Here is a 57,671-nt window from a genome sequence, read left to right as displayed (position 1 = left end):
GCAGGCGCTGAACGGCACGTAGGATGTCCTCAGGAGTGCGCCCAGAATCGCATTGTGCTGGCTCAAGACCTGGAGTCCGAACGAGATGGCAACGACGATGACCAGATTCACGTTTGTGAAGAGAGAGATACGCCAGACCGGCTTGGTTTCGCTCCGGCCGCCAAATGAACGCAGGAGTTCGGCAAAGACGAGTACGGGAAAGGCGTATGAACGAGCCATTTCGACGGTTCCCGCCTTCAGCATATAGAGATAAACCGCGAACGCCACCCCCGCCGTGAGAACGCCGGTCAAGGCCATCGTGCGGAGGAACCCGCGGTCCGCGATGCGTTCCGACGGCAAGCGCGGCCGGCGCTTCATCACGTCGGGGTCGATGGGGTCGATGGCCAAGCAGAGCGCGGGCAGGCCGTCGGTGACGAGGTTGATCCAGAGCAGGTGGATAGGCAGTAAGGGCGACTGTAACCCAAGGACCACGCAAATGGTCATCAGCAGCAATTCGCCCGTGTTGCCGGCCAACAGGTACTGAAGGGTTTTGCGGATGTTGTCATAGATGCCGCGTCCCTCCTCCACCGCGGCCACAATGGACGCGAAATTGTCGTCGGTGATGATCATGTCCGACGCCTGCTTGGTGACCTCCGTTCCGGCCCGCCCCATGGCGATACCTATGTCGGCGCCTCTGATGGCCGGCGCATCGTTCACGCCGTCGCCCGTCATCGCAACCACGGCATCGTTCGCCTTCCACGCGCGGACGATGCGCAGCTTGTGCCGAGCGGTGACCCGCGCATAAACGGCGATGCCGGAGACTGCGCTGCGAAGCTCAGCATCGGACATCCGGTCCAGCCTGCCTCCTGAAACGGCCACGTCATCGGCGGAGGCGATCTCTATTTCGCGCGCGATGGCCGTCGCGGTTTCCGGATGGTCTCCCGTGATCATTACGACGCGAATTCCCGCGGAACGACACGTGGTCACGGCGTCCCTGGCTTCCTTGCGCGGCGGGTCGTACATTCCAGTCAGCCCTACGAACACGAGGTCGCGCTCGACCTCCTCCGAAGCCGGATCCACGGACACAGCCTCAGTGAGGTCCCGATACGCTGATGCGAGCACGCGCAGGGATTGCTGCGCCATCGAAGAGGTCTCAGCGAGGATGCGCTCTCGATCAGGGTCCGTGAGGGGCTGAACCCCGTCCGCCGTGTAAACGCTGGTGCACAATCGAAGCAACGGCCCGGGCGCGCCGTTGGTGAACGCGCGAAGCTGACCTTCCGGCATCCGGCGGATAACCGTGCTGCGCTTGCGGTCTGAATCGAACGGTATCTCCCGCTGCTTCGGCAATTCCCTTTCGATGCGGTCTTGGTCCGCGCCGGCTTTGGGTCCAGCGGCGAGCATGGCGCCTTCGGTAGGATCGCCGACCACCTTCCACACCCCATCTTCCTCGACGAGGTGCGCGTTGTTGTTGCCCACGATAAGGGTTGCCAGTTCGAGCAGTGGCTCGGCGTGCTGCGCCCCGGCTTTCGCGCCCTCAAAGCGGACTTCACCGACGGGATCGTAGCCCTCACCCGTAACTTCGTATCGTTGACCGGCGACGTAAAGCGCACGAACGGTCATTTCGCCCACGGTGAGGGTGCCGGTCTTGTCCGTGCAGATGACGGTAGTTGAGCCCAGGGTCTCAACCGCGGCCAGTTTGCGTATGAGCGCGCGGCGGCGGGCCATGCGGAGCACGCCGAGCGACAGGGCCACCGTGACGACCGCGGGGAGCCCCTCGGGAACGGCGGCGACGGCGAGGCTTACCGAGGTCATGAACATCTCGAACGGTTCGGTCCCTCGAAGCAGCCCCAGACCGAAGAGCAGCCCCACGATCCCGAGCGCGCCCCAAACGAGAACGCGCCCGAAGGATTCCAGCTTTCTCTCCAGGGGTGTTCGCTCCTCAGCCCCCGCCTCTTCGATCAGCCCGGCGATGCGCCCCAGTTCTGTATTCATCGCGGTGGCCACCACGACCGCCTTGCCGGTGCCCGCCGCGACGGTGGTCCCCATGAATACCATGTTTTCGCGATCGCCGAGGGGGATGTCCGCCTGCTCCAGCGTCGCCGGCTGCTTGGATACCGCCTCGGCCTCGCCGGTGAGCATGGACTCGACGCACTTCAGTGAGGCCGATTCGAGGAGCCGGGCGTCCGCCGGAACGAGATCGCCGGCTTCCAGGGCGAGGACGTCTCCGGAGACAATTCCGGAGGCGGGGATGGAGACAACCCGGCTATCACGCCGCACCTTGGCCTCGGGCGCGGTCAGTTTCTTGAGCGCCGCGATCGATTTCTCGCCCTTCAATTCCTGGTAAGAGCCGATGACGGCATTGAGCACCACAATGGCGAGGATTGCGATGGCGTCCACCCCCTCGCCGAGGATGCCGGAGAGGATTCCGGCAACGATGAGGATCCAGATAATCAGGCTCTTGAATTGGCCGAGGAGGATCTGGAGGGGGCTGATGGGTTTGCCCTCCTTCAACTCGTTCGGTCCGTCCGCCGCGAGCCGACGCGCCGCTTCCTGCGCCGACAGTCCGGCCGCTGAGGAAGAGCAGCGTTCCAGCACGTCCGCCGCGGAAAGGCTGTGCCACGCCGGCCCTATCGGTTGTCCGGGATTACCGGATGCGGGCGTCATACGCGCCTCCTCTGATGGCCCTGTCCACACTTGGCAGAATCCTGTTCCCGGCGGCTCATCCCCACTCGCCGCCCCGGGCGGGACGACGCGCGGTCCATGCTTTCACACAAGAATAGAACATCCGTGAAGCGCAGACACAGTGGCGTAGTCAGGCTAGATGTCTCCGCCGCTTACGGCAGCGTAACCACCGCGCCCTGCGCGGCGAGCGTCGTGCGAAGCAGCGGCACGTCCAGCGCGCGTGGAACGATGTGCGTGCGGCAGCAGATCGCGGCGGCTGTGCCGGCGGCCTGGCCGATCGCCATCACCGGCACCATCGCTCGATGCGATTCGTATGGCTGCTGGTCGCTGGAGATGCACCTGCCCGCGACCAGAAGGCCGTCGATGCCCTTTGGAACCAGGCAGCGGTACGGGATGTCGTAACCTTCGTGCTCAAGGTAACGGCGGTAACCGTAGTACGCGATAATCGGGCATGAGGAAACGGCGATGGAATCCGGGAATCGGCGGCCGGCGATGGCATCGTCGGCCGTAAGGCGGTACTCTCCCTCGATAAAGCGCGTCTGCCGGATCCCGAGGAGCGGCGGCGTTTCCACGACACGTGCGCCCGCCAGTTCCGGGTGCTTCGCCTGTTTTGCGGCGAAATCGTCGTAGACCCGCAGCCTCGCGTCCACTTCGGCCCGTGACAACGCGTCGGCGTTGACCCCGTTGAGGGCGGCCGACCCCGGGCCCCAAACGACGGCGCCGCCGCCGAAATCGCAGGCGAAAGGGCCGTCGGGCCGCTCCGGGCCGAACTGGATGCGGTACATCAGGCCATCGGTCAGGCGCGGCGCTTCATCCGCCCTCACCTGCCGGTACGGCACGCCGGCGCGGGCCGCAACGTCCCCGTCGCCGCTCGCATCCACCACAACCTTCGCCAGCAACGCCCGCCGTCCGGATTTGTTCTCTACAACAATTCCCCGCACGGAACCATCTTCGATAATCGTCGCGGAAAACCACGTGTGCAGAAGAAGGTCTACGCCGGCTTCGTGGCAGAGTCGCATCGCCACGTACTTGAACATTTCAGGGTCGACGGCGTACGAATAGGCGAGACGTCCGGGCAGATCGGGGTAGGCCTTCTGAGCATACGGACTTGTTCCAAGGCCGCCCATACCCTTCAGAGCCAGGACGAGTTCCTCGGCGATTCCCCGCACCGTCTGCGTGGTTTCGGGGTCGACCTGGTTCCGGAAGCCATTGATACATGCCATCAACGAGGCGGTAGCCGTGCCACCGAGGTAGCCGAACCGCTCGATCAGCGTGGTGCTGGCTCCGTTGCGGGACGCGGCGATGGCCGCGCAGAAGCCCGCCGGCCCGCCTCCCACGACAACTACGTCCACGTCGCGCGCGACGTGCAGATCCCTCGCCGGCTCGCGAATCGTCGCCATCGCCATCTGGCCTCCTCTTCCATGCGCGGGCGCCACCGCGCGAGCTTCTCGATGCCGGTCAGGGGTTGGAAACCAGCTGTCCCGCCTGTTCGGCCAGCGCGAGTACCTGATCGCGCTGGGCGCTCACGTCCGTGACAACCGTGAGGTCGAGGGCGGCGATGGATTGCTGGAGACGCGCAACTCGTGCGTCTCCGCCAGCGTCGGGAAGCGCGGACAACGCTTTTCCGGCATCCTTCAATCGGGTGTTAGCGGTCCCGAAATTGCGTCGCTCCAATTCGATGGCCGATTCGTACAGACGCACCTGGGCCTCGCGGATGGCCGCATTCCGTGAAACGGTGGCCATACGGGAGCGCGCTTCACCGATTTGGCGGTTCGCGGAGAGCGTCGATGATACCCACACGCTGAATCCCACGATGATGGCTACGAGCGCGCCAATGCATATGTGGCCAAACGTTGCACGCAGGAATCCGCGTTTCTTCCGGACCGTGTCCCCCGCTGTCGGTTCTTTGCCCATTCCATAATCCTCGCTTCAAGTCGGCGTGCACAGGCAGCCGCGCTGGAATCGTTGCCCAGGCCCGAAGATACCGGCGCCTAAGCCAATTCCGTATTCCGCGGTTGTTGAACCCAGTGTAGCGGATTGGCCGGGGCCGCGCCATCCCGGGAGGCGGCGAACTTCGATCAGTGTGACGGTGAACTCAGAAACTGAGAAGAATCTGCCAGATGTAAGAGTTGGCCATTCCGTCGATCTCGTCCCATATCTGGCGGACGAGGTCCTTGTCTCCGGCGATCGGCCGGGTTTCCCGTTCGCGCTGCTCCCAGGGGTAGCACGCGCCCGCCTGTACCGCGGCGCTTGAAGTCAGGCCGGCAATACGTTTACGATCCGCCACGGATGCGGGCACATCGCACGGCGGCATATCCGAAAGACTGGCGTTTTCGACCCCGGGATAGCTCCCGTATTCGCGGGTGACCTCCGTCATTGCGCGGACGTTGTCTATACGCGTGTCGTCCTGCATGATCGCTCCGGCGTCCATGATGTAGCCGCCGTCCGCGGCAACGCCTTCCAACACGCGCCGGCAGAACGCGCGCACCTCGTCGGGAGTCCCGTAGCTCAGGAGCGTATTCGGGATGCCACCGCTGATCGCGAATTTGTCGTGTAGCCGTTCGTGCGCGTCAAAGACATCGTCTTTGTCGCAATGGTAGACGATGCTTCGGTCCGGCAGCTCGCGGAAGGAGTCAAAATGCCGCGCCCATTTGCCCTCGGCATAGAAGAGAGTCTGGTGCCCGTGCTTCCAGAACTCCTCGATGATCGGTCTGAGGGTCGGCCAGACGTGTGAGTCGAACTGGCGCGGGTTGATGAACGGCACGCAGCCGCGATGCATCCAGAACCCGATCGGAACGCGCTTATCAGGGTCGGCGGTGCTCAACCCCACGTGGCAAAGGTGCGGCATCAGCGCGTCGCAGGCCGCTCGGACCTTGTCGGGCTGGGTGACCATATCCATAGTGAGGCCAATGTACCCGCGCAGTTTGTCCGCCAGGATGTCGAACGGCGCCTTGAAGATGCCGGCGATGGCCGGGACGACGCCGGCTTCGTCGCGCAGACGCTGGACCTGCGGGCCGAATGCGTTGAAGTACGTCAGCATCGCCATGGCGCCCTTCACAAACGACAGGTTGTTCCGGTACGTTGACGGCTCGCCGAGTTTGGCGACTTCGGTGGAGACGCGGGGCAGCCAGACGTTGTAGAGAAAGGCTGTTGGATCGGCAATCAGATCATCGTATTCGTCCGCCTTCATGAAGGCGTTGTCCTCGGACGGCTCGATATAGCAGAATCCCTTGTCCGCCGGGATGTCGATGCCGGGAACGCCGTAATAGCGCAGGCCGATTGCCTCAGTAAGGCCCGTCCAGACGTAGACCATGTTGGGCACAACCGCATCCCAGTCGAAATCGGTCGCGCACTTCACGGCAGCGTCGAACGCCTTGCGATAGTCGTGTGTTACCTCCTGGCAGGAGTAGCCCGCGTATGTGGCGGTAAACTCCGCTACGAAAGGCCGTATCGGCACGCGATCCGGCTTCTCATTGCGAAGCGCGGTCACGTAGCGGCGAAGGCGCTTCTGATACAGGTTTTCGGCGTTTTCCACTCTCACCCCCCCAAATAAGCGGACGGATGATACAGAATATGCTTCGAGTATTCGCGCGACACAAGAATAAAGGGTACGCACAGTATCTACAGGTATCAGGAACCCAGAAGCCATGAACGATCAGAACCAGAGTGAATCACGGCAGCCGTCGCGCATGCCGGTCGTGTTCATTGGACACGGGAATCCGATGAACGCTATCGAGGACAGCGACTATTCGCGCAATTGGGAGGCGCTTGGACGGGACCTCCCTCGGCCGAAGGCGATCGCGTGCATCAGCGCGCACTGGCTCACCGACGGACCTTTCGCCACCGCCATGGAAGAGCCGCGCACCATCCACGATTTCTACGGCTTTCCGCAGGAGTTGTTCGAAGTGCAGTACCCCGCACCCGGAAGCCCCGCCGTGGCGGCCCGCGTGTCGCAGGCCAATCAGTCTGTCCAGCCCGATCTGCAGTGGGGGTTGGATCACGGCACTTGGTCGGTCCTCAAGCGGATGTACCCGGCGGCGGACATCCCGGTGGTCCAGGTCAGCGTGGATGTCTCCGGCGGCCCCGAGCTGCAATACGAACTGGGGAAGACGCTCCGCCCGCTTCGCAATGACGGAATCCTCTTCGTGGCGAGCGGCAACATCGTGCACAATCTGGGCGTCGTCCGGTTCATCGCGAACGCCGAACCTTACGACTGGGCTGTAGAATTCGATGAGCAGTGCGCCGAGTTGCTTGCGAACCGCAGTGACGAGGCGTTGATCCATTACCGCGAGCTGGGCGAGGCCGCCCGAATGTCGATCCCAACGGACGATCACTATCGCCCCATACTGGCGGCGCTCGGCCTGAGCGAACAGAGCGACCCAATCCGCTTCTTCAACGAAGGAATTGACCTGGCGAGCATCGGAATGAGGTCGTTCGTACTGGGCTGAAATCGCCTGCTGCAGGGCATCGCCCGCACGGTTTCAGCGTCATCAGTCTACGGGTACTTTCAGGTTGGGGCACAAACCCACACCAGGCGCTGGAGACGCGCCCGGATTCCTTCAGGAAAGAGGATACCAATGACGACAATGAAGGCCGTGCGAATCCATGAGTATGGCGGACCGGAAGTCCTCCAGTATGAGGAGGCTCCAAAACCGGTACCGAATGACAGCGAGGTCCTGATCCGTATACACGCTGCAGCCATCAACCCGGTCGACTGGAAGGTGCGGAAAGGTTATCTGAAAGGTCACATCGACCACGCGATGCCGCTGATATTGGGTTGGGACCTTTCAGGCATCGTCGAGGAGGCGGGAGTTGCGGTGACCCGTCTCAGACCCGGCGATGAAGTTTACAGCCGTCCCGACCTGGCACGGGATGGCGCCTACGCGGAGTACATCGTCGCCGACGACTCCCTGGTCGCGCTCAAACCAACCTCGATTGACCACATTCACGCGGCCGGCATCCCGTTAGCGGGAATGACGGCCTGGCAAGCCCTTTTCGACGTAGCCGCCCTGCAGCCGGGTCAGCGCGTACTGGTCCACGCTGCCGCCGGGGGAGTAGGCTCGTTTGCCGTGCAGATGGCGAAATGGAAAGGCGCGTTCGTCATTGGGACGGCATCGGCGCGCAACGTCGATCTGGTGCGAGAGCTCGGTGCGGACGAGGTCGTTGACTACACGGCAACCCAGTTCGAGACGGCTGTCCAAGGTGTGGATGTCGTGCTCGACACCATCGGGGGCGACACGCAGGAGCGGTCGTGGGGCGTTATGAAGCCCGGCGGGATCCTGGTTTCCATCGTCAGTCCACCGTCTGAAGATGCGGCGAAGGAACACAATGTACGCTCTGCGTATCATTTCCTGGACCCGAATGCCGGTCAGCTCACGCGAATTGCGGAGCTCGTCGATACGGGGCACATCCGATCCATCGTCGAAACGGTCTTTCAGCTTGCCGACGCCCGAAATGCCCACGAAATGAGCGAGACCGGGCATGCCCGCGGCAAGATCGTCCTCCAGGTCCCCTAGCGCTGCCCACAGGCTGGGATCCATGTCGGTGCATCGGCAGGCATGCGTGCGCTCCTGTCACACCACGCTCTACAATACATCAAAGCACACGGACACTCAGGAAGGAACTCGTATGAACACCGCGCCCCCCAGCCATCTATTTTCGCCAATACAGATTCGTGACATCACGTTTCGGAACCGGATCGGCGTGTCGCCGATGTGTATGTACTCGTGCTCCGACGGCTTCGCCAACGACTGGCACATGGTCCACCTGGGCTGCCGGGCGGTGGGAGGGGCCGGGGCGGTCTTGACCGAAGCGATTTCCGTGCTGCCGGAGGGCCGTATCAGCCCGGACGACCTGGGCATCTGGAAGGACGACCACGTCGAGAACCTGGACCGCGTTTTCCGGTTCATCTCGGAACAGGGCGCGGTGCCGGGAACCCAGCTCGCGCACGCCGGACGGAAGGCCAGTACCGGCGGGCTTCGTGGCGGTGGCGGACCTGTCGATGAGGCGCAGGGCGGCTGGAGTCCCATCTTTTCCGCGAGCGCCGTTCCCTTTGCCGAGGGGGATCCGATCCCGGTCGCGCTTGATCCGGCTGGTATTCAAAGAGTTGTGCAGGCCTTCGCGGACGGAGCGCGGCGCACTTTCGATGCCGGCGGTCAGCTTGTGGAACTGCACGCCGCGCACGGCTACCTGCTGAACCAGTTCCTGTCACCATTGAGCAACTTCCGGACTGACGCGTATGGCGGATCGTTCGACAACCGGACGCGACTGCTGCGCGAAGCCGTTGAGGCAGTGCGCCGTGTTTGGCCGGAGCGCTATCCGCTCTTCGTGCGCATATCGGCCACGGACTGGGTGGACGGGGGGTGGACTCTTGACGATTCCGTCGCGCTTGCTGCTCAACTGATGCCGCTTGGGGTGGACCTGATTGACTGTTCGTCCGGCGGCGGTGCGCCCAACGTTCGGATCCCGGTTGGCCCAGGATATCAAACGCCCTTCGCGGAGCGAATTCGGCGGGAAACGGGCATCCTCACGGCGGCCGTCGGTGCCTTTACGGAGCCTGCGCAGGCGGACCAGATCATTCGCAACGGACAGGCGGACATCGTCCTTCTTGGGCGTGAATCGCTGCGCGATCCATACTGGCCGATTCACGCCGCGAAGCGCCTTGGGCACGAGGCGCCCATTCCGGCTCAATACGCGCGCGCATTCTAGGGATAAGGGGGACAATGCAGAGATGAAACAAAGGCAGCTTGGCAAGAGCGGTGTCATGGTGTCCGAGATGGGTCTGGGATGCATGGGCATGTCCGAGTTCTACGGGCAAACCGATGAAACCGAATCTATCGCGACCATCCACCGGGCCATAGAGTTGGGAGTCAACTTCATCGACACGGCGGACATGTACGGGATCGGCGCCAACGAGGAACTCGTGGGCAAGGCCATCCGCGGCCGGCGTGACAAGGTGGTTCTGGCCACCAAATTCGGCATCGTCCGCACCAGCGATCCTCTGGTGCGCGGCATCAATGGCCGCCCGGAATACGTGCGGGCGTGCTGCGAGGCCAGCCTGAAGCGCCTTGGCGTGGACGTGATCGACCTGTACTATCAGCATCGTGTGGACAAGACGGTGCCCATTGAGGACACCATCGGCGCGATGGCGGGACTGGTGGAGGCCGGCAAAGTGCGGTTCCTGGGCATGTCCGAGGCGGCGGCGAACACTCTCCGCCGCGCGAACGCGGTTCACCCCATCACTGCACTGCAGACAGAGTACTCCCTCTGGACGCGCGACGTGGAGGCCGAGATCCTGCCGACGGCCCGCGAGTTGGGCATCGCGTTCGTCGCGTACAGCCCTCTCGGCCGCGGCTTCCTGACGGGCGGGATCACGCATTACGAAGATCTCGCTGCGGACGATTACCGCCGCGCGATGCCGAGGCTGCAGGGAGCGAATTTCGACCACAACATGGCGCTTGTCCAGCGCGTGGAGGCGATTGCCCGGGAGAAGGGCTGCACGGCGGCACAACTGGCCATCGCCTGGGTCCTCTCACGGGGCGACGACGTGATCCCGATCCCCGGCACCAAGCGGCGGACCTATCTGGAGCAGAATGTCGCGGCCGCGGATATCGTCCTGGTTGCGAATGAACTCGCCCGCCTGGAAGCGGTTGTTGCCCCGGGCGCCGTCGCCGGAACACGCCACCCCGAATCCGGAATGAAAATGGTGGACCCGGGATAGGCCGGTGACCGCAGGTCATCACACCGCCCCTTTCGCATATACTGGTGGTGGTTCGACCTTTCTCGAATACAAACCTCGGATGGGATATCTTATGAATACCAGAGCGCTAATCGTATGGGGGATCATCGCCATGACAGCTTCTGCCTCGGTGGCGGCGGAGCGGACATATACAGTCAAATCGCCGCCAACTAAGGGCACGGGGCATTACATTGTCAACCGCCTCCCGCTGGCGCCGAAGCCTTTATTGAAACTGCCGATCGGCAGCATTCGCCCTGAAGGCTGGCTCCGGACGCAGTTAATAATGGAGGCGAACGGCTTCACGGGCCGTCTCACCGAAGTCAGCCCGTGGTGCAAATTCCAGGGTAACGCCTGGGTCACCCCCGGCGGCGTGGGCGCCAACGGCTGGGAAGAGGTCCCCTACTGGCTGAAGGGCTTCGGCGATCTGGGTTACGTTCTGGGAGACAAGCGGATCATCGCCGAGACAAAGAAGTGGCTGGATGGCGTGATCTCAACGCAGGAGCCGGACGGGTATTTCGGGTCCCACGATGACAAGGTCAAACCCGATCTGTGGCCCAACATGCCGATGCTGGACGCCCTTCAGTCTTACTACGAGTTCACCGGCGACGAACGCGTTATAAAGCTGATGACCCGGTACTTCCGGTACGAACTCAGCCTGCCGGGCGATATCCTGCCGGGCTACTGGGACAAAATGCGGGGTGGCGACAATACCGACAGCATTTACTGGCTCTATAACCGCACGGGTGAAGCCTGGCTGCTGGATGCGGCGAAAAAGGTGCACGAATGCACGGCCAAGTGGTCGGACAAGGTGGTGAACTGGCACGGCGTGAACATCACGCAAGGCTATCGCGAACCGGCGATCTACTTCCAGCAAACGCACGATCCCAAACAACTCGCGGCCGCCGAGCGCAACTACCAGGAAGTGATGGGCCTTTACGGCCAGGTGCCGGGCGGTATGTTCGGCGCGGATGAGAACGCCCGCCGCGGCTATGGCGACCCCCGTCAGGGCGCTGAAACGTGCTCTCACGTGGAGTTCATGCACTCGTTCCAGATGCTGTTGGGCATCACCGGGAGTCCGTTGTACTCCGACCGCTGTGAGGAAATCGCGTTCAATATGTTCCCGGCGACGATGACGCCAGACGCCAAGGGCCTGCACTACCTGACTGCGCCGAACCAGCCGCAACTCGACCGCGAGAGCAAATCCCCCGGCATCGAGAACGGCGGAGATATGTTCTCCTACAATCCCATGGATTACCGTTGCTGCCAGCACAATGTGGCGATGGGCTGGCCTTATTATGCGGAACACCTCTGGATGGGAACACTGGACGGCGGACTGGCGGCCACACTGTACAGCGCTTCGATCGTGACGGCGAAGGTGGGCCCCGGCAAGGGAACGGACGTTACCATCACCCAAACCACAAAATACCCATTTGCCGAATCCATCAATTTCGCCGTCTCTCCAGCGAAAACAGTCGATTTCCCGCTCTATCTGAGGGTACCGAACTGGTGCAGCGCGGCCAAAGTCACTGTGAACGGCAAGGCCCGACGGGTGGATGCCAGGCCTCAATCGTGGATCGTGCTGGATAGAACCTGGAAGGCGGGCGACCGGATCGTCCTTTCGCTTCCGATGAGCCTGTCCGTCAAAACCTGGACCGCCAACAAGGACGCCGTTTCGGTCAAGCGCGGGCCGCTGTGGTACTCTTTGAAAATCGGCGAAGACTGGCGCAAATACGGCGACCCAAAATGGCCCGGTTACGAAGTCTTCCCCACATCGCCGTGGAACTACGGCTTCGCCTCGACCGCCATCTCCTCATTCAAGGTGACCAGCAGACCCGGACCGTTGGCCGCGCAGCCTTTCGCGCCGGGCGCAGCGCCGATTTCCATCACGGCGAAGGCACGCCGCATCCCGAACTGGTCGATGAAGCACGGGTTGGTCGACACGCTGAAACAGAGCCCCGTGCGGTCGGATGAGCCCGTCGAGGACATCACCTTGATCCCTCTGGGATGCACACGGCTCCGCATGACTGCGCTGCCCGTGGTGACCACCGACCGAAACGCAACAGAGTGGCCCGCGCCGCCCGTGGATCGGCACACGGCGTCGTTCGTGTTCGACGACATCAACGCCGTCAGCGACGGCATCGTGCCTGCTTCTTCCAGCGACGAAACCGTCCCGCGTTTCACATGGTGGAATCACACAGGCACAGAGGAATGGATCACCTACGATCTGGGAGCGGAACGCAGCGTGTCCTCCTGCTCGGTCTACTGGTTCGACGACGTCCCCAAGGGCCGGTGCCGCGTTCCCGCATCCTGGGAGATCTTCTACAAGGACGGCGGGAGCTGGGAACCGGTCGGGGATGCAACCCCCGCGGGCGTCGAGAAGGACCGCTTCAACGAGGTAACGTTCAGTCCAGTAACAACTTCCGGGCTTAAAATTGTCGTCAAACTGCGAAACGGATACTCCGGCGGCATTCTGGAGTGGAAGGTGAAATAGCGGAGCGGTAGCGCCGCTGTCGCCGAATCCCGATGGTGTACAGCGCGCCGATAACCGGCGCGCTGTACAGTGACGCTAGACGCCGACACGCTTCCCGTTGTCGGTGTGTTATCTTTCAGGAGTGCACAAATGATCGAGATCAAAGTCCCCAAGCCGCCCACCCTAGAGGACATTCGTAAGAATCGCAAGCCCATTCGCAACGTGCGCACGGCCCACGCGGAGAGCCTCAAGCCTCTGGAGAAGTTCGCCATATGGATGACGAACCGGGTTGGCACGATGGCTTTCTTCTTCTTCTGCGTGATTCTGGTCACGGTTCCGCTCATATACAAGCCGTCCATGACGGTGATCCAGTATATTTCCAGCGGGTATCTTCAGTTGATCCTGTTGCCGCTTATCATGGTCGGGCAGAACCTGCAGAGCCGGGCCGCCGACCTTCGAGCGGAGAATGACTACGAGATAAACATCAAGGCGGAGCGCGAGGTTGAAGTGATCCTTCACCACCTGGAATACCAGAACAGCATCCTCATCGGCATGGTCCAGAAGATGGGCTACACGCTGGAGGAAGTCGAGGCGCTCGCCCGAACAGACCAGGCGCATCACGGCAAGGCTGCCTCCTGAAGGGTTGGGCACGCCCACCCCGCCCGATAAGGTTGTGATGGTATGAGGTGGATTCTGCTTGCATGGACCATGCTGCTTCCGATAGCATCACGCGCAGCGGACATTCCGAAGGACCTGCCGCCCGTAACCCGCGAATTCCGCGGTCTGTGGGTCGCTACCGTCGGCAACATAGACTGGCCCACAAAGGGCGCTTCAACGGACCAGCAGAAGCAGGAGCTCATCGCCATCCTTGACAAGGCTGCGGCGCTCAGGATGAATGCCGTCGTCTTTCAAGTCCGGCCCGCAGCGGATGCGCTCTACCCATCGGATCTTGAGCCATGGTCCGCCTACCTCACGGGCACAATGGGTAAAGCGCCCGAGCCTTTCTACGATCCGCTCGCGTTCGCCATCGAGGAATGCCATAAACGCGGTCTGGAACTACACGCCTGGTTCAACCCGTTCCGCGCCAGTTACGCCCCGGGCTCGACGCCGGCGCCTAGCCACATCAGCGTCACCCGCGCCCAACTCGTCAAACCCTACGGCCGGCAGCAATGGATGGACCCCGGCGAGCCCGACGCCCGGAAGCACTCCCTGGCCGTGTTCCTCGACGTCGTGAAGCGTTATGACATCGATGGCATCCACGTTGACGACTACTTCTACCCCTACAAGGTACGCGGGCCACAAGGAGGCAGCCTCGATTTTCCGGACAATTCTAGTTGGGCGAAGTACCGGGCGGACGGAGGCAGATTGAGCCGCGCGGATTGGCGCCGAGACAGCATCAACCAATTCATCGAAGGGATGTACAAGGGCACGAAGGAGCTGAAGCCATGGGTGAAGGTTGGCGTCAGCCCATTCGGAATATGGCGTCCGAAGAATCCGCCAGGAATCTCCGGATTCGACGCCTACGCCGAGTTGTACGCGGACTCAAGAAAGTGGCTTCAGAACGGATGGGTGGACTATTTCACCCCGCAATTATACTGGTCGTCCACTAAGCCGCGGCAATCATACCCCGCACTGCTTGCCTGGTGGGTAGAACAGAACCGGAAACATCGCAATATCTGGCCGGGAAATATCCTCAGCCACCCGGCGGATGAGATCGGCAGGCAGATTGAGATCACTCGCAAACAGAACGGGGCCACCGGCAACGTGTTTTTCAGCGCCCGGACATTGCTGACCAACCGCGGCGGCGTCGCGGATACCATCGCAAAGGCCTACGCGGAGCCTTCGCTGGTTCCTCCGTCTCCGTGGCTCGAAGCGCGCGGCCCCGAGCCACCGACACTGACGGTTGAGGCCGGCGTCGCCTCGTGGAAGTCCGAGGGGCCGGGCTGGCTTTGGGTGATTCGCTCGAAAACAAACGGTACCTGGACCACGGAGATCGTGCCTGCCGGACAAACAACCCTGCCCGTCGGGGGCGCCGAGATATACACGGTGACCGCCGTGGACCGTTGCGGTCTGGCCAGTGAACCAAGCGTGTGGGAACGTCCCCTTCAGGAGGTTGCGGTAAAAGCCACGGAGCAGCACGTTGAATGACCGCATTGCGACCGCGAGGAGGATCGCCGCGATGTGCCTCGGGCTCGGTTCGATGGCGCTTTCCGCCGCAGCAGGCCCGGGCGCGCGCGTGCTTCTGCCGGCACAGGCCTCGATCCGCCGGGCCATCCTGCCTGTCACGGATGTGGATCGTGATGGCAACCGCATCGACGACGAACTGGACGCCAGGCTCCGCAACGCCCGCGAGGCGATTCTGGGAACGGGCCAGGCCGGCGGGAACGTCGCCGCGTCCCTCGGCGACCTCGCTTCACCCGTGGACGTGGAGTTCAACTTCGTCCGGCCCGTAACGCAGCGGGAGATAGACGCGTTTACCGCTCTGGGGGGACGCGTCACCTGGGTCTATCGCGCCGTCGGCTACGGCTGGAACGGGTCTATCGCGCTCGGCAGCCTGCAGGCTGCGGTTGCCTCGATGGGCGCCGGCTTTAACGGCGCCGTGCTTTCCAGGCCGGCGCGCCTGGGCATGTATACCGCCACCCGTAACGGCCGTGTCCGGCAGCAATGGCCGCTGGGCTACGCGGGAAACGCGAACATCACAATCGGCATCATCGATACCGGCGTATCGAGTTCCGGCAACCCGGTCGGCGTCGGTTACCACCCCGATCTAGCCGGCCGGATGGCGTACTGGCATGACTACTCGCCGGACGCGTGGCCCACTCCGCGTGACAAAGGCGAACACGGCAGTCACGTCACCGGCATCGCGACCGGCAGCGGATCAGTCGGAGGGATCAATCCTTCCACCATCAAGTATTCGGACTCCGACAACCTCATCCCTCAACTTCAGTACTTCATCAGGACGAATCTGGAACTGCCCGCGTTGAGCGAAAGCACCGGCCCCGCGACCTTCGACTGGAGCGCCAACGCCAAGTGGATTCCCGGCAACTCCGCGCAACAGGTCAACCTGTTCTACGCCGCCTATCAGAGTAGCGACCTACCAACGACAACGGCGAATGACACCGGGGCCTACGGGTTGACCGCAAACTACATCAGCAAGGCGGCCACTTTCTCGACCAGTTCAGCCCTGTCCTTTTCGGGGGGGATAACGCTGCCGTTCACGGCGCATTACGGGTCCGCGGCGCCGTCCGGCGCAGATGTTAACACGAACCTGTTCTCCAACTACCTGGGTCCCTGGGCCGGAACGGGGTGGACCAGCACGATGCCCTACTCGGTCGCCACTACCCTTTCGCCCAGGAATGGCTATGTGTTCTCCGCCGGCGATTCGTTTCCACTCCTGAGCGGCGTGGCCCCTGCGTGCAAGTGGGCAGGGTTCAAAGTGTTCGCGGACGCATCGGTCGCCGGCAGCGCGCCCGGCGCCGTGGAGGCGGCGATGGATGACCTGGCCGCAAAAGCCTCAACGTACTGCATCAAGGTCGCGAACATGTCGATGGGTTCCCTCACTCCCCTCCAGACGGACCGGGACAAGGCGAACGCCATGGTCGATGCCGGCGTGTTTGTCGCGGTTGCCGCCATGAACGAAGGGCCAACGGGGACGTTCGGCGATCCGGCCCGCGCCGGGAAGGTGATGACGGTTGCCGCTTCAAACAGCGACAACCAGCTCACCCTTTATACGAGCGACGGGTTCACCGGCGGGACGGACGTGGGTGGCGACACGATCAAGCCGGACATTATGGCTCCCGGCGGTTCGCGCTTCCACACTCAGATTCTCTCCGTCGATTCGAACGATTCCGATGCCATGTCGGGAACGTTCCCAGACCTGCGCCTGAATGACTACCGCCCCATCCTCGGCACGTCGATGGCCACTCCGTTCGTGGCCGGGTGCGCGGCGCTGGTCATCGATGCCTGGCAGCAGAACGGACACGTCTGGCAGTTCGGCAAAAGCGACGATCCGCTGTTCGTGAAGATGCTGCTCTGCGCAACGGCGACCGAGTCCAACATGCAACGGGAAGTTGACCCGGAGGTGGGCGGCCCCGGCGTTTCCAATCCCACTTTGGGACGGGCAGCGAACCCGAAGGATGGAGCCGAAGGATACGGGTTGATAAACGTGGACGCGGCCATCGAGTGTCTGCGGCGCACTCCGTTCGTCACCGGACCGGTATCCGATAGCCTTCTGTCCGGGCGGTTCGAGAAGCGGGCGAGCGGCTTCAACGTCTATCTGACGGCGGGGGCGTCCAGGACGTTCACACTCGCGGTGCCGGCAGGCGCGGATTTCGACCTTTACCTTTACAGGCCCACGCCCGATGCGAACGGCAATCCGATCATCCTTGCCTCGTCCACAACGTCATCCGTAGCCGGCAACACGGAAAGAATCACCTTTACACCGACCTCCACTGCGGTATACTATCTCGTCGTCAAGCGCGTTTCCGGTGGCGGGACCTTTACCCTCACGGGTTCCGCGCCGCCCCCCGCCCCGGCAGCGACCACAAGCCCGGCGACGTCGATAAGCGCGCTTGGCGCAACGCTCAACGGCACGGTGAATCCCAGGGGATACAGTGGAACCGCGGTCTTCAACTACGGGCTGACCACCGCTTATGGGACACTCACGAACGCTGTGTCGTTCTCCGCATCGACATCGACGCTAACCGTCAGTAAGGCACTCTCGACGCTCGCATCCGGCACCACATACCACTACCGCCTCGAGGCCACCACAATCGGAGGCCCGGCGTATGGCGGGGATCAGGTCTTCACCACGAAATTCGCGATCGGGGACGTCTTAACGGCGCTGCGAGTTTGGGGCGGGCTGGCGCCGGCGGATCCCGCCACCGTAGCGCGGCTGAATGTAGAAAACACCGGCGCATCCACGACTGCGCTGGACCTTGGAGACGCCGCCCGCCTCGCGCGGAAGGTCGCGGGCCGCGACCCGAACCCCTGACGCAGAGCCGGGCGAGGCTGGAGCAGCCTCGCCCGGCGAGTGACACGAGTCGAGAGTTACTTGCCGGCCTTGTCTTTGCGGGCGGCAGCCTCCACCTTGGCGGTCTTTTCCTTCGCGCTCATTTTGTCGAGCGCAGGCTTGCAGCCCGCGCAACAGAAATGGACCTTGTATTTCCCAACCACTTCCGATCCGCCGGCGTCGCCCTTGGACTTCTCGCCGGTAATCGGACAGGTGTAAACGTCTATCGGCTTGGCGGGCACCCTCTTCGGAGCCGCAAACCCATTCGATGCGAACATGGCCACCATCGCGGCCGCTAACAAAACCTTCTTCATAGGCATTACCTTTCGATCCGTTACGGGTATCCCACACTATACGGAACACCGGGCCCGGGCGTCCAGTTCGCCGGCAATTGGCCGGGCGGGCCTTTGGCCCCGGGCCGCATGCAACCTGAACAACGTTTGGCCCATCAAACGTAGCGGTGACGAGAATGGGAGCTCTCCTTACGAATGCTCCGGGGCAGCCCTTCAGGTTGTCGCCCCTGTATGATACACGAATGCAGTGGCAGTATTTACAGACATCGATGGTTAATGGACGCCCGCTCCGCCTGTGTAAATCCGCCAGGCCGTGCAACCAAACCGTCACCGTAGACACGGCGACTTCCCGCCAGGCCTACAACGCCAGGAATTTCACCCCAGTTTGGTCATCCAGGCCGTGCCGGAAATCCGGGTAACGGCAAGACAAGGAGAAGAAAATGAGACATCGGACCCCAGTTTTCGCGGTGCTCGCCGGCGCGGTCGCCGCAAGCGCGGCCCTGGCTCAGACAGCCACCCCGCGCGTCCGCACCACTGTAGTCGTTTCTTCCGAGCCGGCGAAGGTAACGCTGTCCACGCGCGGCACGGATGCCAAGCCGTACCTTGCAGTTCAGGCCACTGCCGCAGCAGACGTTCGCACGACCCTGAAGGATATGGGCACGAAGGCAAACATCAACGTTGTGCTGGACCCTTCCGCGGTTGGGACATTCAGCGGAAGCGTGGAAGCGCAGCCTGCTGAGACGGCGGTCGCCGCAGTGGCGAAACTCGCCGGCCTGTCCGTGAAGAAGATTGTAGTTCCGGACGCCAGTGTGGCCACCTTCACACCGGACCTCGGCGGCCAATACGTCACCGCCCTGTCGACGCTCAATCCCGGCGTGCAGATCTCGGATCCCGCCACCGGCAAAACGCTGATGGTCTCCGCCGCTGAACCGGCACAGGCCAGCGGCAAGACTGTCTATTTCGTGCACGGTCGTATCTCGCCCTTTGGCGGCCGGATGCGCATGGGTGGACAGCCGGGCGGACCGGGCGGACCGGGCGGGCAGCCGGGCGGACCGGGTGGACAGCCGGGTGGACAGCCCCCGCAGCCTTCCCAGGCCAACCAGGCCTTCGTCGACAGCACCGCCAAGAGCCTTCAGGCCATGCCTCTGCAGCAGCGTTTTGATACCCTGCGCGCTTTGTCGCAGAGCATTCGGGACAGCATGACCCCTGAGGAACAGGCCCAGATGCGGGCGACGATGGGCGGCCGGGGCGGCTTCGGCGGTTTCGGCGGCGGCCGTCGGGGCGGTGGTAATGGTGGCGGCGGCAACGGCGCCGGCGGCAACGGAGGCCAGGGCGGCGCCAACGGCCAGTAGCAGACATTCCCGGGTATAAGGGGTCCCCGGATTGCCCCGCCTGCAAGCGGGGACCCCTTACACTGAATCAACGGATACCAGACACTGATGCGCAAACTTACACTCAATTCACTGATAGCGGTTGCCATGCTCGCCCAGCTGGGACGAACTTGGGCCCAATCGCCGGCGCCCGCACCCGGCGAACCGCTGACGCTGGACGTCGCGATTCAAACAGCGTTGGCCAACCACAAGCAGATCACCTCCGCGGAGAGCCAGCTTGAGGGCGCCCAGGCACAACTTACTCAGAGCAAATCAGCCTGGTACCCCCAGATTTCGCCCACGTACTCGTACCGGAATTCCACCAGCCAGCACAACCAGTCGTCTTTCGACCTGACCACGCAAGGAACGTCCGTATCACTGCAGCAAACGATTTTCGACTCGGGCAGGCGCGAAATCGGCATAGCCCAGAGTCGGAACTCCGTGCGAAGCGCCACGCTGGGTGTTCAGAATACCCGCGAGGCGGTTATCCTGAACGTCACCACCAGTTACTACCAATTGCTGCGGACCAAGGATCTGGTGCGCGTGGCGGAGTCCGGATTGGAGCGGGCCCGGACGACCCTGGAAGCGACAAAGGCGTTTGTCGAGGCGGGCTCTTCCGCGAAGAAGGATACCCTGCAGGCGCAGGCGGATTACTCGAACGCCGATGTCCAGGTGATTCAGGCCCGCAACAACGTGCGGCTTGCCCAGACCAGCCTTCGGCAGGCGATGGGTCTCACATCGAATCAGGATATCGTGACGCCGGACCAGCCGGTGCCCGCGCCATCGGAAACGCCGGACACCAAAGTGGCGTCGGACTACATCGACCAGGCGCTGGCACACCGGCCCGACTTGAAGCAGACGGAGATAGGGGTGGACTCGAGCCGCCGGAGTGTTCGCCTCGCGAAGATCAACGCCGGCCCCACCCTCGAATCCACGTTGAGCAGCACATACTCGGCGCACCCGTCGCCCGGCCTGGACAAGATCGTGGCGGTGTCCGTTACGTATCCGCTTTTCGACGCCGGCTCTTCCCGGGCGAGGGTCCGGGAGGCGTCCGCGGGATTGAGAGGCGCGCAAGCGCAGTTGGAATTGTCGCGTCAGGCAATCGCTGCCGATGTGGAATCCGCCTATCTGAGCCGTGAAGAGGCTCGCAGCCGCATCACCGCGGCCCAAAGCGCGCTGACGGCATCAAGATCAAACTACGATGCGGCCTCGCAATCGCGGACCGAGGGCGTGGGAACCATCCTGGACGTCATCACGGCGGAGAACTCGCTCATCACAGCGGAGACCAACACCGTCCAGGCGATTTATGACTATTACAGCGCCGATGCGCTCTTGCAGCGCTCGGTCGGCGCCAATGACACTTACGTTAGCGCGGGAGGAAAGTCTTGAAGAAGCGGCCAAAATCCTGGGTAGCGGCCTTGTTTGTGGTGGTCCTCGCGGGGATCCTCTACTACGCCTTCGGCAACAAGGCGCCGGATGCCTCGAAGTTGACTCAGTACAAGATCGCCAAGGCAGAGAAGGGAACCGTCAAGAAGACTGTCTCCGCGACAGGGACACTCCAGCCGTGGAAGGTTGTGGACATCAAGTCGAAGGCAGGCGGCCGCGTGCTGGAGATGAAGGTGGACGTAGGCACCCAAGTGCGCCCCGGTCAGGAGATTGCGCGGATCGACCCCTCGGATACGAACCTGGCATACAGCCAGGCCGAGGCGGATACGCAGTCGTCAATCGCCAGAACCACCCAGAGCAAGACCACGTACGAGCTCACTAAGAAACAGACAGCGATCAGCATCGCCAACGCGCAGTCCGCGCTTGATTCCGCGAGGGAAAGCCTCGCCACCGCGCAGTCTCGCCGGGACGCGGCCAAGCGGACGGCGGACAACCAGACAGCGCTGACAAAAGCGTCCATTGAACAAGCGCAGGCGAACTACAACCAGGCCGTGACATCCTTGGACCAGTTGCAGGCGACGCAGGCACAAACCCGTTCCAGCGCCCAGAGCGCCTATGACAGCGCGGTCGCAAACGCGAACAACTCCGAGAAGAACCTCAACCGGCAGCAGAGCCTGCTAGCGAAAGGCTTCGTCTCCCAGCAGGTGGTGGACGCCGCGCAGGCGAGCAATGACGTTGCGCAGGCGAGCGTGAACAGCGCGAAGACAAAACTGGACACATTGGGCGCCGAATTGAAGGCCGATGTCGATGTGGCGAAATCACGCGTGGCGCAGGCCAAGGCGGCACTGAACACCGCTAACGTGAACCGCAATGACATCCAGGCGCAGCGCGATGCCTACCGACAGGCGGAGAATGCCGTCCGACAGGCCAACGCCCAGGTTGCTCAGGCGGACCTCGCACTCACGCAGGCCAAGCTCAACGCCGCAAACAACCAACTCCGAAATCTGGACATTACGAGCGCGAAGGCCGCGGAGATGCGCAGCGAGGCCACGCTGAAAAACGCGAAGGACACGCTGGATCAGACAACGGTACGCTCCCCGTCCGAAGGCGTCGTATTAACCAAGTACGTCGACCAGGGTACCATTATCACGTCGGGTCTCTCGTTGAACTCGACAGGTTCCAGCATCGTCCAGCTTGGCGTTACCACCCGGATGTTCGTGGACGTCACGGTGGATGAAACGGATATCGCGAGCGTTGATGACGGACAGACAGTGGATGTGAGCTTCGACGCCTACCCCGGCGTCCCATTCGAGGGGAAGGTGGCCCGCATCGATCCGCAGGCTGTGGTCACTCAGAACGTAACAAATATCCACGTCCGCGTGGAAATTGACAACTCGTCGCCCACGTTCCGCCTCTTAAAGCCGGGAATGAACGCCACGTGTGATTTTGTCGTCGATAACAAGGACAATGTGATCGCAGTACCGAACAGCGCCGTGCAGACAGATGACAATGGAAGCTACGTGCAGATCGCCAGCGGCGGCACCGTGGCCCCCGTTGATCCCGCATCCGGGCTGACGGTTGATCCCAACACGCTTGTAGGTGTGAAGCTAACGCGCCGGCCCATCGAAGTGGGAGTGCTTGGCAACGATACGACGGAAGTGACCAGCGGCCTGAAGGAAGGTGAAGTCATCGTCGTCGAGACCATCGAGCCGGCCACTACGACGCCGCAGGCCAGCACACCGTTCGCGGGCGGCGGCGGGAGACCCGGCGGCGGCGGCCGCGGTCGCTGATAGCGGCGCGCAGCGTGAGACTTGTGGCGGGGCGGCGCCGAAACCGCCCTGCTGAGTGCGCGAAAGCAGTAGAAGAGACCGAGAATATGGCCAACCAGACAATCGAAGTAACGCCGGTGCGAACACCGCCGGAACCGCATACCAACGGGAACTCACCCTTCGATATGCCGGAACAGGAGCGCGCGCGCGGGTTCAATCCTGTGAGCATCATCATGGCGTTCCACGGAGTTGGCGCGAACAAGCTCCGCGCCTTCCTCACGATGCTGGGCATCATCATCGGCGTCGGGGCCGTCATTATCGCCGTGGCAATCGGCCAGGGGTCCCGCGAAGCGGTGGCCCAGAGCCTGCGCCAACTGGGGACGAACGTGCTGGCAATATTCGCCGGTCAGCAACGGCAGGGCGGCATCGGATTCGGAATGGGTTCGAGCACGCAGTTGAAGCCCTCCGATGCCCAGGCCATCCTTCGCGAGTGTCCCACCATTCGCCGGGTATCGCCCCAGGTGAACCGCAACGCCCAGGTGAAGTTCTTGGATAAGAACAGCAGCACCACCATCTACGGCCAGGGAAACGATTACCCGGATATCAGCAACCACCACGTGCGCATCGGCAGATTCCTCACCGCTGACGATGTCCGGACACAACGCCGCGTTGCCGTGGTTGGCGACACCGTTTACCAGGACCTTTTCGGGCAGCGGTCGGCCGTCGGCAAATCGATCCGCATCGCCGGCCAGCGTTTTGACGTTGTGGGCGTACTGCAGCGAAAGGGCGGCACGGGCTTCCGGAGCCCGGACGACGGTGTGTATGTCCCCTACACCACCGCCATGCGGCGCCTCTTCGGCATGGAGAACATCCAGGTCATCAACTGCCAGGCGCGGACCGACGCGGTGATGACCCGCGCCCAGGCTGAGATCACAAAGACGCTCCGGAGGCTTCACCACTTGTCCGACAACCAGGACGATGATTTCCGAATCTTCAACCAGGCGGACCTGGCCGACGCTCAGAATCAGCAGCAGGATACTTTCTCGTCGCTTATCACGTATCTCGCCATCGTGTCGCTGGTGGTTGGCGGCGTAGGCATCATGAACATCATGCTCGTTTCCGTTACCGAGCGAACGCGGGAGATCGGCGTGCGCAAGGCCATCGGCGCCAAGCGCAAGGATATCCTGAGCCAGTTTCTCCTGGAAGCCCTGTTCCTCTCGCTGATTGGCGGCCTCCTTGGGGTGGGCTTCGGCATCGCCGGGGCCAAGACCGTGCAAGCCGTCAACAACTGGACCGTCGTCATCGCGCCTTCAACGGTCATCATGGCATTCAGCTTTTCCGCGCTTGTTGGGGCCTTTTTCGGCTTCTACCCGGCGTGGAAGGCTGCCCAGATGAACCCGATTGAGGCGCTCCGATACGAGTAGACACCCAAGGGCTGGATCCCCTGCCCGATCCCTTAAGGAGAACACCTATGAACCGAATGCACAGCATCCTGATCGCCTCGGTCGGCGTGGCCATCCTGGCCACGGGCGCCTTTGCTCAAGCTCCCGGCGGCATGCAGATGACACCCGCCGTTCAGGCGAAAATGAAGGCCTGGCAGAAGTGGAACGACTCGCACAAGAACATCCGCGCGGTGAGCCAGACAGTGGGCGCGATTGTGGAGATGCAGAAGGACCCGAAGACGGCTTTCAGGAAAGCGCAGGCAAAGACCGTTCTCGGAATCCTGAAGACCTGGCGGAACAAGCCTGTGATGTCGGATGCGCAGGCTCAGAAGGTGAATAAACAGCTCGCGGGCACGTTTACGATGGCGCAGTTGAAGAAACTGGCATCGATGCCGCAACGCGGCGGTGGCCGCGGATTTGGCGGCGGCGGACAGGGCGGGCCACGGCCCGGTGGACCCGGCGGATTCGGCGGCGGCAGGCCCGGCGGAGCCAGGCCCGGAGGCGGTCGCGGATTCGACCTGAGCAAGATGCCGGCTCCCAGGGAATACAACCCGCTGAATCCCGGCAGCATCCCGATGGAGCGACAGCGCGCCCGCGCCACCGAACGGATCGACGGCCTGATTAAGACGCTGTCTGCAGCGAAGTAATTGAATACCGAGACTAGCTGAAGAGACGCAGACCGGACAAACGGGGATCACAAGACGGTTCCCACCCCGGTCATTCCGAGGGAAGCGGAGGATACCCTGCCCTGCGCTTCCCTCGGAACGAGGCGCTCACGGATAGCCGCATCACACGGAAACAGGCGATAGACAGACGTATGAGCCAGCCACTTATTCAGGTTGAAGACCTTCAGAAGACGTACATTATGGGCACACAGGAAGTCCACGCCCTGCACGGTGTGACCCTGCGCATCGACCGCGGCGAGTTTGTAGCGATCATGGGGCCCTCGGGTTCGGGTAAATCAACGTTCATGAACCTCATCGGGTGCCTGGATACCCCGACGTCCGGTTCGTATCAATTGGAAGGCGAAGAGGTTGCCGGCCTCAACGACGATCAGCTGGCCGAAATCCGCAGCCGGAAGATCGGCTTCGTTTACCAGACCTTCAACCTGATTGCACGCACATCCGCCCTGCAGAACGTCGAAATGCCACTGTTCTACTCCGGTGTGGTCAACCGCCGCGAGATCGCCGTGAAATGCCTGGAGGCGGTAGGCCTGACCGACCGGATGGACCACAAGCCCAATGAACTCTCCGGCGGCCAGCAGCAACGAGTCGCCATCGCCCGCGCGCTGGTCAACAATCCCGCTATCCTGTTTGGCGACGAACCAACCGGCAATCTGGACACCCGCACCGGCGAGGAGATCATGGCGATCTTCCAGAAATTCCACGCGGCGGGCAAAACGGTTGTCATCGTCACGCACGAGCAGGATATCGCCGAACACGCACAGCGGATCATCCATTTCAAGGACGGCGAACTGGTTGGCGACGAGCCCGTCCTGAACCGGCTGTTCGCCGGCGCCAAGAACTAACGCAACTCTGGCCGGGCCCCTCGCCGCATCGCGTGGCCCGCTAAGCGCCCCGCGATGCTATCCTTCATGTATTCCAGTTCCCGGAGAAATCATGTCGGATATCAGATTGCCCGAACACCTGCGTTATGACCTCGCCCATATGTGGGTACAGGCCGACGGCCTTCTCGCGACCATCGGTGTGTCCGATCCCGCGCAGCGATTGTGGGGCCAGGTCGATTTCGCCCAGCTTCCCAGATCCGGCTCGAAACTGGTGTCGGGCGAAGCATTCGGGCAACTCGTATGCGGCACCGCCGGCCCGTGCGACCTGATGGCCCCGGTTTCGGGCCGCGTCGCAGCGGTCAACGATTCACTCTCGGACGACCCCTCCCGCGTGAACTCGGACCCCTACGGCGAAGGCTGGTTGCTGCGGATCGAGATGTCCGATCCCGCCGAACTCCGCGACCTTCTGGACGCCGGGGCTTACCGCAGATGGTTGGAGGAATCACCGCCGGAAGACGTCAACGCAGCACTGGGATCTCTTTTCAAGCACTCTACCGATGCGATGTTGCTTATCGACCAGCACCGCCGGATCCTGGCGATGAACCTCGCCGCGGAACGGCTGACCGGCTTCCAGGCGCGGGAGATCGTGGGCGAAGCACGATGCTACCACCTGTTCCGGTGCGGGGCCGAGGGCGACGTATCCCACGGCATGGATTGCTTCGGCGTCTTTTCCTCGCAGGCCGGGCGCATCGGCGGTTGCAGCCATTTCACGATCCATCGCAAGGATGGGTCCGGGGTGAACATCTCGGCCAGCTACTCGCCCGTGCCACGAAAAGACGGTCAGGGGATGTTCATGCTCATCTCGTTCCGCAAGGAAGACAACTGACCCCGGGGAATGCAGAGGTTGCGGGGTGGTCTCCCGAATCCTGGATCCCGCCACGTGCCTCCTGCCATCGTTTTGGGGCTGGAGCGTCGCCGGCGCGGTATCGGGAACACCCCACGCGATGGCATCCTGTGCTATTCTGAAAGCAAGGATGAACCGGGGGAACATAGGCTGATTGCGGCTTCGGTTTGCAGCGTCGCCCGTGCTCGCGACACACCGCCCGGATGTGAAAGGGAGAGACCGCTTGAATCGCATCGTCTCAAAGGAATGGCTGGCGCCCACGGTGGCGCGGCTTGTCGTCGAGGCCCCACTCACCGCGCGCAAGCGCCTCGCGGGCCAGTTTGTCATCCTCCGCGTCAAAGACCATGGTGAGCGCATCCCGCTGACGATCGCCGGATCTGATCCCGACGCAGGAACGATCACCCTCGTGGTGCAGAAAGTCGGCAAAACAACTTCCGACCTGTGCGCGCTGGAAGCCGGCGACACACTGCTGGACCTGGCCGGGCCGCTGGGCGTGCCGACACACGTTGAGAATTGGGGTCGCGTCGTCTGCGTTGCGGGCGGTGTGGGGGCTGCCGTTGTTCTCCCGATTGCGGAAGCCGTGAAGGCGGCGGGCAACGAAGTGGACGTGATTCTCGGAGCGCGGTCCCAGGATCTGTTGGTCCTGGAAGACGAACTGCGCGCTGCATCTACGCATTTCCACCTCACCACGGACGATGGATCCGTCGGGGAAAAGGCCCTCGTCATAACGCCCCTTCAGCGGTTGCTGGACGAAGGCAACGTGAAAATGGTCATCGCCGCGGGCCCGGTTCCGATGATGCGCGCTGTCTGCGAGACGACACGACCATCCGCCACGCCAACGATGGTGAGCCTCAATCCGGTGATGGTCGACGGTACCGGTATGTGCGGTGGGTGCCGCGTGCATATAGGAGACCAAGTAAAGTACGCGTGCGTGGACGGGCCAGAGTTCGACGGTCACAAAGTCGATTTTGACGAGTTGCGCGCCCGCCTGGCGATCTACCGCAGCCAGGAACAGGCGCCGCGAGGCCCCGGCCACTGCGAGAAACAGATGACCCCCGTTTCATAGCATCCAGCATCCAGTATTCAGCATCCAGGCCGAGTATCGGCCTCACGATCTGAATGCTGGATGCTGGATGCCGGATGCTGACCAAATGAGCGAAACCCAAAAGAAACTGAACATACCCCGTCACCGGCCGCCGGCACGCCCGTCCGTTGAGCGGGTCGCCGATTTCGCAGAGGTGTCGTTGAACCTGTCGCCCGAAGACGCGGTGCTGGAGGCGCAGCGCTGCCTTCAATGCGGGAAGCCGCGTTGTGTGGCGGACTGCCCTGTAGGCATCGACGTTCCTCTGTTCATCAAATCGATCGCCGGCGGCGATTTCGACGACGCGCTCCACGTGATCCACGACGCCAATCTGCTTCCGGCCATCTGCGGCCGCGTATGCCCGCAGGAAACGCAATGCGAGTCCCATTGCGCCCTGGCGAAGAAGTTCGGGGCGGTGTCGGTTGGAGCGCTCGAGCGGTTCGTTGCGGATCGTGCCATGCAGAACGGCGTTCACGAGCAAGCGGACGAGCCCCTGAACGTGGTGAAGACCGGAAAGAAGGTCGCGATCATCGGGTCCGGTCCCGCCGGGCTGGCGTGCTCGGCCGATCTGATCAAGATGGGGCACGATGTCACCATTTTCGAGGCGCTTCACAAACCTGGCGGCGTGCTGGTATACGGCATACCTGAGTTCCGACTGCCAAAATCCATCGTGGCTCAGGAGATCGCCGCGCTCGAAAAGATGGGCGTAAAGGTCGAAACGAACGTCGTCATCGGACGCACCATCACCATCGATGAGCTGTTCGCGGACGGTTACGAAGCGGTTTTTGTTGGTACGGGCGCCGGGCTGCCGGTCTTCATGGACATCCCCGGCGAGAGCCTGTGCGGCGTGTGTTCCGCCAATGAGTTCCTCACGCGCGTCAACCTGATGGGCGCGTATGACGCCGAGTCGAACGACACCCCCGTCTACGTTGGCAAGCACGTTGTGGTCATCGGCGGCGGAAACGTGGCCATGGACTCGGCGCGCGTGGCGAAGCGACTCGGCCCGGAGAAGGTAACCGTTCTGTACCGGCGAACCCGCGCCGAGATGCCGGCGCGGCACGACGAGATCGAACACGCGGAGGAAGAAGGCATTATCTTCGAGTATCTCACCGCGCCGACCGCCATCATCGGCGACGAAAACCGCTGGGTGAAGGGCGTCCAGTGCCTGCGTATGGAACTCGGTGAGCCGGACGCCTCCGGACGCCGCCGGCCGGTGAAGATCGAGGGTTCCGATTTCGTGGTGGAAGCGGACACGGTTGTCGTGGCGATCGGCAACAAGCCCGCGCCACTGGTTCCGCAGACAACGCCGGGACTCGAGATCACCTCACACGGGACCATCGTGGCCGATCACGACTCCGGCGCCACGCCGCGGCCCGGCCTTTTCGCCGGCGGCGACATCGTTACCGGTGCGGCAACGGTGATCGAGGCGATGGGCGCCGGACGGCGCGCGGCGAAGGCGATTTCTGAGTACCTGGCAGGGAAGTAGAACACGCATGCCCTCATCAACCGATCGCATCTGGGAAACGGCACGGGGCTTCATGGCCAGCCGCGTGATACTATCAGGCGTCGAGATCGGCGTCTTCGAGGCGTTGGGCAATGGCCCCTGCTCCTCGCAGGACGTTGCAGCCACGCTGAAAACGGACCCGCGGGCAACCGACCGCCTTCTCAACGCCCTCGTCGTGCAGGGCCTTCTGTTGAAGCAAGGGGGCCTGTTCCGCAACAGCGAGGCTGCCGAGCAATGCCTCGTACCCGGCCGGCCGGGCTATGCCGCAGACGGCCTGATGCATACCGCGCACCTGTGGCATACGTGGACCAACCTTACGGAAGCGGTCCGGAATGGGAAAACCCCCGCGCGCGAGGAGGCGACCAGCGCAAACCGGGCTGACGCCTTCATCGCGGCGATGCACCACAACGCAATGAGCCGCGCGCCGTTGATCGTCGGCGCTCTGGACCTCACCGGCGTCAACCGCCTCCTGGATATCGGGGGCGGAAGCGCGGACTACGCGATGGCGTTCTGCCGCGCGAAGAACGGCCTGACGGCCACGGTGTTCGACCTGCCGGACATCTGCCCGATCACCCAGGGCTACATCGACAGGGCAGGATTGGCAGACCGCGTCAACACATACGGGGGCAACTACCTTCAGGACGCATTCCCGGGCGGATACGACCTCGCGCTCCTCTCAGCGGTCATCCACTCAAACAGCCCGGACGAGACGCGCCTCCTCTTCTCGAAAGCGTTCCGCGCGCTCAATCCCGGCGGACGTATCGTGGTCGCCGACTGGTTCATGGACGACGAGCGGGTGAATCCGCCCGGCGGCGCAATGTTCGCCCTCAACATGCTCGTCGGCACCGAATCCGGGGACACGTACACCGAATCCGAAACTGCCCAATGGCTGAGCGGGGCGGGATTTGACGCGATCCGCAGAACGGACCTCGCCGGCGGCGCGACCTCGCTGATGATCGGCTCAAAACCCCGCTAGCGCCGCCAGATGGCGGGCTGCAGCGAAGCCGCCCGCCGCCGAGCGCACAGCTACAGCTTCAAGGACTGCGTTGTTGTCGCGGCCGAACTTTCGTTTGGCACGGGTGAACGCGAACATACTTGTAATGTGAGTACTCCCGCGCGCTACGAATCCGATAGGCCCATCCGCGTCCTGCACGTGATCAAACACTTAGAGCGGGCGGGCGTGGAGTGCTGGCTCCTGCACGTGCTCGGCCACGTGGACCGCAGCCGGTTCCAGATGAACCTCGCAGTACGCGATCTCGAACGTACGCCACTCGTCGACGAGTTCGAGGCGCTGGGCTGCGAAGTGTACTCGCTGGCCCGTCGGCCCGGCCGGCCCACCTTCGCCGGCGCGCTGCGTGACATCGTCTTTGGAAGCGGACCGTATGACATCGTACACTGCCACAACCAGTTTAACCGCGGCTACGTGCTCAAGCTCGCAAAACGCTTCGGGATCCCCGTTCGGGTCGCGCACAGCCACAACGCGCCAGTCGGGAATACCACCACAATGCGCAGGATCCGCGTTGCCTCGCGCAACCGCTACCTGGCGCGCTTGTGGAATGCGGGAATAGCGTGTTCAATGCCGGCGGCCCAGGAGTTATTCGGCGATAGCTGGCGCGAGAACCCTCGTATCCGTCTCGTGTACTGCGGCATCGATATCGAACCGTTCCGGGCCGCGCGGCCGGACATAGCCGTTCGAGCTGAGCTTGGCATCCCGGCCGACGCATTCGTCGTCGGGCACGTCGGGCGGTTTGTCTACCAGAAAAACCACGGGTATCTGATCGATATCGCTGCCGAAGCCTGCAGGAGGCGCGACAACCTTCGCTTTCTCCTTCTCGGAGACGGCGATATGAAGCACGATATGATGGACCGGGTTAGTGACCGAGGCCTTAGCGACCGCGTCATCTTCCTCGGACAGCGCGCCGATGCCCCCAGACTCATCGCCGGAGCGATGGACGCGTTTTGCCTCCCGTCACTCTACGAGGGTCTGCCCCTGGTGGGCATGGAGGCTCAGGCAGCGGGCCTACCCATGCTCGTTTCGGACACTATTACGTCGGAGATGGATGCGGTCCCGCAGCTCGTGCGTCGATTGTCCATCCAGCTTTCGGCTGCGGATTGGGCGGGAGACCTGTTGGAGATGGCGGCGAATAAGCCTGCTATAACACGGTCACAGGCATTCGAAGCGATGCAGGCCGGGCCGTTCAACATCGATAACAGCGTTGCGTCATTGCAGGCGTTCTACGAAGAACGCCTCGCGCAGTCCGCTCGCGCATTACCGCGCTGACAGCTTCATCGCAATGCTGGCGGTGAATCGACCGTTTGGTTATACTGAGCGTGGAGGATATCCAGGCATGAGGCATCTCAGTTTTACGGTCATCTGCGCCTGCATGGCGCTTGGTCTGCCCGCTTTCGCCGCCGCGCCAATGACCACTCAGCAGGCCCAGATCGACGCCGCTCTCAAGGCGCTGCGATTCCCATCCGGTTCGGGGGTCACCAACATATCCTTCGTCGCCGGGAACGTTGCCATCGACTTCTCGCCGGAAACCGCCGCAGGCATCGACGACTGCGCCCTGGAAGCATTGACGGACGCCGCGCAAATCGCATTCCACGGCACGGAAGGCATCACCAAATGGCGCTTCACCTGCAACGGCCGTTTGCTGTCTTCCTACCTGCCACCGGTCCCGGAGGTTGTGCCGGAGTCCGGACCACGGAGCGTCCAGCGCGGGCCGCAGTACACTCCCGCTGTGGGAGCGCTCACGGGAAAGACTATCGCCATCAGCCCGGGGCACGGCTGGACCTCCAATTCGACGGGCACCGGGTGGGCGACGCAGCGCGGGTATTGGCAAGGTATCATCGAGGACTTCCTGAACCCCGAGTTCATGCAGTATCTCAACAACTTCCTCGTGAACAATGGCGCAACCGTCTATCCCTGCCGCGAACTCGACAAGACCTACGGCCAATGTACGACCGTGTGGACGTTCGCCGGGCTGACGCGGACGGCGCCGAACAAACCCTGGTGGCAGATGGCGTCGCTCTATCACAACGTGCGCCAGGGAGCTCCCAGCAGCGTCTACGATAACGGCAGGACCACGGATGCCAACCGGGACATCGCCACGCGCCCTCTGTACGCTATATGGCGCGGTGCGGATATAATGGTCAGCCTCCACAATAACGGAGACAGCGGAACCGCGTCCGGCACGCTCACGATGTACGAGACCAGCAACGGCTACATGGTCACGGACGCCGCCAACCAGTACGGCAGCCAATACCTGGGGCAAAAGGTTCACGCCCGCGTAATCTCCGAACTCCGGGCGAACTACCTGAGCAACTGGTATTCGTACGGCGCTCAGGGATTCGCCGGCAATTACGGTGAGAACAATTTCTTCAAAGGCCCAGCATGTATCGTTGAAACGGCGTTTATGGACACTCCTACGCCGGACAACGCCGCGCTCCACGATGAGAACTACAAGATGCTTGTGGCGAAGGCGATTTACGAAGGCATCTGCGATTACTTCCACGTAACGCCCACCTACAACACAGCTGTGGCGGCGCCTTCCGGAACGTGGTCGCCGGTTCCGCTCCCGCGAACCTGGTCGGTCAAATTGGGATCGCCCGTCAACTCGGCGCCGTCCTCAAGCGGCGGGTGGGTCTATGCGGCAACGGACGCGGGAGTGGTGTACGGCATCCCGGCAACCGCGCAATCGGGGTTTACGCCCGGTGTAGTGAAATGGCGTTACCCCCCTTCCGGCGGCCTCGGCGCCGCGGTAAAGGCCCGTCCGTCAGTGTACGATGACACGGTCTACGCGGTCACCATTGCCGGGAAAATGGTGGCCATGGACCGCCTGACCGGCGCTTTGAAATGGACCGTTACGGTGCCAAACAGCGGCAATCTGCAATGCCCGCCCGCGCCCACCGCGGATGGAATGCTTCTGATAGGCTCGGACAACGGCCGCCTCTACTCGTACAGCCAGAGCACGGGCGAGCTCCTCAGGACCTTCCCGACGGTGTTCGGCGCCATCACCTCGCAGGTGGCGGCGCCCGACTACGGGCATGTATGGTTGACCAGCGCGGACGGCAAAGTGCGTTGCGTAACAGGCGATCTTCTGACGGTTCTGTGGCAGAAGGACAGCGGCAGCCCAATCCCATCGGCTCCTTTTGTGTTGACCACCAATAACAGCGTCTACGTGACCACCGCGGCCGGTTCGGTCGTGGCCTTGAACGCCAGCAACGGCGGCACTGCGAACGGATGGCCCGCCGCCGGCGTCGCTATGCCGTTCAATATCGGCACGTCGCCGTGGGCGGATGGAAACTCCGGCATCGTCTCGTTCGGAATGGACAACCACTCGATTGCGGCCGTCAGCGCTTCGTCCGGCGCCGCCTTGAGCGATTTTCCCCTCAAACCGTACGGGGTGAAGGAGTTTACTTCGTCACCGATCGCGCTGAACGGGGTCATCTATATAGGGGGCACGGACGGCAGGCTTTACGCTCTGAAGCGGGGCAGCGGCGCAGCCGATCCAGGGGGCACGTGGCGCACGTTCGACGCGGGTTCCATGGCGCTGCCGGGCATGTTCACGGCCGCGCCATGCCTCACCGGGACGGGCGCGGGTGACGTCGTCGTCGCGGGCAATACCAACGGTTGGCTTTACGCGTTCCCGATATAGGGCGGATTCCCGCCAGAGGCGCTGCCCGCGGTGGAGAATCAGACCCTTTCCGCGAGGCGGGCGGTTAGACTCCCTGCCCGCCTTGCCGCATATACTGTTTTCGTCCAATGTCCGCGCTTGAATGTATGGCTCAACGCCCCGCCACATCCCTGAATCCGGCCAAGATCGATCTCTTGCGAAAAGCGCTGACCGTAGCGCCGATGACGCTGGATCTCACCGGTCTGTCCATGTTCCCCTCGATCCGTGCGGGAGACCGGTGCCGGGTTGTGAGCGTTGATCCCGATTCCATCCAGGTGGGCGACATCATCCTGACGACGCGCGAGACACGGCTGTTCGCGCACCGGGTGTTGGCGATTCGTTCCGGCCCGGCGAAACAATGGATTGTGAAAGGCGATACGCTGCTCGTTCCCGATCCGCCGGTTCAGGCCGAAGACATACTGGGACAGGTGATCGGGCTGGACCGCCGCGGGCGATTCATCGATCTTCGCACCCCTGCGCGAAGGCGCCTGGGCGCCGCGATGGCGCGGATTTCGGCGCCGTACTCGACAGCCTTCGTGAGGGCCCTGTTGTTTCGCAGACGGCTGCTTGCGGCATTGGCGGCGCTGCCGGCGTGGCGCGCTCGGCGACGGGCGCGCGTGGGCGTGATCGTCGTCCGTGAGGCGACGGTGGACGATATCGACGGCCTGGCGATGCTGTTCGGCGAACAGGCGGCGCTCCATTCGCCGATGGGGGGCATCGACATGGACCACGTGCGCAGCCAGGCGCGGCAAATGCTGGAGGGAACCCGCAAGGCGGGCGCCGTTCTCTGGGTCGCGGTTGTCGATGATTTCGTTTCAGGGCACGCCGTTGTGGGGCCGCTGGGTGACGACGGCCCAATGGCCGCCGGCTGGTGGGTGATGAGCGTTTACGTCAAGATGACCGCACGAGGCTGCGGGCTCGCGGAACGCATGGTGCGGGCCGGCCTGGAGGATGCCGCGAAGCGCGGGGTGCAGGAAATCCGATACGCCGCGTTTGAGCAGAACACCCCGTCACTGCGGTTGGCGGCCAAGCTTGGATTCGTGGAAGACACCGGTTCCGTGGCGCAGGATTTCGCGAGCCATTACACCGGCATGGGGACGCGCGGCCCCAAGCTCAAGGTGACGCGCAAGGAACTATAACCAGGAGCAGCACAGCCATATTCTATGCAAACCATTAATCTTGAAATTGCCGGAGTCGGCCTGACCATAAACTCCGAGAATCCCGAACTGATCGCACAGATCGCCGACCGCTACGAAGGTTTTGTGACGCCCGAGGTGGACGGATTCACCATGACGGTGGACACGGAACGCGGAATCACCACCGTCGGTGAGGACCAGCCGCGCGTCACGACCACCGACGCGGGCTTCCATTACGAGCGGCGCGACTTCCATATGGACGTCAGCAAGGAAGCGAGGACCATCGATGGGTCCTGCGCTCCTAACATGTACTCGTTCGACTCGTGCCTTCGCGTGTTCTTCACCACCCACCTGCTGGACCTGGAGGGCGCCATGATTCACGGCGCTTCCGTTGTGAGTAATGGAAACGCTTATTTGTTTTTCGGTGTTTCGGGTGCGGGCAAGACAACAACCGCGCGCCTGTCCGCTCCGAGACAAATACTCAGCGACGAGTTGACCATCCTGCGCAAAGACGGTGATAATTACCGCGCCTATGGGACCCCGTTCTGGGGAGAATTGCAGAAAAACGGTGATAATGTGAGCGCTCTGCTGGCGGGGCTCAACAACCTGGTGAAGGATTCCACCGTGTATCTGGAGCCCATTACGCCGAAGACCGCCCTGAAGGCGCTCATGCCCTGCGTTCTGTTTTTCGCACACGAGAGACACCTGGTCAACGCCGCCGTTGACCGAATTGCCGATATCGTGGGCCGCGTGCCCGCAAACAAGATGCATTTCCTGCCCGATAATACTTTCTGGAGGCTGTTTGAACATGCTTGACCTTGATCGCTACATCACCCGTGACCCTGATGCCGCATGGCGCATTTTCGAAGACGGAGCCGTCATCGTCACGCCGCAAGAAAGCGTAATGCACTCGCTGAACCCCGTGGGCACGCGTATCTGGGAACTGGCGGACGGCACGCTCACCGTCAGCGAGATTCTTGACCTCGTTGTTGAGGAATTCGATGTCGACCGCGAAGAAGCGGAACAGGACGTGCTTGGGTTCTGCCGCGCCCTGGCAGATAAGGGCATGCTCACGATCGAGTAAGGCCATTCGGGAGGAGAATTCGTGAAAAGACTCCGCAGCGTTCTTGCGGCCATGATCCTTGCGGCCGCGGCGGCAGGCTGCCTCGCCGCTACGCCGACAACGTTTCAGCCGGAAGTCCTGCTGATGAAGACAACGAACAGCGGCGCCGAGCGCTCCTTCGCTTACGCCAAACTGAAACCGGCTGTCATCTCCGGCAAGGAGAATCAGGCGGTGTTCCGATACAGGGCAGATCTGGACACGGTAAGCGTGACAATCACGGCCAATGCGCCGGACGCCAACGGTGTGGTCAAGGCCACCGTCTTCACGCAGCGCCAGCGGACGCTGCCCGACGGCAACGACGAGACCACCAACCTGACGTTGTCCTATACATTCACACCCGGCAAGTCACTCATCGTGGACACCCATCCGCGCATGATGGCGAACAACGTAGACGCAAACGTGGAGATGCTGCAATTGACGTTGGAGAAATAGGCGCCGGCGTTACGGCTATCGTCCCTGCGGCGGGCCGTGGTTCGCGGTTCGGGGCGCCCCGCAACAAAGTGCTTGAGCCTTTGCTGGGGCGCCCCATTCTGCGCCGCACGCTTGATGCCATCGCCGCCAGCGGTTGCGTTGAAGCCATCGTTGTGGCAGTCTCCCCGAGCGATATGGAGAGCGTCGCGCAACTCCGCTCCGGCCTGAAGATCCCCTGTCGAATCGTTGAAGGCGGCGAGACTCGCCAGGATTCGGTGAAAAACGCCTTGGCCATCGTGGAGTCACCTATCGTGGCGGTCCACGATGCGGCGCGGCCACTGATCGATGCCGGAACGATCGCCCGGTGTATTCGCAGCGTCGTCGATTGCGGGACCGGCGTCGCCGCGATACCGGTGGCCGATACGCTGAAGCGCGCTCCGGACGGGTTGGTGCATGAGACGGTGGACCGGAGCCAACTGTGGGCCACCCAGACCCCCCAATGCTGCCGTACGGCCGATCTGCGCCACGCATACGAGGCCGCCACGAGTACCGGCGCGCAGTTCACCGATGAGGCCGCTCTACTGCAGAGCGCCGGGTACCCGGTGCACCTCGTGAAGGCATCTCCCCTGAACATGAAAATCACCACACCGGACGACCTTGCGCTGGCGGAGGCCATCCTGCGTTCGCGGGGAGGGGGCTCTTTGAATTTACCTCGCATTGGATACGGCTACGACGTGCACCGGTTCGAACAGGGCCGGAGAATGGTCCTGGGCGGCGTGGATTTCGGCCTCGATTACGGCCTTCTTGGCCATTCGGATGCGGACGCCGTGCTGCACGCCGTGATGGACGCCCTGCTAGGCGCGGCGGGGCTGCCCGATATCGGCCACCTGTTTCCCAACACGGACGAGCAGTGGCGGGGGGCTTCCAGCATGGACCTTCTCGCCGAGGTGGTGACGCGCGTCGGGTCGGCCGGATACCGCACCGGCAACGTGGATATCACAGTGATCGCGGAACGCCCGAAAGTCGGTCCCCACACCGCCGCGATGAAAGCCAACATCGCGCGCGTCCTGGGAATCGCGGAGGATGCCGTCGGCATCAAGGCGACCACCGCCGAGGGGCTCGGCGATCTCGGCGCCGGCGCCGGCCTCGCCGCCCACGCTGTAGCGATGCTGATATCGAGATAACCGAAGGAGACACCCTATGACATCGTTTGCCGCAATGGCGGTTGCCGCGCTCGGACTGATGGCCGTGCTCCCCGCCGCCGCTCAGAAGACGCCCGAGGGCGAACTCATCCTGCGTTCGTTCGCAAATGCCCCCTACCCCCACAGGAGCCGGGAGAACGGGTATACGGTCAATGGAAAGGCCTTCGACGCTGCGACACACTACTCCGACAGCACCGTCGGCATCTTCATCCCCGCCGGACTCAAACCCGGCGAGGCGACCGACTTCGTGGTCCATTTCCACGGGCATATGAACCACGTGTCGCAGGTGTTTGAGGAGTACAACCTGAGGAAGGAATTCGTGCAAAGCGGCATGAACGCGATCCTCCTCGTGCCGCAGGGGCCAAAGGACGCCACGGATTCCGGCGACGGCCACCTCGAACTGGACGCAGGCGGTTTCGAGGCGCTGCTGCGCGAGGTTGCAGCCTACCTGCACGGTGCGGGAAAGCTGACGACAGAGAAGATTGGCCGCGTCACCCTCACCGCTCACAGCGGCGGGTACAACGTTACGAGCGCCATCCTGCAGCGCGGGGGCCTGGCGGACAACATCAGGGACGTTGTTCTGTTCGACGCCTCCTACGGCAATCTGGAGGGCTTCGCGGAATGGGCGAAACGCGGGCACGGGCGGCGCCTCATCAGCCTCTTCACGGAGCATCTGGCGTCCGCCAACGTGATTCTGATGTCTATGCTCCAGGGCCGCGGGGTGAAGTACAAGGTGACGTTGGACGGCGAATGGAAGGATGCCGACCTCAAGGCGCGGAGCGTGCTGTTCATCCACACGCTGGACCTGGCCCACAACGACACCGTTTCCAAGAAAGACTACTTCGCGCGGTTCCTGGCGGCGGGAAGTACGCGATAACCACGAAGGCACAAAGCGTAATTCAGAAGTCGGAGTGCAGAATTCAGAATCCGGACTCCGCCGAGGAACCCACAGCGAACGGACATCGTCCAACAAGCGGACGAGTGATCGTGACCACGTTCTCGTCCCATTCACCGGCTCAAAGGCGAACCGGCGTAACTACCTTCCTGGGCAACGACCAATCTCGTCTTCAAGTGCAAAGGGGTTTCGCACGATGCGGGGCAGACATTTGCGTGTATCGGTCCGACGCATTTCGCATACACGCATCACCCTGCGCGTTGCGTCCCACCATCGATCGACGGCATTTACTCTTATCGAGTTGCTCGTGGCGATAGCCATCATCGCCATCATCGCGGGCCTCCTGTTGCCCGTATTCACGAAGGCGAGGACCAAGGCCAGGTGGGCATATTGCGCGGGCAACCTGCGTCAGATTGGCATGGCAGTAGACTGTTACCGGAACGATTGGGAGGGCGCCTATCCCTGGGCTTGGCGCGTTGACGCAGTGGTATTCGATAACCTTCACCCATCCCTGCCTGAAGCGCTACAAGACTACGTTCGTGACGCGCATATCTGGCAGTGCCCAAGCGATATTGGCGAGACTTTTCCGAAGGGTCCATTTGGATTGCACCGGACCTCCAAGCCGTTCTATGCCATCCGAATCGCCAGTTACGACTATTACGGTCGCGGATTTTCCGACGGCCTCGTGGGCGATCTGGTTCCAAGGGTCCGGAAACCCGCATTGGCCGTGTTGTGCATGGAAGACCGCCCTTGGCACGACCATTACCTGCCGACCGATGACTGGTCGACGTGCACTGGCCGGGACAACGTGTTGTATTGTGATGGCCACGTAGCGAGGAGGACCGTGGCGCAGATCCACATCGACGTGAAGGATTCACGCACTCCATAGCCCAACGTCTGGAATCCAGATTCCAACGTCGCATGAGGCGCGCGGCGGCGCTACTTCCGGGTCATCCGTCGTTCATCATTCCTCGTTCTGAGTTCTGAGTTCGACCTTTGTGCCTTTGTGGTCATTCGCGAGCGATGGGTCACCGCTTGAACGGCAGTATGCCTTTGGCGGGCATCAGCATCATTTCGTCCACGGAAATGTTCGGGGGCTGGGTGACGATGCTCAGGATCGCGTTGGCGACGTCATCCGGTTGCAGCATGTCGGCCGTGTCGGGCGAGTCGTCCAGCGCGTCCCAGAGCGGCGTATCCGTGCTGCCGGGGCTCAAGAGCGTGAAATGGATCCCGTGGCGGCCCGATGCGCGTACCTCGGCGGCGAGCGATTTCGTCAGCCCCACCACACCCCATTTGGAGGCGCAGTAGGCCGCGCTGTTGGGAAGCCCCTGGTGCCCGGCCACGCTCGCGATATTGATGATGTGGCCCGTGTCCCCCATCGTCCGAAGCGCCTCGCGACAGCAGAAGAAGGTGCCGGTGAGGTTGGTCTGAACGACCGAGCGCCAATCGTCCAGCCCGCAGTCGGTTGTGGGCCCAAACCAGGCCGATCCGGCGGCGTTCACGACCACCGACAGGTCTCCGAGAACGGAGGCTGTTTTGAAGGCCATGTGGACATCCCGGTCGTGAGTTACGCTTCCAACGTGCATAACCACCGTGCCGTCGAGCGCCTCGTCGCACAGCGTCACGAGGTCGGTATCAGTCCGCGCCATCGCCACGACCGTGAAGCCCGCCTTGCTCAACGCCAGCGCCGTCGCGCGCCCAATTCCACGTCCCGCTCCAGTTACAATTGCCACCCGGTCATCAGAATCATCGTACATTGCGCTTATCCATTCTCCATTGATACACATAGATGGGGGTCGGGCACTGCTCGCTTGTCGTGAACAGGGTCTTGCCGCCGAGGCCATAGCAGATGGCTTCCCCCTGATTCTCCAGCGCCAGCACCGTTACCCGTGGTTTCGCTCTTAATGCCCGCTCAACGCTCTCCCCACGCGCGACCGGCCACTCGTAGGCACACTGGTAGGTACGCACCACCACGCGCGAGCCGTCCGGCGAGATATCGCCGCCGGTCGCCATACCAGTGTAGATCGGAAGCGGGTCGGAAAAGCGCAGTTCGCCGACCTTAACGGCCGTCTGCACGCCGGGGGCTCGTGGATCCAGCCGGAAGATCTCCGACGGCTCCTGCTTGCGCGTCTTCGTCACCACGTACAGCGCTCTGGCCGCAGGTTCCGCGAGGAGCGTCTCCGCGTCGTGATGCCCGTTCGGATACCGGAACCGGATGGCCCGCGCCTCCACGCCCACCGTGGCGCCCGCCGGGCCTTTCGGCGCCGCCGGGTCCACCACCTGGTAGATAGTCAGCACGTCGCGGGTCTGCTCGTTGTCCCCGATATCGGCCAGGAAGACCACCGGCGCGCCCGTGGAATCCCGCGTGGCCGCGATGTCCTCCCAGTCGGTATTGGCCGCATTGCGAACCGTCACCACGAAACGGGTCTTTCCGTCCCGGCCAACGGCGAAAAAGCGCGCGGAATCCCCGCTGTCGTTGTGGACGTAGACGATACCCGGATTGCGCCGGCTCTCCACGATTCCGCTGGCCTCGGTGATGCGCGCATCCGCGATATTACAGAGCACGCGAGGGGGCGCCCAGGCGCCGGGCGGCAAGGCGGTCCATGCCGGCGAAATGATGGCGAAAGCGAAGATAGCGGCGTGAATCTTCACGTTGCCTCCTCAGCGGCCTATCAGCGAGTAGAACTCGGCGAGGGATTTGGCGTCGTCGCGGAATACGCCGGAGAGGTGGCTGGTCACCATCAAGGCGTCGTGTTTCTGAACGCCCCGCATCGTCATACAGAGGTGACGCGCCTCCACCACGACGGCCACACCCCGCGGTTCAAGCGCCGACTCCAGCGCCTCGGCGATCTGCCTCGTCATCCGCTCCTGGACCTGCAGGCGACGGGCCAGCGCGTCCACCAATCGCGCGACCTTGCTGAGACCGACGATGCGACCCTGCGGCAGATAGGCTACGTGGGCGTGCCCGAAGAACGGGAGCAGATGGTGCTCGCAGAGGCTGTGGAACTCGATCGAGCGGACGAGCACAAGATCGTTGGAGGACTCTTCGATCACCGCATCACGGATCAACGCATCCGGGTTCTCAGCGTAACCGGCCGTCAGAAATGCCATCGCCTCCGCCGCGCGTTCCGGCGTTTTCAGCAATCCTTCGCGGTCCGGGTCTTCCCCGATCCCGCGCAGTATCTCGCGATAGTGTTCGTTCAAGTCATCATCTCCGTTCCTTATGCTAACCACAAAGGCACAAAGACACAAAGCGATTACTCTTTGTGCCTTTGTGCCTTTGTGGTTTTCTGCTGCTTTTACTTGAAGAACAACGAAGCCATGTCCCACCACTCCGGCGGAACCTGTTTGTTCACACCGACGGCCGCGTCGAGGTCCACCGCGACAACGTCGAGGCCATGGAGGGCGGCCATCTTGCCGAACTCGCCCGCCTTCACCATTTCGGCCGCCTTCACACCAACGCGGGTGCCGAGGATTCGGTCGAACGGAGTCGGGGCGCCGCCGCGGACGATGTGACCGAATGTTACGGACTTTGTCTCGATGGGCGTACCGCGGTCCTTAGTGGCCTTTGTGATGTAGTCTTCCAGGGCGCTGGCGATTCCGCGTTCTTTCAGGATCGCATGGCCGAACGAGTCGACCTTGCTGTCCTGGACGTCCCAATGCGGCAGGCTGACGCCTTCGGAGACGACGACGATGTTGTGCTTGCGGCCGCGGGCGCGCTGGGCCAGCAGGTGGTCGATCATATCCTTGAGGCTGGCTTCGGTGGGCTGCTTCTCGGGGATGAGGATCCAGTCTGCGTTGCCGGAGATGCCGGCGTACATGGCAACCCAGCCCGCGTGCCGGCCCATGACCTCGACAACGATGCAGCGGCGATGGCTGAGGGCGGTATCATGCAGGCGGTCGATGTTTTCGGTGCAGACGGCGACGGCGCTGTCGAACCCGAACGTGTAGTCGGTTTCCGACAGGTCATTGTCCATCGTTTTCGGCACGCCGACGGTCTTTTTGCCGGCCTTGTAAAGCTTGTTGGCAACGCCTAGTGTGTCGTCACCGCCGATGGCGATGAGCGCGTCGATGCCCAGGTTCTCGAACTGTTCAACCGCCAGCTGGGCGGTTTCGGCTTCCTTGTATGGGTTGGTCCGGCTGCTCCCGAGGATCGTTCCACCACGGCGGATGATGTCATCAACGACCTCGAGGGTCAGAGGAATCTGCATGCCCTGCAGCCATCCACGCCAACCTTCTTCGAAGCCGACCATTTCCCAACCGAAAGACAAACCGCGAACAACGGCGCCGCGGATGGCCGGGTTCAGGCCGGGGCAGTCGCCGCCACCCGTCAAAACTCCTACACGCATGATAATCTCCTTAGGGAGCGAGGGAATCACCCGTGGCACGCGAGGGCGCATCAACAGCAGGCGTCATACTCCCGGCGATATTCTAAGCGCAAAACGCCTCCGATGTAAAGCGGAGGTGTGAATGCACACATCAACCGTGACGCGGCACGTCACGGTGCAGATAAAAATGAGGAAACGGGGAAATGGCGCCTGGCCATTTCCCCGTTTCCTCATTTCCCCATCACCTCAGCCGCGGCTACTCGCCGACTTCGATGAGGCCGATGGTTGTATCGTCGCGGCGGTAGACCACGTTCACGTCGCCGCTGGTGTTGCGGAAGACGAAGAACTCGTGGCCCATCATCTCCATTTCGATGGCGGCGTCAATGGCGGACATCGGCTTCATCGCGAAGCGCTTTCTGCGGGTGATACGCACACCCGAGCCGGCGCCGTCCACTTCATCCGCGGCAACGGCGGCTTCCGGTTCGGCGGCATGGGAGGCGGGTTTCTCCAGTTGGTGGCGGTTTCGATCTATCAGGCGCCGGTGGTGTTTCCGTGCCTGTTGTTCCAGTTTCTCAACAACGACGTCCATCGCCTCGTACAGATCCGGACGGCGCTCTTCAGCGCGAAGCCGAACGCCGTCGCCCGTGAGCATGACTTCGACCTTATGAACACTGTGGTCCAGCTTGTAGGTAACTTCCGCGGTTCGGAGCCCGGAATCAAACTCGGAGACTTTGTTCAGCTTCTTCTGCGCATAGTCCCGCATTGCGGGGGTCACTTCAACGCCCCGGCCCTTCACAGTCACGTTCATTCCGTTACCTCCTGTGCCGATTTGGCAGCGTAGTACAGCCGTATCTTCAGATTATGCCACCCTTTCGGGTGGTTGGACAAGGAGCCGGATTTGACAGCGCAGCATCGTCGCGAAGCCATCGCGCATTCAGGCAGGTGTGAAACTCAGCGTGGTCCAACACTGATATCATCGGCAATGCGCCGGAGTTCCTTGCGGCGAAGGTTGCCCGCAACCAGGAAATGATAGGGGCCGCGTTCGGCCGATTCCGCCGGCCCGTTGACGTCGCCCGGAACGTCTTCCTGCATAGAGGCGCCGAGGTCCTTCCGCGTCTGAAACACGTTGAGCGTCGCGATGCCATCCGTTAGTTCCCATCTGGCGCACGCGCCAAATGTGTCCGGGAGGATGGAGAGATACGTTCCCACCGGGGCAAATCCGCGCGGCACCTGGGGAAGGCGGGCCAACGGGAACCCGAGCGCCGCGGCGATCTCAGTTTCGGGGAGGCGATAGTCTTTGTTCCACTGGACAACGGTCAGATCGCTGGCTGCCGGCGGCTTCAGTAGCGCGAGGTCGCCGGCGGGGATGGGTTGGGGTCGCTCTACGGCCTGTGTTGCGCTCACGAGCCGTCCGTCGGCACTCCACAGTTCCTGGCGAAGGGGCAGATAGGTTTCTTTGTCCACCCACAACCGTTTCATCGGTCGTCCAGGATTCTTCGGCCGCACTTCCAGATACCAGGCCGGGGTGTTTGCCACCGTGTCGGAACGCACCCCCTCTACGTGGTAGTTGTTTAGGATCAGCGCCATCCAATCGAGGGCGCCAACATCCTTCGATGGAAAAGTGAGCAGTTCGATGCGGTGGGCCGCCGGAACATAGCGCCAGCCGGTCTGGCCGTTGCGCGCCTGCACCATGCCGCCGGCCGCCGCCGGACCTTCAGTGCTGATTACATCATACCGCCACTGGTCGGGGCCAACGTGCGTACGATGGAGAAGTGTGGAGACGGGACCGACAACGCCACGACCATTAAAATCAGGTCGCGGTATCGCCATGACCGCAACGTTCATTTCGTTGACGGTGTACGAAGAGGTTTCGTCGGCGCCGTGGTACCGGGCGAGGATAGTGAGACCGTCTGGTTGTGCGACCCGTGAGCAGCCCGCCACGGCGATCGCAGCCGCGCAGAGCGCCGGCAGGGCGAACTTCACCGCAAGGCATCCCCTGTGGAGAGGAATACGGGCTGCGCGGCGTGATCCGGTGCGAAACGCGCCAGCGAAACGCTGAGATCCGGCAATGGCCGGACAGATGCGGCGTCCACGGCTACAGATGATGCCGCATCGGCGACCGGTGACTCGTTATCAACCCCGTTTCGCATACTCACCGAGACGGTGGCCGGTGATGCGGACGCGATAGACGCGCCGCTCACGGAGCTCACCGAGCCGGCGTTCAACAGCAGGGCAAGCGCGCATGCGAATCCCCCGACGGCCGCCGCAGCGCCCGAAAGCCACGCGCGAACGGGGCGAACCGGGGTCACCGGCATCGAGTATGAAGCCAGCGAGCTTTCCAGTTCGATCCTGGCCCGCACGCCGAGCCACAGGTCAGCGGGAGCTTTGCGGCGGGGCATATGATCCAGCAAGACCGTGCAGCGTTCGTAACGCCGCGCTTCAGCGGCGCATTGAGCGCAGGAAGCAATGTGAACGGCATACTCGTTCGCGGAAACCGGGTCCAGAAGGCCCACCGAGTAATCGGACATCGAATTCAGTACGTGCTCACAGTCCATTGTTCGTTCCACCATTCCGGAAGCGCCCCCTATCTAGGGAGGCTTCCCGTGCAGGGTGCAGGACCCCGCTAATCGTCAAAATCCACGTAATGCCCCAACTTGCGCCGCAATTCACTGCGGGCGCGGCTCAACCGGGACTTGACGGTCCCTTCGCTCACGCCTAAAATCTCGGCGATCTCCAGAACGTCTATCCCTTCAATGTGGTGCAGCGTGATCACCGCTCTGTGATCGTCTGAAAGCGTACCGATTGCACGGTTCACCACATCCTTTAGTTCCTGGTTGATCGAGGTCCGTTCGGGACTATCCGTCCAGTCCGGAATCTCCAGTTTGTACTCGGATTCCGTGTCCGTCATCGGCTCGTCGAGAGACCTCGACACGATGCGCGGACGCTTCAATATGTCCCGGCATACATTGACCGCTATCTGTGCCAGCCAACCGCCGTATGCTCCCTCCGCCTCCAAGCGGTCCAGCGACCGGAACGCCCGAACGAACGCTTCCTGCGTCGCGTCCGACGCGTCTGCGTCGTTGCGAAGCATGCCAAATACGATAGAGTAGATGCGCCGGTGGTGGCGTCCAAAGAGCAATTCGTAGGCTCGATGGTCACCCGCTTTGCACCTGCGCACCAACTCAGCGTCCGTTACATCGCCGTATGCGGTCGTCTGCAAGATGAGTCTTCTAGGTATAGGGACGCGCCGGAGCGCAATGGGTTCCGAGAAATGTCCGCGTGATGCTGAATCTGTCAGCCATCCGGGCAGCCGCGCTTATTCTACCCCCCTCCCCCGGCCTTCGGCAACCGGCACGGTACCGCAAACCCGGTACCTTGCCCCGCTCCGCATCGGGCCCAAGGTATCAGGACGCGGCCGCGCGGATAGGAGACAATTGATATGGAAGACGTTGAACGGCGCACGCCGTGAAGGAGGATTGAGATGGAAAACGTGTTGGAAATGAATCCGTATGTCGCGCAGTTGGTGTTGTGGTTCCTCGGCTTCGCGGCCACGGCGGTGTTTGGGACGCTGGCTTGTTACATTGCCGGTTTGGCCAAACGCGAGGGGAGCCGTATATGACCTCCCGAATGCTGGATGTCATCCTGCCGGCGGGTGGCCGACTCAACGGAGCGTTCGCCGATGAAGCGGGTGTTTCCATCAAAGCGCTGATTCGCATCGGTGGTCAGACGGTTCTGGAACGAACTGTGGCGACCCTCCGAGCCACGGGAATCGTGGACCGCATCGTGGTGGTGGGCCCTTCGGAGCTGGCGCTGCATCCGGCCACACGGGGCGCCGACGCAGTGCTTCCGGACGGCGATTGCGGACCGGATAACATCCTGCGTGGGATCGACTGGCTGGAAGCCCAGGGCGGCGCGTCACTGCGTGTTATCGTAGTGACGACCGACTTGCCGTTTCTGACGGCCGATGCCGTCCGAGCCTTTGTTGAAGCGTGCCCACCGTCCGGTGAGATCTGCGTCCCCATACTTCGTTGTGAAGCGTTCACCGAGCGCTTCCCGGACAGCCCCGCCACATTCGCTCCGCTCGCCGACGGGCAATGGACCATGGCGTGCGGGTTCCTGCTCGACCCGAATGCCGTCCGTCGAAACCATCTCCGTATCCGGCAGGTATTCGCTGCGCGCAAGAGCGAATTCACCATGGCGCGCCTGCTCGGCCCGTTGTTCGTCCTCCGGTACCTGACCCGGCGCCTCCGCGTTGAAGACATCGAGCGGCGATGCACGGCTATCCTTCGCTGCCGTGGCGTCGCGGTGCGCAATGCGCGGCCCGAGATGGCCGCCGATATCGATACCGTTGAGGACTACCGGTACGCTGTGACGCACGCAGACCAGTTCCACTTGCGACGCTAGTGTGCGCCGTATCTCGAACGCAGCCTCGAGAATGCTCCCAGCGCCAGCAGGAAGGCGAACATGATCGCGACGATGGTCGCGGAAGACGGCAGATCCCTCGCGAACGATAGATAGAGCCCGATGGGCACCGGGATAAGGCCCAGGAGCACGGAAGCGATGAGCGCGCTTTTCATTCGGTGAGTGAGAAGCAGCGCCGTCACCGCGGGTAGAACCAGCGCGCTGAACGCGAGCAACACCCCGACGGTATGGATCGAGAAGGCAATCGCCAGCCCGATGGTGGCATACAGCAGCATGTCCCACGCCCTCGCCCGGTAGCCCATCGCGTTGGCCGTGTCCGCATCGAAGGAAACGAACAAAAACTCCTTTGAGAACAAGGCATGGATCAGCAGCACGGCAGCCATTCCGATGGCCGTGTGGCGGACATCGACGGGGTCCACTGTGAGGATGTTGCCGAACAGGAGGTCGTGCATATGGGCTTCGCCCTGCGCGCTCTTCGCGATCAGGATCACGCCGAGCGCGGAGGCAACCGCCCAGCCGATGCCGATGAACGCTTCCTGCGACACCTTGCGCGGCGACCAGCGCACTGAGAACAGGCCAATTCCCACGAACATGAGAGCGACCGCGCCAATGAACGGGTTGAAACCCACCAATAGCGCCAGCGCGACTCCCGCCGAACTGACTTCCGCCAGTGCGACTCCGACAAAAACGATGCGCTTCAGCACCACGTAAACACCGACGTAGGCGCATGTACCTGCGACAAGCAGACCGGCAAGCAGGGCCCAGCGCATGAATGACGGAGCGAATACCGAAGCGATGGACGGCGGCGCGGGCAACGCTATCGGCTGATCCGCCGCGGCGTCCGTTAAAACCGGCGCGGCGCCTGGGCTGTTGGCCGGTGGCTGAGACATGCGAACCGGGGGCGCGGATTTTGGCATCTCGACCGGCTTCGCGGACGGTGCCGGCGAGGACTGGCCCGGCGTGGCGGGCTTGTCCCGGGGCAAAGCGACTTTGGCGGCGGGATGGGTGGCCACGGGTTGGGGCTTGGCAACCGGCGCGGTGGGGGCCGCCGCCTCAGCGGGCGGAGGAGGAGGCGTGGAAGCCGGCGCGGAAGCGGCCTCGGAGGGTGGCGGAGACGGAGGCGGCGCCCCCTGTGCGTACGACAGGCCGGGCGCCATCAAGCAGACAGCCAGCAACCACCCCAACGCAGATCGAGCTTTCATAGTACCACCCGTTTTCCGTTCACCTCGCCAACCGAAAGCCGCATCCCATAGATGTCCTCCATGTGGTCCGGCGTCACCAGATCGTCCACGCTCCCCATTTCGAAATCCCGCTTTCCGGCGCCTACGATCGCCAGGTCATGCACGTGGTTAACCACGACATTTAGAAGATGGCTCACCATCAGCACCAGAAGGCCGCGATCGGCGTGGAGGCGGTCCACGAGGTCCATCGTCGCGTGTTCGGCGGCCACGTCCATGTCATTTGTCGGCTCATCGAGCACCAGGATGTCCGGTTCCGAGGCCAGGGCGCGGGCCATCAACGTGCGCTGCCTCTGCCCCCCGGAAAACTCCCGGAACATGCGCCCGGCGAGGTCCGCGATGCCAACCTGTTCCAGCGCGTCCATCGCGCGCACACGGTCGATTCGCCCGGGGCGATGCAGGACGCCGACGTTCAAATAGCGTCCCATCAGAACGATGTCCAGTGCCGTAAGGGGGAAGGTCTCGTCCATCGTCTGCGCCTGTGGCACGTATCCGAATCGGATCGGTCGCTTGCCGTACTCGACGGCACCGGACAGGGGCTTCAGGGTTCCTAGAATCGCCCGGAGGAGCGTGGTCTTGCCGGCGCCGTTGGGACCCACGATGCCGACGTATCCGCCCGCGTCCAGATGAAGGTTCAGCCCCGCCATCACCGTACGGCGTCCGTACCCCAGCGTTACGTCTACGAACCGCACGAGCGGAGCGTCATTTTCGTTCGATATCATTTCGGCGTCCTCTCCGCGGCAGAGCGAGCGTATCCGCCCGCCCTGCCGCGATTTCCGATTCTACCTTGACAGAGCCTGCTTGAAGCCGTTGACGATCTTGTCCATGTAGCTGAAATAGTTCGTCGTACCCATAGAACCGACGGAGTACGGCACGCGAACGACGTTCGCCCCCGCGGACCGTTTCAGCAGATCGGAGAAGCCTTCGGGGTATATGCTGGGCACGATGACAGCTTTCACGCCCGCCGCTTTCATACGCCCGATGAGGTTGTTCACATGGCTGGCGCTCGGCGGGATACCGGGCTTGGGCTCCAGGTAGGCAAACGCTTTGAGTCCGAAGCGATCCAGGAAATAGACCCATTCGTCGTGGTACGCCACGACACTCCGGCCGCGATACGGAGCGAGTTCTGCCTTCCACGCCGCGATTCGGGTGTCGATTTCCGACGCAAACTTGCGGTAGTTGTCGTCATAGGCTTTTGCGTTCTTCGGGTCATTTTCGCGGAGGGCAAGGTCAATTTCGTACGCGATCACCTTGGCGTCGCCCGGATCGAACCAGTAATGGGGGTTGCCATAGACGTGGATATCGCCGGAAGCGCCGGTAATCTGGCTTCCGGGGACTTCCAGCTTGCGGATCAGGCGGGAGGCGTCAACGTACCCCTTGCCCGACTTCTCAACGCGGCTGTTTCGCGCCGCGTTGACCAAAGAGTCCACCCACATATCCAGATCCATGCCTGCGCGAACAAGTATCTCGGCATCGCGAACACGGATGACGTCGCTAGGCCGCGGGTCGATCTGGTGGTAGTTCTGATCAGGCTTCGCGAGCGAGATCGCCGATATGTGGGTCCCGCCCACCTCGCCCGCAATCGCGGCGAGTTCGGGAAGCGTGCAGACAACCCGCATCGCCGCCCGGGCGGGAACCGGTACAAATGCCGATACGGTGAGCGCCAGAAGCGCGATTTTCATTTTCATCTTCAATCCATCCTTATTCGAGGTTATGCGTATGCGGGCCGAGGCCCCAGACCCATTGCAGCCACGCTTCGTTGTAAGCGTCCTTGCCGGGCCGATTCCCATGTGTCAGTTGCAGCCGAAGATATGTCCGCTCGGTCAATTGATGCGTTAGTATCCCGGAAGCGGATGCTTCGTGGAGGCCGGGGGCAAACGGGTACTGGCTCCAGTCGTAGCGCAGCCCGTACTCGCGGAACGGACTGACCCGCTGGTCCGCCAGGACGTAGAATCCGTGGGCTTTATCCGTGTTCAAGTCGGACTTGGAACGACGCCAAACGTATTCGCCGCGCAGAAGGGTTCGTGCCGTGCCCTTGCCGTAATGGCGGTACGACAGGTCGGCGCCCGCCAGCGTTGTCTGCGGGTGATCGATGGTGTCCGCGGCAAGATTGAATGGCTGCCCGTTACCGTAGGCGGCGCTGGCGCCAAGTTCGAGCTCGTCGTTAGCGCCTACATTCCTGCCGGTCCAGAGGCGCAGAGTCTTGAAACGATCCTGGAACGCAGCGCCCGGCCCCACGCGGATATCCGTTGTCGCTGCCGGCTGAATCGTCGCGGGATCGGGGCTGTTCCACAGGCCGGCGTCCAATTGCGCGAACAGGCCGCCCTTCGTTGGAAGCAGGTAACTCAGCGTAGCGCCCTGACCCGTGAGGCTCTCATCGGCCACCAGGTTGCGCAGCACGCTGGGCGGGGTGATGTACAGCCAGGAGTGCGGGTGCAACTGGTTGGTTCGCCCGAATGCGACCTTTCGTTTCCCGACCTGCGCGCTGAGTCCCTTGCCGAGATTCAAGGCGGTGACGTATGCCTCTTCGACGGCCATCTTGAAATCCGGCCGACCCGCAGTGATGAAGGCATCGGCCTTCACGCCGGGGTAAACATACGACTGAATTCCGATCTCAGCGGAGTCCAGGAATATCCGCGACCTGTCCTGGTCACGTTTATCCGTGCTCAGGTGGCCGACCGCCGTACCGATGAACGAAATGTCCGGCAAGAGCAGGGCGCTGCCACCGCCCGTTGGCGCGGACCCGGTCGCCGTTTCCGGCGGAGGAGCCACTTCGGCTCCGGGTTGCGCGGGAGCGACGGCCTGCATCTGGTCCATGCGGGCCTGCAATGCCGCCACCTGCGCCTTCAGGGCGGCAACCTCGGCCCGGAGGCTGGCGTTGTCGTCCTGTGCCTGGCCCGGAGGCGGTGCTTCCGGCGTCGCAACGGTGGCGTCGCCTACCTCGGGCGGTGGCGGTGGTGGAGCATCCTGGCTCCACGCCGCTGTGGTGCGCGAGAGCGCGCACAGAATCGCGAGAATCGCGAATCGCCTCATTATCGAGTCCTCCTCGCCGCCCAAAGGGACGCGCGAAATCACGCCGGCCAGATCGAGGCCGAAACGGAGGGGTCACGGCGCAAGGCCGTGCAACAACTCAAATGAAGCGTACGGGGGGAGCGCGGCCAACCGGCTGCGCGGGAGCCGAAGGCGGCACACCGACCGTGACGGACGAATAGCGCATCGTCTCGACGGACGGGGCCGGCATCGGCGACAGGAGGATCGCGGGAGAAGCCACCGCGTTGGCAACCCAATCGCATAGCGGGCAAGGAACACCCGAGTGCGTGGAAGGCGCACAGATGGCCATTCCGCCGTTCGCTGAGCCCAGCGTGTCATCGTCAAACGGGTGCGGACCGCTGGCAAGCAACGACAGCGTCACGAAGAGAATCATCGTGACAATCGCGGCGAACCGGGATCCACACCATCGCTCGAAGTTGCTGATAGACATTACTGTTTCGGCCCGGCTGTGCCGGACAGCCATTAGAACAGACACCCTTATCGAACGTCGCGTTCCATGATGTCGATGCCAAAACGCTAGACTGATGTAGTATAGATTTAAAGCAAGGGGAGGGCATCCGTGAGTGACGCGCGATTTGAGAGATTGGCCGATATCCTAGTCGGCCACAGCACGGCCCTGAAGCCGGGCGACAAGACGCTGATTGAGGCATCGGACGTTCCGCCTGAGATGGTAAACGCGCTGGTGAACCGAATCGCAAGAGCCGACGCGCTGCCGTTTGTCATCACGCGGCAGCAGCGGGTCCAGCGAACCCTGTACCGCAACGCTTCGGAGCAGCAGATGCGGATTATCGGCGATTGGGAACTCTCGCTGATGGAACAGATGAACGCCTATGTTGGACTGCGAGGCTCTCACAACGCGCTCGAACTGAGCGACGTTCCGGACGAGAAGATGCGCCTCTATCGCGAGCACGTGTGGAGCAAGGTCCACAGCAACCGCCGCGTTCCGAACACGAACTGGGTGGTCCTTCGCTGGCCCACTTCCGCTATGGCACAGCAGGCGGGTATGTCCACCGAGGCTTTCGAGGATTTCTATTTCGACGTCTGCATCGGCGTGGATTATGACAAGATGCGCGCCGCCCAGGAACCGTTGAAGGCGCGAATGGACCGGGCCGACCAGATTCATATCCTTGGCCCCGGCGATACGGATCTGACGTTCAGCATCCGCGCGATCCCGACGATAACCTGCTACGGAATCCGCAATATCCCGGACGGGGAATGCTTCACGGCGCCCGTTCGCGACAGCGTCAACGGCGTGATGCACTACAACGCGCCCACCGAGTATCAGGGCAAACCCTTCGACGATATCCGCCTCGTCTTCAAGGACGGGAAGATCGTCGAGGCAACCGGCAGCGACACCCTTGCACTGAATGCCATCCTGGACAGCGACGAAGGCGCGCGGTATGTTGGGGAGTTCAGTTTCGGGTTCAACCCGTTCATCACCAAGCCCATGCGGGATATTCTCTTCGACGAGAAAATCGCCGGGAGCATCCACTTCACGCCCGGCCAGGCGTACGAGAACGCCGACAACGGGAACCGCAGCCAGATTCACTGGGACATGGTGTTAGTGCAAAGCAAGCAATACGGCGGCGGCGAGATCCACATTGACGGTGAAACCGTTCGCAAAGACGGCCTGTTCGTCCCTTCCGACCTGTGGGGCCTGAACCCCGAGAATCTGAAAGCCGGATAGCGGTGTTCCGAGTTCCGAGTTCGGCGACGCGGAACTCGAAACTCGGAACTCGAATCGCCCGCTTCGCGGGTCATGGTATACTGAACGTAATATGGCTTACCGAGAGATACTGACATACCAGCATCCGGCGCTTCGCTCCCAAACCGAGGAGTTGGACGCCGTGACACCCGAAACGCGCCAACTCGCAGCGGACATGATCCAGACGATGGAGGAGGCGTACGGTGTCGGCCTCGCCGCGCCTCAGATTGGCGAGTTGATCCGCCTCTTCGTCTACGACGTTGGCGACGGACCGCATACGGTCATCAACCCGCGCATCCTCCGCCAATCCGGCGAGGAACTGGGCAACGAAGGCTGTCTGAGCATCCCCCGGCTGTACGGGGACGTGCCGCGTGCCACCAAAGTGACCGCCACCTGGCTGGACCAGCACGGGCGCAAGGTCCGCAAATCACTGGAAGGATTCACCGCCCGCGTCTTCCAGCACGAGTACGACCACCTCTTCGGCGTCCTGTTCACGGACAAGGCCGTGCCGGAATCGCTCCATATGGTCGATATCGTTCCGCGGGAACGGGATGACGTCGAGGAGCCCGCGGACAGGCGCGATGAGTCCGACGCCGTGGTGGCGTAGGACAGGATGCAGCATCCAGCATCCGGCATTCAGGTAGGGAACGGTAGTTCCGGCGTCCCGCCGGACGTCCTTTGGGCGCGGAGCCGATGGCTTCCGCGCCCCTTCTGTTAAGCTACACACCTCTCGCGTTCGCGAGCGCGGCGAACTCCGCCATCGCCAGGGTTTCTCCGCGGCCCTGGGGTCCTCTCCCGCTCACGACCCGTATGCGTGTACAATCCCTTCCGCAAACGCTTCAAAGGAGGAACTCACCTGCTCCAACACACGGATCCTCTCATTGCACAGTACTTCCTCGTGATCAATCCAGACTATGGGGCACTCACCTGCCGCACCTTTGCGCCGTTGCGTGTCGAAGCAGATCTGGTCGTAATTGCCCGCAAACGGGTTACCGAGAGGTATATATCCGGCTGGGAGCAGGATGTCAACGAACGCCTGGTCGCTAAACACCCTGTTTCGGAATTCGTAGAATGGTGTACCCTCCGGCGTGTTAGCGGACATCTGGAAGGGCCCCACTTCGAAGGCGGGAAACACGTACCGCGTCACGAGCGATCGGTACGAGGGAGGCAATGCCAAGCCCAGTCTCTGCTCCAGTGGTACGATCCAATCCACAGTTGGCCACGGCGTGATGCGCCAGTCGAAAACGCCGAGCAAATCCTCACCGTGCCGCACGGATGGTGGAATCTCGCCTTCGATGCTGGGTTCTCGGGGGAACCTGTTGATCGTTGCGACGAACCGGTCTATTAGCGCGTCCATGCTCAGGTTGTGTTTGTTCATAGCGCCTATCTTACTCGATCTTCATTGGCCGTGTTCGGCCTCACGCCGGACCTACCTCATAGTGTCTCGTCTTCACCCGCATTCGCGAGCGCGGCGAACTCCGCCATCGTGAGGGTTTCGCCTCGGCGTTTGGAGTCAATGCCCGCGGTTTCCAGGGCGGCGCGGGCGCCGTCCTTCCCCCACTCCGGCATGGCGCTCAAGGCGTTCAGAAGCGTCTTGCGTCGCTGACCGAATGATGCCCGTACGATGCGGTGGAAGAGCGGGACGTCGTTTACCGCCACAGGCGGCTCCGCCAGCGGTCGCAGTCGGATGATGCTGGACTCAACCTTAGGAGGCGGGAAGAAGCACTGCGCCGCCACCGTGCCGGCGATATCAACGGCCGCATAGAATTGCGCGAACACGCTGAGGCTGCCGTATTCCGGCGTGTTCGGTTTTGCGCGCATGCGCTCGGCGACTTCCTTCTGCACCAGCAGCACAATCACGCGCCAATACGCTCCGGTTGCCAGGAGCGAGGCGAGGATGGGCGTGCTGATGTTGTACGGAACGTTTGCCACAATGGTGGCCGGCAGCGGATTGAGGTTCGCCGGAACCCACGAAGGCAGGTCCAGCTTCAGGAAATCTGCGTGGTCCACGCGGACGTTCTGCAGGTCCCCCACCGTTTCCTTCAGAACCCCGATGAACCCTGCGTCCACTTCCACGGCGCGCACGGTCGCGGCGCGTTCCGAGAGGATGCGGGTCATCGCGCCCAGGCCGGGACCGATCTCCAGAATGGCTTCTTCACCCGTGAGTTCCGCCGCGTTCACCATGCGCTCAAGCGCATTGCGGTCCAGAAGAAAGTGCTGCCCGAGGGCCTGCGTGGTGCGCAGCCCGTGGCGTTTCATCAGAGCGGCAACGGCGCGTGGTGAGTAAAGGTTTATCATAAGGGTTCCGAGATTCGGGTGCCGGGTGTCGGGCTCTCAGCCCTCGGGCCTGGTGCCTCAGCCCTCCGAAAACGTGACGTCGTCCCAGAGGACGCTTCCCGTTGTGTTCTTGCCCGAGATCGTCACCCTTGCCACCACCGCGTCGGCCGGCGCTTTGCCGTTCACGGTGATCTCCCTCCAGCCCCCGGACCCTGTGACGCTCTCCGACTCCGTCCGGCCCAGCCAGGTCCACATATTGCCGCTGTACCATTCGATGGAGATGGTGTTCGCGCCTGTGGCCTCCGAGGGCTTCACCCATGCGTGCAGAGTATAAGTCTTGCCGTCCCAGACCGGGATGGGGACGTTGTTCCATGCGGCGTCTTTCGAGGCGCCGATTCGGAGCGCGTGTTTACCCGTTCGGCCCTCATCGGCCCACTCCATCACGCCGTCCTTCGACTGGTCGGGAAACCTCCCCTGCCCCCAGAAGGATACGGTGTCGCCGTCCGGCAATTCCATGGACGGGTTGATCAGCAAATTCACGCCCGGCTTCCGCAGGGACACATCGTTCTTCGGGGATGCCCCCTTGAGCGCGCCCGGCTTGAAGCCCGTGATGATGACGGGCACCTCGGTGACGCGCAATACGTAATCCTCAATCGGTACCGTCTTGCCGTGCGCATTCAGCGCGTGCAACGGCGCTCCTCGGGGCAGTTCGAGGCTGTCCTGCTCGCCGAACGGCGCCCAAACCACCAGAACAGGCTTCTTCGGATCACCGTCGGCCAGAAAAGCGATCGCGGACACCTTTCCCGTGTCCGGCAGGTAACCCAGGTACGACGGACGCAGGCCGCTCGGGGAAAGCGCCTCTATCAAATGCTTGGCCGCATAAAACGCCGGCTTCGGGCGCTTCGTGCTCGTGAATCCCCAGTCCGGCTGGTTGTTCTTGCCCGCGATGATACCCCAACGCTCCGACCAGTCGCCCAGCGTAAACCAGAAGGTCTTCCGGACGCCCTCACTGAGGGCGATTACGTACTCCTGCACCAGGTTCTCCGCCTGCCGCAGTTCGTTATCGGGCTCCGTGTTGGTCGTATAGCCGACTTCCGTGATCCAGACCGGCTTCGAGACGCCGCTCTTCGTCGCGGCGGCACGCGTCATGCGAATCAGCTCGCCCAAGCCCTGGGACGCCGGGCTTCCGCCCATGGAGTACGGGTGGATCGCGACGGCATCACAGTAGTCCCACCCGCCGTTCGCGAACAATACTTTTCTGACCCAGCCGATGTCCACCGTGCTGGTGCCGCCCGCAATAACGACGCAGCCTGGGTCCGCTTTCTTTGCAGCCGCATAGGCCGCCTTAAGCAGCGATGTGTAGTCTTCGGCGCTGGGAACCTTCCAGAATGACGGGATGTTGGGCTCATTCCAGATCTCCCAGACCTTGAACGTGTCCTTGTAGCGGCTGACGACCTCGTACACGTAATTCGCAAACTCGGCCCGCTCTTCCTCCGTATGCGGCTCCGCCGTCAGCCACTGTCCGCGCCCCATCAGCAGGCAGTAGCCGGAAATCGGCCGCTCAGAATAGACCTTGACCATCTGATCCGTGAACGTCCAGTCGAAAGGGCCGTCTTTTGCGGTTTGAACGTCGGACCAGTCGATAGAGGCGCGATCCCATCGCAAGCCGGCGTCCACCAGATAGTTGGCCAGTTCGTCCTCAATCTTCCAGATGTTCGGCATGTCCTTCCCGAAGCGCGGCTTCAGAGCATCGATGCCGAACGGGGATGGCTCCAGAGGCGCTGGCTTTGCCGCCAGAGGCGCCGTGAGGGTTGTCAAGGCCAGGAGGATTGTCAGGGCAGGAATGCATTTCATGGCAGGTTCCGTAACTCGAGAGTGTGCGCCGATGCGCCATGGGATTGTAGCGTACGCGCGGCATGAGAACCCAAGCGGCGCATTGCATCATCAGAAAGCTTACCTAAGTTGGATGGTTGCCTCATCTAAGAATCTTACCGGCTGGGGTCCTTCAGGGGACCGGCCGGAGGAAGATGAGGCAGATGATGAGTCTCGCGACCAAACGGGAACTGGTGGC

The 57,671-nt window shown here is 62.5% G+C and carries 52 protein-coding genes (1 of these 52 running past the window's edge); 31 read left to right on the top strand and 21 right to left on the bottom strand.

Annotated elements, in window-relative coordinates:
* The 4 genes from VGM51_17875 to VGM51_17860 form a co-directional block, all read right to left on the bottom strand.
* A protein-coding gene (locus VGM51_17875; protein ID HEY3414905.1) for a cation-translocating P-type ATPase crosses the window boundary here: on the bottom strand, window positions 1–2,643 show its 5' portion. The gene continues 105 nt to the left of window position 1, outside the view; only the first 2,643 of its 2,748 coding nucleotides appear in the window; the start codon lies at window positions 2,641–2,643; the stop codon falls past the left edge of the window.
* Between the two features lie 170 nt (window positions 2,644–2,813).
* Entirely contained in the window at window positions 2,814–4,061 is a 1,248-nt protein-coding gene (locus tag VGM51_17870) for an FAD-dependent oxidoreductase (GenBank protein HEY3414904.1), read from the bottom strand.
* A 58-nt stretch (window positions 4,062–4,119) separates the two neighbouring features.
* On the bottom strand, window positions 4,120–4,575 hold the full coding sequence (locus VGM51_17865) for a hypothetical protein (GenBank protein HEY3414903.1): 456 nt from the start codon (window positions 4,573–4,575) through the stop codon (window positions 4,120–4,122).
* A gap of 181 nt (window positions 4,576–4,756) precedes the next feature.
* Window positions 4,757–6,196 (bottom strand): uroporphyrinogen decarboxylase family protein, encoded by a 1,440-nt coding sequence (locus tag VGM51_17860; GenBank protein ID HEY3414902.1) that lies wholly within the window; start codon window positions 6,194–6,196, stop codon window positions 4,757–4,759.
* Between the two features lie 112 nt (window positions 6,197–6,308).
* On the opposite strand from VGM51_17860, the gene ygiD reads away from it, so the two are divergent.
* From ygiD to VGM51_17820, 8 genes are all read left to right on the top strand, one after another.
* On the top strand, window positions 6,309–7,109 hold the full coding sequence (ygiD, locus tag VGM51_17855; GenBank protein HEY3414901.1) for a 4,5-DOPA dioxygenase extradiol: 801 nt from the start codon (window positions 6,309–6,311) through the stop codon (window positions 7,107–7,109).
* Between the two features lie 138 nt (window positions 7,110–7,247).
* Window positions 7,248–8,177 carry an NADP-dependent oxidoreductase gene (locus VGM51_17850; GenBank protein HEY3414900.1) on the top strand — a complete coding sequence of 310 codons (930 nt, stop codon included), beginning with the start codon at window positions 7,248–7,250 and terminating at the stop codon, window positions 8,175–8,177.
* Window positions 8,178–8,289: 112 nt separating this feature from the next.
* The gene (locus VGM51_17845; protein HEY3414899.1) at window positions 8,290–9,369 is read left to right on the top strand and encodes an NADH:flavin oxidoreductase/NADH oxidase; all 1,080 of its coding nucleotides are present in this window, start codon (window positions 8,290–8,292) and stop codon (window positions 9,367–9,369) included.
* A gap of 22 nt (window positions 9,370–9,391) precedes the next feature.
* Window positions 9,392–10,381 (top strand): aldo/keto reductase, encoded by a 990-nt coding sequence (locus VGM51_17840; protein ID HEY3414898.1) that lies wholly within the window; start codon window positions 9,392–9,394, stop codon window positions 10,379–10,381.
* Window positions 10,382–10,472: 91 nt separating this feature from the next.
* Window positions 10,473–12,890, top strand: a complete 2,418-nt coding sequence (locus tag VGM51_17835) for a beta-L-arabinofuranosidase domain-containing protein (protein HEY3414897.1) — start codon at window positions 10,473–10,475, stop codon at window positions 12,888–12,890.
* A 129-nt stretch (window positions 12,891–13,019) separates the two neighbouring features.
* Entirely contained in the window at window positions 13,020–13,508 is a 489-nt protein-coding gene (locus VGM51_17830) for a DUF1003 domain-containing protein (GenBank protein ID HEY3414896.1), read from the top strand.
* A 42-nt stretch (window positions 13,509–13,550) separates the two neighbouring features.
* Window positions 13,551–15,017, top strand: a complete 1,467-nt coding sequence (locus VGM51_17825) for a family 10 glycosylhydrolase (protein ID HEY3414895.1) — start codon at window positions 13,551–13,553, stop codon at window positions 15,015–15,017.
* Entirely contained in the window at window positions 15,010–17,862 is a 2,853-nt protein-coding gene (locus tag VGM51_17820) for a S8 family serine peptidase (GenBank protein HEY3414894.1), read from the top strand. Before VGM51_17825 ends, VGM51_17820 begins: the two co-directional genes overlap by 8 nt.
* Window positions 17,863–17,918: 56 nt before the next feature.
* On the opposite strand, the gene VGM51_17815 is transcribed toward VGM51_17820, so the two are convergent.
* Entirely contained in the window at window positions 17,919–18,194 is a 276-nt protein-coding gene (locus tag VGM51_17815) for a hypothetical protein (GenBank protein HEY3414893.1), read from the bottom strand.
* Between the two features lie 419 nt (window positions 18,195–18,613).
* Between VGM51_17815 and VGM51_17810 the strand changes: the two genes are divergently transcribed.
* The 19 genes from VGM51_17810 to VGM51_17720 all read left to right on the top strand — a co-directional run bounded on the left by VGM51_17810 (window position 18,614) and on the right by VGM51_17720 (window position 39,468).
* Entirely contained in the window at window positions 18,614–19,525 is a 912-nt protein-coding gene (locus tag VGM51_17810) for a hypothetical protein (protein HEY3414892.1), read from the top strand.
* Window positions 19,526–19,612: 87 nt separating this feature from the next.
* Complete coding sequence (locus VGM51_17805) at window positions 19,613–20,932, top strand: TolC family protein (GenBank protein ID HEY3414891.1); 1,320 nt, start codon at window positions 19,613–19,615, stop codon at window positions 20,930–20,932.
* Window positions 20,929–22,719 carry an efflux RND transporter periplasmic adaptor subunit gene (locus VGM51_17800; GenBank protein HEY3414890.1) on the top strand — a complete coding sequence of 597 codons (1,791 nt, stop codon included), beginning with the start codon at window positions 20,929–20,931 and terminating at the stop codon, window positions 22,717–22,719. Before VGM51_17805 ends, VGM51_17800 begins: the two co-directional genes overlap by 4 nt.
* Before the next feature lie 86 nt (window positions 22,720–22,805).
* Window positions 22,806–24,122, top strand: a complete 1,317-nt coding sequence (locus VGM51_17795; protein ID HEY3414889.1) for an ABC transporter permease — start codon at window positions 22,806–22,808, stop codon at window positions 24,120–24,122.
* A 47-nt stretch (window positions 24,123–24,169) separates the two neighbouring features.
* Complete coding sequence (locus VGM51_17790) at window positions 24,170–24,787, top strand: hypothetical protein (protein ID HEY3414888.1); 618 nt, start codon at window positions 24,170–24,172, stop codon at window positions 24,785–24,787.
* Between the two features lie 170 nt (window positions 24,788–24,957).
* Window positions 24,958–25,668, top strand: coding sequence for an ABC transporter ATP-binding protein (locus tag VGM51_17785; protein ID HEY3414887.1), 711 nt, complete (start codon window positions 24,958–24,960; stop codon window positions 25,666–25,668).
* Between the two features lie 91 nt (window positions 25,669–25,759).
* Window positions 25,760–26,533: a PAS domain S-box protein gene (locus tag VGM51_17780; GenBank protein HEY3414886.1), complete on the top strand. Its 774-nt coding sequence runs from the start codon at window positions 25,760–25,762 to the stop codon at window positions 26,531–26,533.
* A 241-nt stretch (window positions 26,534–26,774) separates the two neighbouring features.
* Window positions 26,775–27,617 carry a sulfide/dihydroorotate dehydrogenase-like FAD/NAD-binding protein gene (locus VGM51_17775; protein ID HEY3414885.1) on the top strand — a complete coding sequence of 281 codons (843 nt, stop codon included), beginning with the start codon at window positions 26,775–26,777 and terminating at the stop codon, window positions 27,615–27,617.
* An 85-nt stretch (window positions 27,618–27,702) separates the two neighbouring features.
* The gene (gltA, locus tag VGM51_17770) at window positions 27,703–29,118 is read left to right on the top strand and encodes an NADPH-dependent glutamate synthase (protein HEY3414884.1); all 1,416 of its coding nucleotides are present in this window, start codon (window positions 27,703–27,705) and stop codon (window positions 29,116–29,118) included.
* A 7-nt stretch (window positions 29,119–29,125) separates the two neighbouring features.
* Window positions 29,126–30,112 (top strand): methyltransferase, encoded by a 987-nt coding sequence (locus VGM51_17765; GenBank protein ID HEY3414883.1) that lies wholly within the window; start codon window positions 29,126–29,128, stop codon window positions 30,110–30,112.
* Window positions 30,113–30,289: 177 nt separating this feature from the next.
* Window positions 30,290–31,417 (top strand): glycosyltransferase, encoded by a 1,128-nt coding sequence (locus VGM51_17760; GenBank protein ID HEY3414882.1) that lies wholly within the window; start codon window positions 30,290–30,292, stop codon window positions 31,415–31,417.
* Window positions 31,418–31,484: 67 nt separating this feature from the next.
* Entirely contained in the window at window positions 31,485–33,794 is a 2,310-nt protein-coding gene (locus tag VGM51_17755) for a PQQ-binding-like beta-propeller repeat protein (GenBank protein ID HEY3414881.1), read from the top strand.
* A gap of 125 nt (window positions 33,795–33,919) precedes the next feature.
* Complete coding sequence (locus tag VGM51_17750; protein HEY3414880.1) at window positions 33,920–34,951, top strand: GNAT family N-acetyltransferase; 1,032 nt, start codon at window positions 33,920–33,922, stop codon at window positions 34,949–34,951.
* 24 nt (window positions 34,952–34,975) lie between these two features.
* Window positions 34,976–35,764 carry a hypothetical protein gene (locus tag VGM51_17745; protein HEY3414879.1) on the top strand — a complete coding sequence of 263 codons (789 nt, stop codon included), beginning with the start codon at window positions 34,976–34,978 and terminating at the stop codon, window positions 35,762–35,764.
* Window positions 35,757–36,032: a PqqD family protein gene (locus VGM51_17740; protein HEY3414878.1), complete on the top strand. Its 276-nt coding sequence runs from the start codon at window positions 35,757–35,759 to the stop codon at window positions 36,030–36,032. The genes VGM51_17745 and VGM51_17740 overlap by 8 nt, the downstream gene beginning before the upstream one ends.
* Before the next feature lie 21 nt (window positions 36,033–36,053).
* Window positions 36,054–36,503, top strand: a complete 450-nt coding sequence (locus VGM51_17735; GenBank protein HEY3414877.1) for a hypothetical protein — start codon at window positions 36,054–36,056, stop codon at window positions 36,501–36,503.
* Entirely contained in the window at window positions 36,485–37,666 is a 1,182-nt protein-coding gene (gene ispD, locus VGM51_17730; protein HEY3414876.1) for a 2-C-methyl-D-erythritol 4-phosphate cytidylyltransferase, read from the top strand. Before VGM51_17735 ends, ispD begins: the two co-directional genes overlap by 19 nt.
* A gap of 16 nt (window positions 37,667–37,682) precedes the next feature.
* Window positions 37,683–38,561, top strand: a complete 879-nt coding sequence (locus VGM51_17725) for a hypothetical protein (GenBank protein ID HEY3414875.1) — start codon at window positions 37,683–37,685, stop codon at window positions 38,559–38,561.
* A 214-nt stretch (window positions 38,562–38,775) separates the two neighbouring features.
* Complete coding sequence (locus VGM51_17720; GenBank protein ID HEY3414874.1) at window positions 38,776–39,468, top strand: prepilin-type N-terminal cleavage/methylation domain-containing protein; 693 nt, start codon at window positions 38,776–38,778, stop codon at window positions 39,466–39,468.
* Between the two features lie 139 nt (window positions 39,469–39,607).
* Here VGM51_17720 and VGM51_17715 read toward each other — a convergent pair whose 3' ends face one another.
* The 8 genes from VGM51_17715 to VGM51_17680 all read right to left on the bottom strand — a co-directional run bounded on the left by VGM51_17715 (window position 39,608) and on the right by VGM51_17680 (window position 46,127).
* The gene (locus VGM51_17715) at window positions 39,608–40,336 is read right to left on the bottom strand and encodes an SDR family oxidoreductase (GenBank protein ID HEY3414873.1); all 729 of its coding nucleotides are present in this window, start codon (window positions 40,334–40,336) and stop codon (window positions 39,608–39,610) included.
* Window positions 40,326–41,231 (bottom strand): hypothetical protein, encoded by a 906-nt coding sequence (locus VGM51_17710; GenBank protein HEY3414872.1) that lies wholly within the window; start codon window positions 41,229–41,231, stop codon window positions 40,326–40,328. Before VGM51_17710 ends, VGM51_17715 begins: the two co-directional genes overlap by 11 nt.
* A 9-nt stretch (window positions 41,232–41,240) precedes the next feature.
* A complete protein-coding gene (gene folE / locus VGM51_17705; protein HEY3414871.1) occupies window positions 41,241–41,783 on the bottom strand; it encodes a GTP cyclohydrolase I FolE in 543 nt (180 codons plus the stop codon).
* A gap of 95 nt (window positions 41,784–41,878) precedes the next feature.
* Window positions 41,879–42,928, bottom strand: coding sequence for an ATP-dependent 6-phosphofructokinase (locus VGM51_17700; protein ID HEY3414870.1), 1,050 nt, complete (start codon window positions 42,926–42,928; stop codon window positions 41,879–41,881).
* 235 nt (window positions 42,929–43,163) lie between these two features.
* Complete coding sequence (raiA, locus tag VGM51_17695) at window positions 43,164–43,715, bottom strand: ribosome-associated translation inhibitor RaiA (protein ID HEY3414869.1); 552 nt, start codon at window positions 43,713–43,715, stop codon at window positions 43,164–43,166.
* Window positions 43,716–43,858: 143 nt separating this feature from the next.
* A complete protein-coding gene (locus VGM51_17690; protein HEY3414868.1) occupies window positions 43,859–44,890 on the bottom strand; it encodes an outer membrane lipoprotein-sorting protein in 1,032 nt (343 codons plus the stop codon).
* The gene (locus VGM51_17685) at window positions 44,887–45,477 is read right to left on the bottom strand and encodes a hypothetical protein (protein HEY3414867.1); all 591 of its coding nucleotides are present in this window, start codon (window positions 45,475–45,477) and stop codon (window positions 44,887–44,889) included. The genes VGM51_17690 and VGM51_17685 overlap by 4 nt, the downstream gene beginning before the upstream one ends.
* A 53-nt stretch (window positions 45,478–45,530) precedes the next feature.
* The gene (locus VGM51_17680; GenBank protein HEY3414866.1) at window positions 45,531–46,127 is read right to left on the bottom strand and encodes a sigma-70 family RNA polymerase sigma factor; all 597 of its coding nucleotides are present in this window, start codon (window positions 46,125–46,127) and stop codon (window positions 45,531–45,533) included.
* Window positions 46,128–46,388: 261 nt separating this feature from the next.
* Between VGM51_17680 and VGM51_17675 the strand changes: the two genes are divergently transcribed.
* Together VGM51_17675 and VGM51_17670 are read left to right on the top strand one after the other, a co-directional pair.
* Window positions 46,389–46,526: a hypothetical protein gene (locus tag VGM51_17675; GenBank protein HEY3414865.1), complete on the top strand. Its 138-nt coding sequence runs from the start codon at window positions 46,389–46,391 to the stop codon at window positions 46,524–46,526.
* Window positions 46,523–47,311: a nucleotidyltransferase family protein gene (locus VGM51_17670; protein HEY3414864.1), complete on the top strand. Its 789-nt coding sequence runs from the start codon at window positions 46,523–46,525 to the stop codon at window positions 47,309–47,311. The genes VGM51_17675 and VGM51_17670 overlap by 4 nt, the downstream gene beginning before the upstream one ends.
* Here the strand turns inward: VGM51_17670 and VGM51_17665 are convergent.
* The 5 genes from VGM51_17665 to VGM51_17645 form a co-directional block, all read right to left on the bottom strand.
* Complete coding sequence (locus VGM51_17665; protein HEY3414863.1) at window positions 47,308–48,531, bottom strand: iron chelate uptake ABC transporter family permease subunit; 1,224 nt, start codon at window positions 48,529–48,531, stop codon at window positions 47,308–47,310. The two genes, VGM51_17670 and VGM51_17665, sit on opposite strands and share 4 nt — an antisense overlap.
* The gene (locus VGM51_17660) at window positions 48,528–49,289 is read right to left on the bottom strand and encodes an ABC transporter ATP-binding protein (protein HEY3414862.1); all 762 of its coding nucleotides are present in this window, start codon (window positions 49,287–49,289) and stop codon (window positions 48,528–48,530) included. The genes VGM51_17665 and VGM51_17660 overlap by 4 nt, the downstream gene beginning before the upstream one ends.
* A gap of 60 nt (window positions 49,290–49,349) precedes the next feature.
* On the bottom strand, window positions 49,350–50,255 hold the full coding sequence (locus VGM51_17655; protein HEY3414861.1) for a metal ABC transporter substrate-binding protein: 906 nt from the start codon (window positions 50,253–50,255) through the stop codon (window positions 49,350–49,352).
* A gap of 13 nt (window positions 50,256–50,268) precedes the next feature.
* On the bottom strand, window positions 50,269–51,600 hold the full coding sequence (locus VGM51_17650; GenBank protein ID HEY3414860.1) for a hypothetical protein: 1,332 nt from the start codon (window positions 51,598–51,600) through the stop codon (window positions 50,269–50,271).
* 97 nt (window positions 51,601–51,697) lie between these two features.
* The gene (locus VGM51_17645) at window positions 51,698–52,048 is read right to left on the bottom strand and encodes a hypothetical protein (GenBank protein ID HEY3414859.1); all 351 of its coding nucleotides are present in this window, start codon (window positions 52,046–52,048) and stop codon (window positions 51,698–51,700) included.
* 129 nt (window positions 52,049–52,177) lie between these two features.
* On the opposite strand from VGM51_17645, the gene VGM51_17640 reads away from it, so the two are divergent.
* Together VGM51_17640 and def are read left to right on the top strand one after the other, a co-directional pair.
* The gene (locus VGM51_17640; protein HEY3414858.1) at window positions 52,178–53,305 is read left to right on the top strand and encodes an aminopeptidase; all 1,128 of its coding nucleotides are present in this window, start codon (window positions 52,178–52,180) and stop codon (window positions 53,303–53,305) included.
* A 91-nt stretch (window positions 53,306–53,396) separates the two neighbouring features.
* On the top strand, window positions 53,397–53,930 hold the full coding sequence (gene def / locus VGM51_17635) for a peptide deformylase (protein HEY3414857.1): 534 nt from the start codon (window positions 53,397–53,399) through the stop codon (window positions 53,928–53,930).
* 192 nt (window positions 53,931–54,122) lie between these two features.
* Here def and VGM51_17630 read toward each other — a convergent pair whose 3' ends face one another.
* From VGM51_17630 to VGM51_17620, 3 genes are read right to left on the bottom strand one after another with little or no spacing between them, the layout of a single operon-like run.
* Window positions 54,123–54,701 (bottom strand): SMI1/KNR4 family protein, encoded by a 579-nt coding sequence (locus tag VGM51_17630; GenBank protein ID HEY3414856.1) that lies wholly within the window; start codon window positions 54,699–54,701, stop codon window positions 54,123–54,125.
* A 56-nt stretch (window positions 54,702–54,757) separates the two neighbouring features.
* Window positions 54,758–55,621: a 16S rRNA (adenine(1518)-N(6)/adenine(1519)-N(6))-dimethyltransferase RsmA gene (gene rsmA, locus VGM51_17625; protein ID HEY3414855.1), complete on the bottom strand. Its 864-nt coding sequence runs from the start codon at window positions 55,619–55,621 to the stop codon at window positions 54,758–54,760.
* 57 nt (window positions 55,622–55,678) lie between these two features.
* Window positions 55,679–57,454, bottom strand: a complete 1,776-nt coding sequence (locus VGM51_17620) for a glycosyl hydrolase (GenBank protein HEY3414854.1) — start codon at window positions 57,452–57,454, stop codon at window positions 55,679–55,681.
* Between the last annotated feature and the right edge of the window lie 217 nt (window positions 57,455–57,671).

Source organism: Armatimonadota bacterium (genome assembly GCA_036504095.1).
Classification (GTDB): Bacteria; Armatimonadota; DTGP01; order JAKQQT01; family JAKQQT01; genus DASXUL01.
Note: the sequence above shows the minus strand (reverse complement) of the source record. Positions and strands in the feature narration are given on the sequence as shown.

Excerpts from the sequence above, each read along its gene's own strand:
- VGM51_17870 (HEY3414904.1), bottom strand. The coding sequence starts at position 4,061 with ATGGCGACGATTCGCGAGCCGGCGAGGGATCTGCACGTCGCGCGCGAC.
- VGM51_17865 (HEY3414903.1), bottom strand. The coding sequence starts at position 4,575 with ATGGGCAAAGAACCGACAGCGGGGGACACGGTCCGGAAGAAACGCGGA.
- ygiD (HEY3414901.1), top strand. The coding sequence starts at position 6,309 with ATGAACGATCAGAACCAGAGTGAATCACGGCAGCCGTCGCGCATGCCG.
- VGM51_17850 (HEY3414900.1), top strand. The coding sequence starts at position 7,248 with ATGAAGGCCGTGCGAATCCATGAGTATGGCGGACCGGAAGTCCTCCAG.
- VGM51_17845 (HEY3414899.1), top strand. The coding sequence starts at position 8,290 with ATGAACACCGCGCCCCCCAGCCATCTATTTTCGCCAATACAGATTCGT.
- VGM51_17840 (HEY3414898.1), top strand. The coding sequence starts at position 9,392 with ATGAAACAAAGGCAGCTTGGCAAGAGCGGTGTCATGGTGTCCGAGATG.
- VGM51_17835 (HEY3414897.1), top strand. The coding sequence starts at position 10,473 with ATGAATACCAGAGCGCTAATCGTATGGGGGATCATCGCCATGACAGCT.
- VGM51_17830 (HEY3414896.1), top strand. The coding sequence starts at position 13,020 with ATGATCGAGATCAAAGTCCCCAAGCCGCCCACCCTAGAGGACATTCGT.
- VGM51_17825 (HEY3414895.1), top strand. The coding sequence starts at position 13,551 with ATGAGGTGGATTCTGCTTGCATGGACCATGCTGCTTCCGATAGCATCA.
- VGM51_17815 (HEY3414893.1), bottom strand. The coding sequence starts at position 18,194 with ATGAAGAAGGTTTTGTTAGCGGCCGCGATGGTGGCCATGTTCGCATCG.
- VGM51_17810 (HEY3414892.1), top strand. The coding sequence starts at position 18,614 with ATGAGACATCGGACCCCAGTTTTCGCGGTGCTCGCCGGCGCGGTCGCC.
- VGM51_17805 (HEY3414891.1), top strand. The coding sequence starts at position 19,613 with ATGCGCAAACTTACACTCAATTCACTGATAGCGGTTGCCATGCTCGCC.
- VGM51_17795 (HEY3414889.1), top strand. The coding sequence starts at position 22,806 with ATGGCCAACCAGACAATCGAAGTAACGCCGGTGCGAACACCGCCGGAA.
- VGM51_17790 (HEY3414888.1), top strand. The coding sequence starts at position 24,170 with ATGAACCGAATGCACAGCATCCTGATCGCCTCGGTCGGCGTGGCCATC.
- VGM51_17785 (HEY3414887.1), top strand. The coding sequence starts at position 24,958 with ATGAGCCAGCCACTTATTCAGGTTGAAGACCTTCAGAAGACGTACATT.
- VGM51_17780 (HEY3414886.1), top strand. The coding sequence starts at position 25,760 with ATGTCGGATATCAGATTGCCCGAACACCTGCGTTATGACCTCGCCCAT.
- gltA (HEY3414884.1), top strand. The coding sequence starts at position 27,703 with ATGAGCGAAACCCAAAAGAAACTGAACATACCCCGTCACCGGCCGCCG.
- VGM51_17765 (HEY3414883.1), top strand. The coding sequence starts at position 29,126 with ATGCCCTCATCAACCGATCGCATCTGGGAAACGGCACGGGGCTTCATG.
- VGM51_17755 (HEY3414881.1), top strand. The coding sequence starts at position 31,485 with ATGAGGCATCTCAGTTTTACGGTCATCTGCGCCTGCATGGCGCTTGGT.
- VGM51_17750 (HEY3414880.1), top strand. The coding sequence starts at position 33,920 with ATGGCTCAACGCCCCGCCACATCCCTGAATCCGGCCAAGATCGATCTC.
- VGM51_17745 (HEY3414879.1), top strand. The coding sequence starts at position 34,976 with ATGCAAACCATTAATCTTGAAATTGCCGGAGTCGGCCTGACCATAAAC.
- VGM51_17740 (HEY3414878.1), top strand. The coding sequence starts at position 35,757 with ATGCTTGACCTTGATCGCTACATCACCCGTGACCCTGATGCCGCATGG.
- VGM51_17725 (HEY3414875.1), top strand. The coding sequence starts at position 37,683 with ATGACATCGTTTGCCGCAATGGCGGTTGCCGCGCTCGGACTGATGGCC.
- VGM51_17720 (HEY3414874.1), top strand. The coding sequence starts at position 38,776 with ATGCGGGGCAGACATTTGCGTGTATCGGTCCGACGCATTTCGCATACA.
- VGM51_17715 (HEY3414873.1), bottom strand. The coding sequence starts at position 40,336 with ATGTACGATGATTCTGATGACCGGGTGGCAATTGTAACTGGAGCGGGA.
- VGM51_17700 (HEY3414870.1), bottom strand. The coding sequence starts at position 42,928 with ATGCGTGTAGGAGTTTTGACGGGTGGCGGCGACTGCCCCGGCCTGAAC.
- raiA (HEY3414869.1), bottom strand. The coding sequence starts at position 43,715 with ATGAACGTGACTGTGAAGGGCCGGGGCGTTGAAGTGACCCCCGCAATG.
- VGM51_17685 (HEY3414867.1), bottom strand. The coding sequence starts at position 45,477 with ATGGTGGAACGAACAATGGACTGTGAGCACGTACTGAATTCGATGTCC.
- VGM51_17675 (HEY3414865.1), top strand. The coding sequence starts at position 46,389 with ATGGAAAACGTGTTGGAAATGAATCCGTATGTCGCGCAGTTGGTGTTG.
- VGM51_17670 (HEY3414864.1), top strand. The coding sequence starts at position 46,523 with ATGACCTCCCGAATGCTGGATGTCATCCTGCCGGCGGGTGGCCGACTC.
- VGM51_17665 (HEY3414863.1), bottom strand. The coding sequence starts at position 48,531 with ATGAAAGCTCGATCTGCGTTGGGGTGGTTGCTGGCTGTCTGCTTGATG.
- VGM51_17660 (HEY3414862.1), bottom strand. The coding sequence starts at position 49,289 with ATGATATCGAACGAAAATGACGCTCCGCTCGTGCGGTTCGTAGACGTA.
- VGM51_17655 (HEY3414861.1), bottom strand. The coding sequence starts at position 50,255 with ATGAAAATGAAAATCGCGCTTCTGGCGCTCACCGTATCGGCATTTGTA.
- VGM51_17650 (HEY3414860.1), bottom strand. The coding sequence starts at position 51,600 with ATGAGGCGATTCGCGATTCTCGCGATTCTGTGCGCGCTCTCGCGCACC.
- VGM51_17645 (HEY3414859.1), bottom strand. The coding sequence starts at position 52,048 with ATGTCTATCAGCAACTTCGAGCGATGGTGTGGATCCCGGTTCGCCGCG.
- def (HEY3414857.1), top strand. The coding sequence starts at position 53,397 with ATGGCTTACCGAGAGATACTGACATACCAGCATCCGGCGCTTCGCTCC.
- VGM51_17630 (HEY3414856.1), bottom strand. The coding sequence starts at position 54,701 with ATGAACAAACACAACCTGAGCATGGACGCGCTAATAGACCGGTTCGTC.
- rsmA (HEY3414855.1), bottom strand. The coding sequence starts at position 55,621 with ATGATAAACCTTTACTCACCACGCGCCGTTGCCGCTCTGATGAAACGC.
- VGM51_17620 (HEY3414854.1), bottom strand. The coding sequence starts at position 57,454 with ATGAAATGCATTCCTGCCCTGACAATCCTCCTGGCCTTGACAACCCTC.